52 protein-coding genes (1 of these 52 cut by a window edge) are annotated in these 54,778 nt (G+C 72.8%); 20 read left to right on the top strand and 32 right to left on the bottom strand.

The window, feature by feature from the left end; translation table 11 throughout:
- Window positions 1-1,487, bottom strand: partial view of an endo-1,3-alpha-glucanase family glycosylhydrolase gene (locus tag ACWEJ6_RS42905; protein ID WP_452431280.1) — the 5' portion only. The gene continues 478 nt to the left of window position 1, outside the view; the window shows 1,487 of its 1,965 coding nt (coding positions 1-1,487); its start codon is at window positions 1,485-1,487; its stop codon lies off the left edge, out of view.
- A gap of 313 nt (window positions 1,488-1,800) precedes the next feature.
- Between ACWEJ6_RS42905 and ACWEJ6_RS42900 the strand changes: the two genes are divergently transcribed.
- Window positions 1,801-2,208 carry an ATP-binding protein gene (locus ACWEJ6_RS42900; protein WP_452431279.1) on the top strand — a complete coding sequence of 136 codons (408 nt, stop codon included), beginning with the start codon at window positions 1,801-1,803 and terminating at the stop codon, window positions 2,206-2,208.
- A 37-nt stretch (window positions 2,209-2,245) separates the two neighbouring features.
- Here the strand turns inward: ACWEJ6_RS42900 and ACWEJ6_RS42895 are convergent, their stop codons facing one another.
- Window positions 2,246-2,767 (bottom strand): hypothetical protein, encoded by a 522-nt coding sequence (locus ACWEJ6_RS42895; RefSeq protein WP_387683085.1) that lies wholly within the window; start codon window positions 2,765-2,767, stop codon window positions 2,246-2,248.
- A gap of 73 nt (window positions 2,768-2,840) precedes the next feature.
- Here ACWEJ6_RS42895 and ACWEJ6_RS42890 point away from each other — a divergent pair, with 73 nt between their 5' ends.
- On the top strand, window positions 2,841-3,800 hold the full coding sequence (locus ACWEJ6_RS42890) for a YbgA family protein (RefSeq protein WP_452431281.1): 960 nt from the start codon (window positions 2,841-2,843) through the stop codon (window positions 3,798-3,800).
- Between the two features lie 39 nt (window positions 3,801-3,839).
- Here ACWEJ6_RS42890 and ACWEJ6_RS42885 read toward each other — a convergent pair whose 3' ends face one another.
- The 4 genes from ACWEJ6_RS42885 to ACWEJ6_RS42870 form a co-directional block, all read right to left on the bottom strand.
- Window positions 3,840-6,035 carry a SulP family inorganic anion transporter gene (locus tag ACWEJ6_RS42885; protein WP_387683083.1) on the bottom strand — a complete coding sequence of 732 codons (2,196 nt, stop codon included), beginning with the start codon at window positions 6,033-6,035 and terminating at the stop codon, window positions 3,840-3,842.
- A 124-nt stretch (window positions 6,036-6,159) separates the two neighbouring features.
- Window positions 6,160-6,465: a hypothetical protein gene (locus ACWEJ6_RS42880; protein WP_452431278.1), complete on the bottom strand. Its 306-nt coding sequence runs from the start codon at window positions 6,463-6,465 to the stop codon at window positions 6,160-6,162.
- 74 nt (window positions 6,466-6,539) lie between these two features.
- Entirely contained in the window at window positions 6,540-7,013 is a 474-nt protein-coding gene (locus ACWEJ6_RS42875) for a hemerythrin domain-containing protein (RefSeq protein WP_387683081.1), read from the bottom strand.
- A 100-nt stretch (window positions 7,014-7,113) separates the two neighbouring features.
- Entirely contained in the window at window positions 7,114-8,271 is a 1,158-nt protein-coding gene (locus ACWEJ6_RS42870) for an AI-2E family transporter (RefSeq protein WP_452431277.1), read from the bottom strand.
- 246 nt (window positions 8,272-8,517) lie between these two features.
- On the opposite strand from ACWEJ6_RS42870, the gene ACWEJ6_RS42865 reads away from it, so the two are divergent.
- The 3 genes from ACWEJ6_RS42865 (at window position 8,518) to ACWEJ6_RS42855 (ending at window position 10,002) form a co-directional block, all read left to right on the top strand.
- Complete coding sequence (locus tag ACWEJ6_RS42865) at window positions 8,518-8,832, top strand: hypothetical protein (RefSeq protein WP_387683077.1); 315 nt, start codon at window positions 8,518-8,520, stop codon at window positions 8,830-8,832.
- 130 nt (window positions 8,833-8,962) lie between these two features.
- On the top strand, window positions 8,963-9,511 hold the full coding sequence (locus ACWEJ6_RS42860; protein ID WP_387683075.1) for a copper chaperone PCu(A)C: 549 nt from the start codon (window positions 8,963-8,965) through the stop codon (window positions 9,509-9,511).
- Between the two features lie 77 nt (window positions 9,512-9,588).
- Window positions 9,589-10,002 (top strand): VOC family protein, encoded by a 414-nt coding sequence (locus tag ACWEJ6_RS42855; RefSeq protein WP_449921872.1) that lies wholly within the window; start codon window positions 9,589-9,591, stop codon window positions 10,000-10,002.
- Window positions 10,003-10,013: 11 nt separating this feature from the next.
- Here ACWEJ6_RS42855 and ACWEJ6_RS42850 read toward each other — a convergent pair whose 3' ends face one another.
- The 3 genes from ACWEJ6_RS42850 to ACWEJ6_RS42840 form a co-directional block, all read right to left on the bottom strand.
- A complete protein-coding gene (locus ACWEJ6_RS42850; protein WP_452431276.1) occupies window positions 10,014-10,844 on the bottom strand; it encodes a sugar nucleotide-binding protein in 831 nt (276 codons plus the stop codon).
- Entirely contained in the window at window positions 10,841-13,228 is a 2,388-nt protein-coding gene (locus ACWEJ6_RS42845; protein ID WP_452431275.1) for an ATP-binding cassette domain-containing protein, read from the bottom strand. The genes ACWEJ6_RS42850 and ACWEJ6_RS42845 overlap by 4 nt, the downstream gene beginning before the upstream one ends.
- Window positions 13,229-13,306: 78 nt before the next feature.
- Entirely contained in the window at window positions 13,307-13,963 is a 657-nt protein-coding gene (locus ACWEJ6_RS42840; protein WP_387683067.1) for a TetR/AcrR family transcriptional regulator, read from the bottom strand.
- A 47-nt stretch (window positions 13,964-14,010) separates the two neighbouring features.
- On the opposite strand from ACWEJ6_RS42840, the gene ACWEJ6_RS42835 reads away from it, so the two are divergent.
- Window positions 14,011-15,501: an FAD-dependent oxidoreductase gene (locus tag ACWEJ6_RS42835; protein ID WP_452431274.1), complete on the top strand. Its 1,491-nt coding sequence runs from the start codon at window positions 14,011-14,013 to the stop codon at window positions 15,499-15,501.
- 7 nt (window positions 15,502-15,508) lie between these two features.
- Here the strand turns inward: ACWEJ6_RS42835 and ACWEJ6_RS42830 are convergent, their stop codons facing one another.
- Complete coding sequence (locus ACWEJ6_RS42830) at window positions 15,509-16,252, bottom strand: SDR family oxidoreductase (protein WP_452431273.1); 744 nt, start codon at window positions 16,250-16,252, stop codon at window positions 15,509-15,511.
- A 167-nt stretch (window positions 16,253-16,419) separates the two neighbouring features.
- Entirely contained in the window at window positions 16,420-17,004 is a 585-nt protein-coding gene (locus ACWEJ6_RS42825; RefSeq protein ID WP_452431272.1) for a TetR/AcrR family transcriptional regulator, read from the bottom strand.
- Window positions 17,005-17,035: 31 nt separating this feature from the next.
- On the opposite strand from ACWEJ6_RS42825, the gene ACWEJ6_RS42820 reads away from it, so the two are divergent.
- Window positions 17,036-17,341, top strand: a complete 306-nt coding sequence (locus tag ACWEJ6_RS42820; protein WP_452431271.1) for an antibiotic biosynthesis monooxygenase family protein — start codon at window positions 17,036-17,038, stop codon at window positions 17,339-17,341.
- Window positions 17,342-17,343: 2 nt separating this feature from the next.
- Here the strand turns inward: ACWEJ6_RS42820 and ACWEJ6_RS42815 are convergent, their stop codons facing one another.
- The 5 genes from ACWEJ6_RS42815 to ACWEJ6_RS42795 form a co-directional block, all read right to left on the bottom strand.
- Entirely contained in the window at window positions 17,344-18,015 is a 672-nt protein-coding gene (locus ACWEJ6_RS42815) for a response regulator (protein ID WP_452431270.1), read from the bottom strand.
- Window positions 18,012-19,319, bottom strand: coding sequence for a sensor histidine kinase (locus ACWEJ6_RS42810; RefSeq protein ID WP_452431269.1), 1,308 nt, complete (start codon window positions 19,317-19,319; stop codon window positions 18,012-18,014). Before ACWEJ6_RS42810 ends, ACWEJ6_RS42815 begins: the two co-directional genes overlap by 4 nt.
- A complete protein-coding gene (locus ACWEJ6_RS42805; RefSeq protein ID WP_452431268.1) occupies window positions 19,316-20,275 on the bottom strand; it encodes an alpha/beta hydrolase in 960 nt (319 codons plus the stop codon). Before ACWEJ6_RS42805 ends, ACWEJ6_RS42810 begins: the two co-directional genes overlap by 4 nt.
- 148 nt (window positions 20,276-20,423) lie before the next feature.
- A complete protein-coding gene (locus ACWEJ6_RS42800) occupies window positions 20,424-22,133 on the bottom strand; it encodes an ABC-F family ATP-binding cassette domain-containing protein (protein WP_452431267.1) in 1,710 nt (569 codons plus the stop codon).
- A 202-nt stretch (window positions 22,134-22,335) separates the two neighbouring features.
- A complete protein-coding gene (locus ACWEJ6_RS42795; RefSeq protein ID WP_452431266.1) occupies window positions 22,336-22,908 on the bottom strand; it encodes a TetR/AcrR family transcriptional regulator in 573 nt (190 codons plus the stop codon).
- 119 nt (window positions 22,909-23,027) lie between these two features.
- Between ACWEJ6_RS42795 and ACWEJ6_RS42790 the strand changes: the two genes are divergently transcribed.
- Window positions 23,028-23,672: a class I SAM-dependent methyltransferase gene (locus ACWEJ6_RS42790; RefSeq protein ID WP_452431265.1), complete on the top strand. Its 645-nt coding sequence runs from the start codon at window positions 23,028-23,030 to the stop codon at window positions 23,670-23,672.
- 53 nt (window positions 23,673-23,725) lie between these two features.
- Here ACWEJ6_RS42790 and ACWEJ6_RS42785 read toward each other — a convergent pair whose 3' ends face one another.
- The gene (locus tag ACWEJ6_RS42785) at window positions 23,726-24,643 is read right to left on the bottom strand and encodes an NADP-dependent oxidoreductase (RefSeq protein ID WP_452431264.1); all 918 of its coding nucleotides are present in this window, start codon (window positions 24,641-24,643) and stop codon (window positions 23,726-23,728) included.
- Between the two features lie 172 nt (window positions 24,644-24,815).
- Between ACWEJ6_RS42785 and ACWEJ6_RS42780 the strand changes: the two genes are divergently transcribed.
- Window positions 24,816-25,586, top strand: a complete 771-nt coding sequence (locus tag ACWEJ6_RS42780; RefSeq protein WP_452431263.1) for a methyltransferase domain-containing protein — start codon at window positions 24,816-24,818, stop codon at window positions 25,584-25,586.
- Window positions 25,587-25,619: 33 nt separating this feature from the next.
- Here ACWEJ6_RS42780 and ACWEJ6_RS42775 read toward each other — a convergent pair whose 3' ends face one another.
- Window positions 25,620-26,768: an FAD-dependent oxidoreductase gene (locus ACWEJ6_RS42775; protein WP_452431262.1), complete on the bottom strand. Its 1,149-nt coding sequence runs from the start codon at window positions 26,766-26,768 to the stop codon at window positions 25,620-25,622.
- A gap of 128 nt (window positions 26,769-26,896) precedes the next feature.
- On the opposite strand from ACWEJ6_RS42775, the gene ACWEJ6_RS42770 reads away from it, so the two are divergent.
- The gene (locus ACWEJ6_RS42770; RefSeq protein ID WP_452431261.1) at window positions 26,897-27,478 is read left to right on the top strand and encodes a TetR/AcrR family transcriptional regulator; all 582 of its coding nucleotides are present in this window, start codon (window positions 26,897-26,899) and stop codon (window positions 27,476-27,478) included.
- 22 nt (window positions 27,479-27,500) lie between these two features.
- Here ACWEJ6_RS42770 and ACWEJ6_RS42765 read toward each other — a convergent pair whose 3' ends face one another.
- Window positions 27,501-27,890 (bottom strand): PPOX class F420-dependent oxidoreductase, encoded by a 390-nt coding sequence (locus ACWEJ6_RS42765; protein WP_352326421.1) that lies wholly within the window; start codon window positions 27,888-27,890, stop codon window positions 27,501-27,503.
- 90 nt (window positions 27,891-27,980) lie between these two features.
- Between ACWEJ6_RS42765 and ACWEJ6_RS42760 the strand changes: the two genes are divergently transcribed.
- Window positions 27,981-29,012, top strand: a complete 1,032-nt coding sequence (locus tag ACWEJ6_RS42760; RefSeq protein WP_452431260.1) for a M20 metallopeptidase family protein — start codon at window positions 27,981-27,983, stop codon at window positions 29,010-29,012.
- Between the two features lie 62 nt (window positions 29,013-29,074).
- On the opposite strand, the gene ACWEJ6_RS42755 is transcribed toward ACWEJ6_RS42760, so the two are convergent.
- The 4 genes from ACWEJ6_RS42755 to ACWEJ6_RS42740 form a co-directional block, all read right to left on the bottom strand.
- The gene (locus tag ACWEJ6_RS42755) at window positions 29,075-30,886 is read right to left on the bottom strand and encodes a CocE/NonD family hydrolase (protein ID WP_452431259.1); all 1,812 of its coding nucleotides are present in this window, start codon (window positions 30,884-30,886) and stop codon (window positions 29,075-29,077) included.
- A gap of 105 nt (window positions 30,887-30,991) precedes the next feature.
- Window positions 30,992-32,278 carry a cytochrome P450 gene (locus ACWEJ6_RS42750; protein WP_452431258.1) on the bottom strand — a complete coding sequence of 429 codons (1,287 nt, stop codon included), beginning with the start codon at window positions 32,276-32,278 and terminating at the stop codon, window positions 30,992-30,994.
- Entirely contained in the window at window positions 32,233-32,631 is a 399-nt protein-coding gene (locus ACWEJ6_RS42745; protein WP_452431257.1) for a hypothetical protein, read from the bottom strand. The genes ACWEJ6_RS42750 and ACWEJ6_RS42745 overlap by 46 nt, the downstream gene beginning before the upstream one ends.
- Window positions 32,632-32,787: 156 nt before the next feature.
- Window positions 32,788-33,567, bottom strand: a complete 780-nt coding sequence (locus ACWEJ6_RS42740) for a neutral zinc metallopeptidase (protein WP_452431256.1) — start codon at window positions 33,565-33,567, stop codon at window positions 32,788-32,790.
- 277 nt (window positions 33,568-33,844) lie between these two features.
- On the opposite strand from ACWEJ6_RS42740, the gene ACWEJ6_RS42735 reads away from it, so the two are divergent.
- Window positions 33,845-38,188 (top strand): NACHT and WD repeat domain-containing protein, encoded by a 4,344-nt coding sequence (locus ACWEJ6_RS42735; protein ID WP_452431255.1) that lies wholly within the window; start codon window positions 33,845-33,847, stop codon window positions 38,186-38,188.
- 90 nt (window positions 38,189-38,278) lie between these two features.
- Here ACWEJ6_RS42735 and ACWEJ6_RS42730 read toward each other — a convergent pair whose 3' ends face one another.
- The 4 genes from ACWEJ6_RS42730 to ACWEJ6_RS42715 form a co-directional block, all read right to left on the bottom strand.
- Window positions 38,279-38,578: a hypothetical protein gene (locus tag ACWEJ6_RS42730; protein WP_452431254.1), complete on the bottom strand. Its 300-nt coding sequence runs from the start codon at window positions 38,576-38,578 to the stop codon at window positions 38,279-38,281.
- Window positions 38,579-38,902: 324 nt separating this feature from the next.
- A complete protein-coding gene (gene nuoH, locus ACWEJ6_RS42725) occupies window positions 38,903-40,150 on the bottom strand; it encodes an NADH-quinone oxidoreductase subunit NuoH (protein WP_452431253.1) in 1,248 nt (415 codons plus the stop codon).
- A 57-nt stretch (window positions 40,151-40,207) separates the two neighbouring features.
- On the bottom strand, window positions 40,208-40,864 hold the full coding sequence (locus ACWEJ6_RS42720; RefSeq protein ID WP_452431252.1) for a helix-turn-helix domain-containing protein: 657 nt from the start codon (window positions 40,862-40,864) through the stop codon (window positions 40,208-40,210).
- 314 nt (window positions 40,865-41,178) lie between these two features.
- Window positions 41,179-41,997: an alpha/beta fold hydrolase gene (locus ACWEJ6_RS42715; RefSeq protein ID WP_452431251.1), complete on the bottom strand. Its 819-nt coding sequence runs from the start codon at window positions 41,995-41,997 to the stop codon at window positions 41,179-41,181.
- Window positions 41,998-42,005: 8 nt separating this feature from the next.
- Between ACWEJ6_RS42715 and ACWEJ6_RS42710 the strand changes: the two genes are divergently transcribed.
- The gene (locus ACWEJ6_RS42710; RefSeq protein ID WP_452431250.1) at window positions 42,006-42,467 is read left to right on the top strand and encodes a TetR family transcriptional regulator C-terminal domain-containing protein; all 462 of its coding nucleotides are present in this window, start codon (window positions 42,006-42,008) and stop codon (window positions 42,465-42,467) included.
- Window positions 42,468-42,482: 15 nt separating this feature from the next.
- Here ACWEJ6_RS42710 and ACWEJ6_RS42705 read toward each other — a convergent pair whose 3' ends face one another.
- Both ACWEJ6_RS42705 and ACWEJ6_RS42700 read right to left on the bottom strand, forming a co-directional pair.
- The gene (locus ACWEJ6_RS42705) at window positions 42,483-43,130 is read right to left on the bottom strand and encodes a nitroreductase family protein (RefSeq protein WP_387649012.1); all 648 of its coding nucleotides are present in this window, start codon (window positions 43,128-43,130) and stop codon (window positions 42,483-42,485) included.
- A gap of 13 nt (window positions 43,131-43,143) precedes the next feature.
- On the bottom strand, window positions 43,144-44,499 hold the full coding sequence (locus ACWEJ6_RS42700) for an MFS transporter (RefSeq protein WP_452431249.1): 1,356 nt from the start codon (window positions 44,497-44,499) through the stop codon (window positions 43,144-43,146).
- A gap of 135 nt (window positions 44,500-44,634) precedes the next feature.
- Here ACWEJ6_RS42700 and ACWEJ6_RS42695 point away from each other — a divergent pair, with 135 nt between their 5' ends.
- The 3 genes from ACWEJ6_RS42695 (at window position 44,635) to ACWEJ6_RS42685 (ending at window position 45,704) form a co-directional block, all read left to right on the top strand.
- The gene (locus ACWEJ6_RS42695; protein WP_452431248.1) at window positions 44,635-45,105 is read left to right on the top strand and encodes a MarR family winged helix-turn-helix transcriptional regulator; all 471 of its coding nucleotides are present in this window, start codon (window positions 44,635-44,637) and stop codon (window positions 45,103-45,105) included.
- 192 nt (window positions 45,106-45,297) lie between these two features.
- Window positions 45,298-45,450: a hypothetical protein gene (locus ACWEJ6_RS42690; protein ID WP_387683099.1), complete on the top strand. Its 153-nt coding sequence runs from the start codon at window positions 45,298-45,300 to the stop codon at window positions 45,448-45,450.
- A gap of 14 nt (window positions 45,451-45,464) precedes the next feature.
- Complete coding sequence (locus tag ACWEJ6_RS42685) at window positions 45,465-45,704, top strand: hypothetical protein (RefSeq protein WP_452431247.1); 240 nt, start codon at window positions 45,465-45,467, stop codon at window positions 45,702-45,704.
- Between the two features lie 104 nt (window positions 45,705-45,808).
- Here the strand turns inward: ACWEJ6_RS42685 and ACWEJ6_RS42680 are convergent, their stop codons facing one another.
- The 3 genes from ACWEJ6_RS42680 to ACWEJ6_RS42670 form a co-directional block, all read right to left on the bottom strand.
- The gene (locus ACWEJ6_RS42680) at window positions 45,809-46,357 is read right to left on the bottom strand and encodes a hypothetical protein (protein WP_452431282.1); all 549 of its coding nucleotides are present in this window, start codon (window positions 46,355-46,357) and stop codon (window positions 45,809-45,811) included.
- Entirely contained in the window at window positions 46,270-46,986 is a 717-nt protein-coding gene (locus ACWEJ6_RS42675; protein WP_452431246.1) for an aldo/keto reductase, read from the bottom strand. Before ACWEJ6_RS42675 ends, ACWEJ6_RS42680 begins: the two co-directional genes overlap by 88 nt.
- A 168-nt stretch (window positions 46,987-47,154) precedes the next feature.
- Window positions 47,155-47,826 (bottom strand): TetR/AcrR family transcriptional regulator, encoded by a 672-nt coding sequence (locus ACWEJ6_RS42670; RefSeq protein ID WP_387683028.1) that lies wholly within the window; start codon window positions 47,824-47,826, stop codon window positions 47,155-47,157.
- A gap of 63 nt (window positions 47,827-47,889) precedes the next feature.
- On the opposite strand from ACWEJ6_RS42670, the gene ACWEJ6_RS42665 reads away from it, so the two are divergent.
- The 4 genes from ACWEJ6_RS42665 (at window position 47,890) to ACWEJ6_RS42650 (ending at window position 54,338) form a co-directional block, all read left to right on the top strand.
- On the top strand, window positions 47,890-49,338 hold the full coding sequence (locus ACWEJ6_RS42665) for an FAD-dependent monooxygenase (protein WP_452431245.1): 1,449 nt from the start codon (window positions 47,890-47,892) through the stop codon (window positions 49,336-49,338).
- A gap of 485 nt (window positions 49,339-49,823) precedes the next feature.
- Window positions 49,824-50,333 carry a BtpA/SgcQ family protein gene (locus tag ACWEJ6_RS42660; protein ID WP_452431244.1) on the top strand — a complete coding sequence of 170 codons (510 nt, stop codon included), beginning with the start codon at window positions 49,824-49,826 and terminating at the stop codon, window positions 50,331-50,333.
- 238 nt (window positions 50,334-50,571) lie between these two features.
- Window positions 50,572-51,708, top strand: a complete 1,137-nt coding sequence (locus tag ACWEJ6_RS42655) for a hypothetical protein (protein WP_452431243.1) — start codon at window positions 50,572-50,574, stop codon at window positions 51,706-51,708.
- A gap of 947 nt (window positions 51,709-52,655) precedes the next feature.
- Window positions 52,656-54,338 carry a protein kinase domain-containing protein gene (locus ACWEJ6_RS42650; RefSeq protein WP_452431242.1) on the top strand — a complete coding sequence of 561 codons (1,683 nt, stop codon included), beginning with the start codon at window positions 52,656-52,658 and terminating at the stop codon, window positions 54,336-54,338.
- Window positions 54,339-54,778: the final 440 nt, after the last annotated feature.

Raw genomic sequence — 54,778 nt, 5'->3', positions numbered from 1 at the left:
AGCTGGACCCAGTCGGCCTTGCCGTCGATGGCGCCCTTCCACGTCGCCCGCAGGTTCTCGGTGTTGCCCGCCTCGTCGAAGACGCCCTGGTTGGGGCGTTCGTCCTGGATCGACACCGGCTGCATCCAGATCTTGCCCATGCCGTGCGCGCGGTCGATGTTGCCGCCCAGGGCGGCGTTGGCGGCGGGGTTGCGGTTGCCCCAGTTGGAGAAGCCGTAGCTGATCGAGGCGAAGGCGTCCCGGTACTTGTTGAAGTCGAGGAAGCAGGGCACCAGCGCCACCTTGACGCCGTGCTCGGTCTCCATCGTCTTCATCCAGGCCGCCCACCAGGCGGCGGTGCGCCCCTCGGCCTTGAACGGCGCCACCACCAGGCGGTCGTCGGCGAGCCGGTAGACCGACGTCGAGGCGGCCAGCTTCGCCATCGCGGCGGCGAACGCGGCGCTGTCCACCGAGGCCAGGCCGTTCGTGTCCGGCATCAGCACGATCTTGAACCCGGGGTCCACGGCCTCGGCGGCCTTGATCAGGTTCTGCACCCGCGTCCAGTGGGCGCTGGTGATCGACAGGATATCGACGGTGAAACCGTCCAGGCCGGCCGCGATGGCCTGCCTGACCTCGGTCTTGAAGTCGGCCAGCGCGTAGTCGCCGCTGATGGGGTCACGTCCGACCGGCCGGTCGCGCAGCAGGCCGCCGTAGGCGGCGTGCTTGCCGCTCTCGCCGTCCGGCTTGAGGTAGTTCCTGGCGTAGTAGTCGCCGGCCGGGGCCTGGTTGTCCAGCGACACCGGGTACGGCGTGAAGTAGTGCGCGAACACCTTCCTGGCCGACCCGCGCAGGGCCGCCTTCCCCGGCAGCACGAACGGCAGCGGCCCGTCGGTCTGGCCGCCGCCCTCGGTGTAGGTGACCGTGAGCTTCGGGCCGCGGTCCCCGGTCTCGCGCGAGGACATCAGCACGGTGGCGGTGGCGTCGTCGCCGGTGAGGGCGAAGGCGTACGTGCCGTCGCCCTCGACGGCGGCGGACACGTCCAGCTTGACCGTCGTCCCGGCGGTGAAACCGGTGTGCGAGGCGACGGGCGCGGCGCCGAACTCGGGGCGGGTGTTCCAGGTCGTGGCCGCCTCGGTCCAGGAACCCGTCACGGGACGGGCCGACACGGTGGTGTCCGTCGTCCTGGCCGGGACGACGTCCAGGGTGACCTTGACGTCCTCGGCGTCCGCCGGGATCCCGGTGACCTTGAAGCGGGTCAGGCCGACCCGCCGGCCCGCGGCGGCGCTGCCGCACGCGGCGCCGCAGACGCTCATCCAGGTCGCGGTCGCAAAGCTCTTGGCCGGCTCGGCCTGGCTGATGAACACGTCGTCCGTGGCGGCGAACGTCACGGTGAGGGGTGCGACGGCGGACGCCTGCGCGGGCGCCGCCGCGCCGGCGGGCGCGGCCGCACCCGCCAGCGCGGTGAGCATCGCCACCGCGACCGGCAGGGCCCGATATCGGTTGAGCATGGAACTCCCTTGGCTTTCGGTACGCCTCCGCAGCAGCGGAGCCGCGTTGCATCGCCAACGATGGAGCAAGATCGAGTCCCCGGCCAGGACTTCCGGATAAATCCCCCATTTGGAACGATGCTATTTTCGGCCCCTCGGTACGGCATTGCGGTCAGACGGCCCGCCCCCGGAAGGTCCCCTGGTCGGGCATGGCGCGGAAGCCGCGACTCGGGCAAGATGGACCAGCCCTTTTCTGTCTCCGCTTGGCCTGCGCGCACGACCGAGTCGATGTCATCATGGGCACACGGTGTGTGATTTCGGGTAGGAGGGATCGATGTCCGAGCCTTCCCCCGGCGCTGCCGCAAGCTGGCCGATCAGCCGGGACCTGGCGGGGCTGCGGGAGCTCGTCCGCCGTCACGCGCTCCAGGCCGGGCTCGCCTCCCAGCGCGGTGACGACCTCGCGCTCGCCGCCAACGAGGCCGTCACCAACGTGCTCGACCACGCGGGCGGGACCGGCTGGGTGCACATCTGGATCGACGACGACTTCCTCACCGTCGACGTCGGCGACCACGCGGGCCGCCTGGGGCCCGACGCCTGCCCCGAGGCCCGTCCCCAGATCGGGCCGGGCGGTTACGGCCTGTGGGTGATGCGCCGCCTGTGCGACGAGTTCGTCATCACCCAGACCGGCGCCTCCTCCCAGGTCCGCCTCCGCATGGCCCGCATCCGCCCCACCGGCCCCTGACCCGGCAGCGGGCCGGACGGGCGACCGGCCGCCCCGGTCAGGCGCTCTCGCCCACGCTGCGCCGGTGCCATTCGGCCAGCTCGACCAGCAGCCCGTCGGCCGCGCCGCCGAACATCGCGGCCAGCTCCTCGGCGTCGTCGACCACCACCACGTGGTCCAGCAGGTCCGCGCGCAGCCGGGCCGCCCTCGGGTCGCCGGCGCCGTCCGGGTCGAAGGCGGTGGCGGCCAGGAACAGGCCGCCGACACCGGCCAGCGCCGCGGTCTGGCGGGCCTGCGTGCCGAGCACCGTCGCCGCGTCGGCCGGTACGGCGGGCAGCGCCGGCCGCCCGTCGCGCAGCAGCAACGTCAGCGGACGGGCGGGCACCTGCTCCCCCGCCTCGCCCGCCGGCACGTGGGCGCTCCCGTCGGCGTGCCGCGCCGCGTGCCGGGGACGCCCCCAGGGCAGGCCGTCGGCCTCGTCCTGCGCACTCGCGCGCGTGAACAGGCCGCCGTCGGCGTCGACGACGAGGTCCCCAGGCTGCCACTGCTCGCCATCAAGCGGAATGTGCGCATTCGTCATGCCTGAACGCTACGCCCTGGTTGCGACAAATCTTCGTGGCGTGCGGAGGCGCGAGCTGGGCATCTGTCAGGACATGGCGCAGGCGCAGGATTGGGGCAGGCCGCGGGTGGCGGTGTCGAGCTGTCTGCTCGGCGAGCCGGTACGGCACAACGGCGGGCACAGCCGGGCCCGTTTCCTGACGCAGGAGCTGGCGCCGTTCGTGGACTGGGTGCCGATCTGCCCCGAGATGGAGATCGGCCTCGGCGCGCCCCGCGAGACGCTGCGCCTGGAGCGCTCGCCCGCCGGCCCGCGCCTGATGACCCGGCAGAGCCGCCGCGACCTCACCTCCGCCATGGACGAGCTGGCCGCCGAACGTTCCCCGGCCCTGGCGGCCGACGGTTACGTGTTCAAGGCCAAGAGCCCGAGCTGCGGCATCCACGGCATCCCGCTGTACGCCGGTGACCACGCGGTGACCCGCGACAACCGGGGCCTGTTCGCCGACGCGGTGATCGAGGGCCACCCGCTGCTGCCCGTCGAGGACGAGGGGCGGCTCAACGACGCCGTCCTGCGGGAGGCGTTCGTCGAGCGCATCTTCGCCCACGCGCGGCTGCGCGAGCTGCTGGAGAGCGACTGGCGGCCGCGTGACCTGGTCGCCTTCCAGGCCCGGCACAAGATGCAGCTGCTGGCCCACTCCACCGAGGGCTACCGCGAGACCGGCCGTCTGGTCGCCGCCGCGGGCGTCCGGCCGCGCGAGGAGCTGGCCGAGGAGTACGGCACGGCGTTCCGGCGGGCGATGGCGGTCAAGGCGTCGATCGGGCGCAACGTCAACGTGCTGCAGCACTGCCTCGGCATGCTCGGCGACGAGCTCGACCCGGTGCGCCGCGCCGACCTGGTCGAGGTCATCGGCTCGTACGCGGCGCACCGGGTGGCGTTGAGCGTGCCGCTGACGTTGCTGCGCCACCACGCCCGCGGCGAGGCGGCCACCTACGTCCAGGACCAGACGTACTTCTCCCCCTACCCGGAGGAGCTGGGCCTGCGCAACCACGTGGTGTGACCCCGCCGCGCCGGGCGGGCCGGCGCGGCGGGGACGCGCCTACGTGGGGGTGGGCTCGGTCGGCAGCGGGCCGTCCGGCTCGGGGGCGGCGGACGCGCGCGGCGGCACATGGTGCACCCGCGCCGAGCCGATCTCGAAGTACAGCCCCACCAGCGTCAGCTGCCCGGCCCTGACCTGCTCGTCGACCTTGCGGTAGGTCCGCAGGTTCTCCAGCTGCTGCTGGATGTTGAGCCGGCACAGCGCGTCGAGGGCGGCGTCTTCGGCGGAGGCGTCGTGGCCGCCCTCGCCGAGCCGGTCGAGGCTGGGATGGCCGTGCCGCAGCCAGCGGCTCAGCTGCGGCAGGCCCTCGGTGGTCGCCGGGCCCTTCAGCAGCGCCGCCATCGCGCCGCAGCCGGAGTGGCCGCAGACGGTGATGGTGTGCACGCTCAGCACGCCGGTGGCGTACTCGATGGCGGCGGCCACCGAGTCGTCGTGCGGCTCGGAGCCGGCGCACGGCACCAGGTTGCCGATGTTGCGGACCGTGAACAGGTCGCCGGGCCCGCTGGAGGTGATCAGGCTGGGCACGACCCGCGAGTCGGCGCAGGTGATGAACAGGTGCGAGGGACGCTGCTGGGTGGCGAGCTGGGTGAAGATGGGCCGCAGCAGCGGGGCCGTGCGCTTGTGGAACTCGTCCGCGCCCTGGGCCAGGCGGCACTCGATCGCCGCCGTGGCCGACAGCGGACGGCCGCGGTGGGTCCACGGCAGCCACCAGCGGCCGGGCGCCTTGGGCGGGCTCTTGGCCGGGAACATGCGTCCGCCGCTGGCCGCCATCGTGTACCACTCGTCGTGCAGCTCGTCGATCGTGACGGTGCCGCCCAGGCGCTCGTGGTCCAGCCGCCAGGAGTGGATCGCGTCGAAGGCGGCGTTGTCCATGAAGTCGATGTTCAGGTCGAGGTCGACGGCGACGCCTGGCGGGATGGCGCGCAGCTCCTGGGTCAGCCGGGGCACGCCCAGGAAGGTGAGCGAGCCGGAGACCGTCGCGTGCATGACCCCGCCGGGTTCCTGCCGTTTGTCCACGGTCACCCGGGTCAGCCGCCGCAGCGCCAGCAGCGCGGCCAGCGCCAGCCCGGCCAGGACGCCCTCGGCCAGCCCGACCAGGATCACGCCGGACATGGTCATGACGTAGACGGGCACCTCGTTGTGGCCGTGGACCTTCCTGAGGTGGCCGAGGCTGATGGTCTTGATGCCGATGAAGACCAGCAGCGCGGCCAGCGCCTCCATCGGGATCAGCTTGATCGTCCAGCCGAGGCAGAGGGCGAACAGCAGCACCCAGACGCCGTGCAGGATCGCCGACCAGCGGGTGCGGGCGCCCGCCTGGATGTTGGTGGTGCTGCGCACGATCACGCCGGCGACCGGGAGCCCGCCGAGCACGCCGCTCACCATGTTGGCCACGCCCTGGCCGGTCAGCTCGCGGTCGAGGTCGGAGCGGGGGCCGGTGTGCATGCTGTCGGTGGCCACGCAGCACAGCAGCGACTCCGCCCCGGCCACCAGCGCCACCAGCAGCACGCCCATGGCGATGTGCTGCCAGTCGCCGGCCGGCAGCACCGGCGGCGCCCACGCGGTGATCGCGCCGGACAGGTCGATGCGGGTGACGTTCCAGCCGAACACCGCGGCGGTGACGGCGGCGGCGAGCAGCGCGGCCAGCGGCGCGGGGATCATCCGGACGTGCCTGGGCATCCGGCTCCAGACCAGCAGGACCGTGATGGTGAGGATGCCGACCATGACCTTGTGGCCGTGCAGGTCCATGATCTGGCTGGGCAGCTCGGCCAGGTTGGCCCACGGCGACTGCTCGGGGCTGCCGCCGAGGACGACGTGCAGCTGGGCGAGCGCGATGATGATGCCGACGCCGGCCAGCATGCCGTGGACGACCGCGGGCGAGACCGCGAGCGCGGCCCGGGCCGCCTTGAACGCGCCGAGCAGCACCTGCAGGCCGCCGGCCATGATCGTGATCAGGCAGGTGGCGCGCCAGCCGTAGGTCTGCACGAGACCGGCGATCACCACCGTCAGGCTCGCGGTCGGGCCGCTGACCTGCACCACCGAGCCGCCCAGCCGCCCGGCGACGATGCCGCCGACCGCGGCGGCGACGAGCCCGGCGGCCAGCGGCGCGCCCGCGGCCAGGGCGACGCCGAGTGAGAGTGGCACCGCGACGAGGAACACCACCAGCGATGCCGGCACATCGTGTCTGAGAGTACGCATGATGCTACTCTCCGTAGTTATATTCATGCGGCACACCTTAGTGCCAGATCAACCCCACGTCGGACGACGGTAAAACGCGCCGGACATGTCCCTGCTGTCCGGCGCGCCGCCCTGCCGCTCCGCCCTACCGCGCGGCGTCTTCGCAACTCACGGTGACCAGGGCGAAGAACACGTGGGTGCGGGCGTCCTGGGAGACCACCGACTCGAACACCTCGCAGTCCGCGAACCCGTGGCTCAGCGCGTCGCGGCGGGCGTCGGACTCGGCGCCGGCGAGCGCGGCGTTCTCGGCGAGGTCACGGCCGAAGCCGTCGAACAGCGTGCCCGTGGCGGCGGTGGCGGGCGTGGCGGCGCCCGCCAGGACGGCGGCCCCGGAACCGGCCAGGACCGCCGCGCACAGCACCGCCGGCAGCTTTCTTCTCAGGTACGTCATGATCTCCCCCTGGGTCGGGACGGGTGGGCCTGCACCCGTTGGGGCGTTCCAGGCCGTTCCATCCCGCGCCGTGGCTAGGAGGAGGCGCTGGGGATCTTCAGGGGGTCACGCGGGGCCTCGGCCTTGGCCTTGGCCATCTCCTCGCCCAGCTCCTGCAGCCGGTTGCGTCCCATGGACTCGCGCACCTGCGGGAACCACTCCTTCTCCTCCTCCTCGACGTGGTGGCGGACGTTCTCCATGAGCACCGTCATCTTGGCGTCGTAGCGCTCGTCGGCCGGGTCGAGGTCCTTCAGCTCCGACAACATCCAGACGACGACGTGGTGCTCCTCGACGCTCTCCAGGATGTGGTCGGTGGTGTCGGGGGCGCCCGAGCGGGCGGCCGGGTAGAAGATCTTCTCCTCGATGTAGGTGTGCGCGGTCAGCTCCTCGATGACCTGCGCGACGATCTTCTGCTTGGTCTTGTGGGCGTCCTGGCCCGCCTTCTCGAACTCCTTGAACAGCTTCTCCACGGTCTTGTGGTCCTCTTTGAGCAGCACGATCGCGTCCATGGACGGCCTCCCTGGGGTCGGGACGCCCGGCGGGACGAGGGATGCCGGGCGTCGGGTCCGCCCCAGGTACCCCGAGGTCAGGCGCTCACACCCGGCGCCCTCAGTGACGTTCCTGACGGGGCAGCACCACGTGGTTGACGATCACCTGGACGGCGGCGGCGACCGGGATGGCCAGCAGGGCGCCCACCACGCCGAGCAGGGCGCCGCCGATGAGGGCGGCCACGATCGTGGCGGCGGCCGGCACGTCCACGGACGACTTCATCACCTTGGGCGCGATCAGGTAGTTCTCGATCTGCTGGTAGACGACGAAGAAGATCAGGGTGGCGATGGCCACCGGGAGCGAGGCGAACAGCGCGACCAGCGTGGCGATGCCCGCGCCGATGAACGCGCCGATGAGCGGGATGAGGTCGGTGAGGGCCACGATGATCGCCAGGGCCAGCGCGTACGGCACGCCCGCGATCGACAGGAAGACGAACGTGGTCACGCCCGCGATCAGCGAGATGATCAGGTTTCCGGCCACGTAGCCGCCGACCCGGTTGAGAATCTCGTCGCCGAGCAGCCGGGCCCGGTCCCTGCGGCTCCTCGGGATCAGCCGGTAGCCGGTGCGCGTGATGGAGCGCAGCGCGCCCAGGAAGTACAGGGTGAGGATGAGCACGGTCAGCGTGGAGAACACGGCGCTGACCACGATCGAGGCGATGCCGAGCAGCCCGCCGAACACCTGCCGGCCGAGGTCGCCGCTGGTCAGGTACGTCTGCAGCCGTTCCAGGAGCTGGTAGCGCTGGTCCAGGTCGCGGATCTGCGGGTTGTTCTGCAACTGCTGGATGTAGGCGGGCAGCTGCTCGGCGAACTGTCCCGCCTGCTCCGACAGCGCCGGGATGATCGCCATGGCGAACCCGGCGAACAGCACGATCACCGCCGTGAACACCGCGGTGATCGCCGCCCAGCGCGGCAGGCCGTGCTCCTCCAGCCATCGCACGGCGGGATCCAGGCCGACGGCCAGGAACAACGACACGATGATCAGCAGGAGCATCGAGGCGCTGGCGGTGAGCGCCTGGACCAGCAGCCAGGCGGTCAGCACGCCGAGCGCGGCGGTGAACCCGAAGACGAAGGGCGTGCTGCCGAACGGCCGTCCGGGCCTGCCGAAGGGCAGCCCCGTCGTCTCCGGGCGGGGGCCGGCGGCGTGGCCGTCGCGGGCGGCCGCGGACGCCGCGCCGGGTTCGCCCGGCGGGGCGGCGGAAGTGAACTGATCACCAGACATGGGGGCTCCTGAACCTGAGAAACCCCCTTCTCTGCCCGGCCGCGGCGAGGTCTATCGTCGCCGCCGCCCCTCGTGTCCCGGACGCGGCCGCCGGGCTGCGCGCGCCCGGCGATCAGGCCGCTGACCTGCGCCGTTTCGCCGTACCTGGCAGGGGGTAGGCCGCACATCCCGGGGGCGGCGGGCTCACCGGCCGGCCGGTGTCCCCGTCGCGGGGGCCGGGCAGGACACGAGCCAAGGAAGAACGGCATGGGGGAACCGCAGCAGGTGCAGGTCGAGATCCTCGACCAGGTCGCCATCGAGGACCTGATCGGGAAGGTGGAGGACGTCGCCAGGCAGCCGGGCGCGGCCGACCGGGTGGCCCGGTGGCGGGCCGAGCACGGCGCCGAGCACGCCACGCCGCAGGCCCGCTCGTTCGTCGTCGTGGGCCCGACGTTGATGTTCCTGCACCCGTGCCCCGACGGCGTCGTCCTGCCGTTCGCCGCGTACCCGGACGGGACGGTGAAGGTCTACACCGATCCCGAGCACGCCGGGCTGAGCTTCTACCGCGACTCCGGCGGGTAGGCGGGTCCGGCATGGGGGCCGGTCAAGGGGGTACATCGTGGTTGCGGTCAACCCCCCGCAGGCGGCGCTCGTGCGAGCGGGCCCGCGCTGTGGCCTCGTCACCGGCCTCACACCACACGAAGGCGCGAACATGAGGACATCACCACGGGGCCCGCGAGCGCTGCTGCTGCCCTTCCTGTCGGCCCTGTGCGTGCTGGCGCTGCTGCCGGCCTGCAACCCGGGGCAGCGGGAGTCGCCCCTTCCGCAGGGCACGGCCCGTGAGGGGCTGGTCGACGGGCAGGTGGGGGCGATGCGGCTGTTGCACGTCCACATCCTGGCCCCGTCCGTGGAACAGCAGAAGCCGGGCGACGACCTCGGCCTCTACCTGACGCTGGTCAACGAGAGCGACCAGCCCCAGAAGCTCGACGGCGTCAGCACCGTGCACGCCAGGAAGGTCGTCTACCGGGCGGGGCCGGGGGCGGCGCAGGAGGAGGTCAACGTGACCGTCCCGGCCCGCTCGACCGTCTCGCTGCAGGAGGGGCAGAGCCGTCCGCACCTGGAGATCCTCGACATCGACCGCCCGCTCGGGGCCACGCCGATCGACGTCACCTTCCGCCTGACCACCGGCACGACCACCCTGCGCATCCCGGTGCTGCCGCTGGAGCGGGGCGCCGGCACCCCCGTCCCGGGCCACAGCTGAGGCCACCGGAAGCGCGGACGGACGGCGGTCAGGAATCGAGAAGCGTCGTCCGGGCCGGCGGAACTAGCGTGACCGGCATGGACATCACCATCCACTCCAGCTACCTGCCCCACGACGACCCGGACGCCTCCCTCGCCTTCTACCGCGACGCCCTCGGCTTCGAGGTGCGCGGCGACGTCGGCTACGACGGGAAACGCTGGATCACGGTCGGCCCCGCGGGCCAGCCCGGCACGTCGATCGTGCTCCAGCCGCCGGTCCCCGACGGCTGCGGCATCACCGAGGACGAGCGCCGCACCATCGTCGAGATGATGGCCAAGGGCACCTTCGCCGGCATCAACCTGTCGACCGACGACCTCGACGCCGTCTTCGACCGGCTGGCGGCGAACGGCGCGGAGATCGTCCAGGAGCCGGCCGAGCAGCCGTACGGGGTGCGCGACTGCGCCGTGCGGGATCCGGCGGGCAACCTGATCCGCATCAACCAGCGGCTCTGAGCAGGGCAAGGTCAGGGGCGGGCCGGGTCGAGGAACCGGCGCGCGCCGCGCAGCCTGGTGCGCAGCAGCCGCTGGGTGGCGGCGCAGTCGAGGCGCACGTCGAGCGGGCCGGGCACGCCCGAGTCCGCGCGCCGGCCCGCCGGGAGCCGGGCCGGGTCGAGCCCGTCGCGGCGGGCGACGAGCAGGCCCAGCTCGTACCGGCTCACCGCGTCGGCCCCGGCGACGTGGCGGACGCCGGGCGGGCCTGCGGCGGCCAGCTCCAGCAGGGCCGCCGCGAGGTCGGCGACGTGCACCGGGCATCGCACGTCGTCGGTGAACAGCACGCCCTGCGTCGTGCCGGTGGCCAGGGCGTGCACCAGCGCCTCGTGCGACGAGCCGCCGTCGCCGATGATCAGCGACGTCCTGGCGATCACCGCGTCCGGGGCGACCGCGGCCACGACGGTCTCGGCGGCCGCCTTGGCCGCGCCGTACGGGGTGATCGGGTCGGGGAGGCACGTCTCGTCGTAGCGGATGGCGGCCCCGGAGAAGACCGTGTCGCTGGAGACGTGCACCAGGCGGCTGCCCGCCGCGGCGGCGGTCAGGGCGACGTTCGCGGCGCCGGTGGCCGTGGTCGCCCAGTCGTGCTGCCGGAAGGCGGCGTTCACGACCGCATCCGGCCGGACCGCGGCGACCAGCTCCTCGACGTCGGCGCGCCGGCGCACGTCGAGCGGCGACCAGGTGACGCCGGCCGCCTCCCCCGGGCGGGTGTGGCAGGTCGCGGTCACCTCGTGCCCGGCCGCCGCGCCCTGCCGGACGAGCTCGGCGCCCAGGAAGCCGCTGCCGCCGACGACGAGCAGCCTCATGCGGACGTGCCGCCGACGTAGGCCGCCAGGTGCTGGCCGGTCAGGGTGGAGCGGGCGGCGACGAGGTCGGCGGGGGTGCCCTCGAAGACGACCCGGCCGCCGTCGTGACCGGCTCCGGGGCCGAGGTCGACGATCCAGTCGGCGTGCGCCATGACCGCCTGGTGGTGCTCGATGACGATCACCGACTTGCCGCCGTCGACCAGCCGGTCGAGCAGGCCGAGCAGCTGCTCGACGTCGGCGAGGTGCAGGCCGGTGGTGGGCTCGTCGAGCACGTAGACGTCGCCGCTCTTCTCGGCCATCTGGGTGGCCAGCTTGAGCCGCTGCCGCTCGCCGCCGGACAGCGTGGTGAGCGGCTGGCCGAGGCTGAGGTAGCCGAGTCCGACGTCGGCGAGCCGGCCCAGGATGGCGTGCGCGGCCGGGGTGCGCGCCTCGCCCGCGCCGAAGAACTCCTCGGCCTCGGTCACCGGCATCGCCAGCACCTCGCTGATGTTCCGGCCGCCCAGGCGGTACTCCAGCACCTCGGCCTGGAAGCGCCTGCCCTCGCACTCGTCGCAGACGGTGGCGACGCCGGCCATCACGCCCAGGTCGGTGTAGAGGACGCCGGCGCCGTTGCAGTTGGGGCAGGCGCCCTCGGAGTTGGCGCTGAACAGGGCCGGCTTGACGCCGTTGGCCTTGGCGAACGCCTTGCGGATGGGGTCGAGCAGGCCGGTGTAGGTCGCCGGGTTGCTCCGCCGCGAGCCGCGGATCGGGCTCTGGTCGATCGACACCACGCCCGCGCCGGCCGGTATGGACCCGTGCACGAGCGAGCTCTTGCCGGAGCCGGCCACGCCGGTGACGACGACCAGCACCCCGAGCGGGATGTCGACGTCCACGTCACGGAGATTGTGCTTGTTCGCCCCGCGGATCTCCAGGGCGCCGGTGGGCTTGCGCACGTCGTCCTTCAGGCGGGCCCGGTCGTCGAGGTGGCGGCCGGTGACGGTGCCGCTGGCCCGCAGCCCCTCGACGGTGCCCTCGAAGCAGACCGTGCCGCCCTCCGTGCCGGCGCCGGGGCCGAGGTCCACGACGTGGTCGGCGATGGCGATGGCCTCCGGCTTGTGCTCGACGACGAGCACCGTGTTGCCCTTGTCGCGCAGCCTGACCAGCAGGCCGTTCATCCGCTGGATGTCGTGGGGGTGCAGGCCGATGGTGGGCTCGTCGAAGACGTAGGTGGTGTCGGTGAGCGAGGAGCCGAGGTGGCGGATCATCTTGACGCGCTGCGCCTCGCCGCCCGACAGCGTGCCGGCCGGCCGGTCGAGCGACAGGTAGCCCAGCCCGATCTCGACGAAGGAGTCGAGCGTACGGCCCAGCGTGGTCAGCAGCGGCGCCACGGACGGCTGGTCGAGGCCGCGGATCCACTCGGCCAGGTCGGTGATCTGCATCCGGCACGCGTCGGCGATGCTGACGCCGTCGATCTTCGAGGACCGGGCCTCCGGGCTGAGCCGGGTGCCGTCGCACTCGGGGCAGGTGGTGAAGGTGACCGCCCGCTCGACGAAGGCGCGGATGTGCGGCTGCATGCCCTCCTTGTCCTTCGACAGGAAGGTCTTCTGGATCTTCGGGATCAGGCCCTCGTAGGTGAGGTTGACGCCCTCGACCTTGACCTTGGTCGGCTCCCGGTGGAGGAAGTCCCGCATCTCCTGCTCGGTGAAGTCGCGGATCGGCTTGTGGGGGTCGAGCAGCCCCGACTCGGCGTAGACGCGCACGGTCCAGAAGCTGTCGGACTTCCAGCCGGGGATGGTGAAGGCGCCGTCGGCCAGCGACTTGGAGTCGTCGTAGAGCTGGGTGAGGTCGATGTCGGAGACCGTGCCGCGGCCCTCGCAGTTGGGGCACATGCCGCCCAGGCGGGTGAAGCTCTGCCGGACCGTCTTGCTGGAGCCGCGCTCGACGGTGATCGCGCCGGTGGCGCGGACCGAGGGCACGTTGAAGGAGTAGGCGTTGGGCGAGCCGATGTGCGGCCGGCCGAGCCGGCTGAACAGGATGCGCAGCATGGCGTTGGCGTCGGTGGCGGTGCCGACGGTGGAGCGGGGGTCGGCGCCCATCCGCTGCTGGTCGACGATGATCGCGGTGGTCAGCCCCTCCAGGACGTCGACCTCGGGCCGCGCCAGCGTCGGCATGAACCCCTGGACGAACGTGCTGTAGGTCTCGTTGATCAGCCGCTGCGACTCGGCGGCGATGGTGGCGAACACCAGCGAGCTCTTGCCCGAGCCGGACACGCCGGTGAACACCGTCAGCCGGCGCTTGGGGATCTCGACGCTGATGTCCTTGAGGTTGTTCTCGCGCGCGCCGTGGACGCGGATCAGATCGTGGCTGTCGGCGATCTGCCGCTCGGGCGGCGTGTGCGTGCTCATCGTCTCTCCATCTCTCGCGCGGGCCCCCGTAGGCGTCGCCGGGCCGAATCCGGCCGGCCACGAGGGTACGGCCTCACGTTAGTGCCGGTCGCGGGGTGGATGCTTCTCCGATCCTGACCGGACGGGCGCCAGCCCCCGCGCCAGCACGTCGAACGCCAGGTCGAGCGCCGCGACGTGGTCGGGAAGCACGTCGGCGGCCCGTTCCCCGGCCAGCTGGCGGGCCGCGGTGGCCAGGAAGGCCGAGCGGAAGGCGCCGACGAGCAGCGCGGCGGTCAACCGGCCGGGCAGCCCCTCGCCGGACTCGTCGATCAGGGCCGCGAGCACGGCCTCCAGCTCGTCGGCGATCTCCCTGGCGCGCGCCCGCAGCGCCGCGGAGCCGGCCACCACCCGGAAGAAGTGCACGAACCGGTCGTCGACCCCGCCGAGCGGGTGGCCCTCGCGCGCGTGCCGGACGAGCATGTCGCGCAGCGCGGACAGCACCGGCTCGCCCGCCCGGCGACCCCGGACGGTGTCGGTGACCAGGTCGACCAGCTCGGGGACGCGGTCGAAGAAGATGTCCTCCTTGCGGGGGAAGTAGTTGAACACCGTCACCTTGGAGACGTCCGCCGCCTCGGCGATCTCGCCGATGGTCACCTCGTCGAAGCCGCGTTCGTAGAACAACATCGAGCCGTGGTCGGAGATGCGCCTGCGGGTCTCGGCCTTCTTGCGTTCGCGGAGCGATGGAGTCTCTTTCACGAAAAAAGTGTATCGCACTTAAAATTTAGTCGGGTATAGTTTTCGGCATGGACTACGACGTGATCATTTCCGGTGGCGGCCCCGTCGGCCTGATGCTCGCCTGCGAGCTGCGGCTGCACGACGTGCGCGTGGCGGTGCTGGAGCGGCTGACCGACATCGACCAGACGGTCAAGGCCGGCTCGGTCAACACGCCCACCGCCGAGGCCTTCTACCGGCGCGGGCTGCTCCCGGTGCTGGAGGAGGCCCAGGCCGAGACCATGAAGGCCTTCCAGGCGTTCATGGCCCAGCGGGGCGGCGCGGCGGCGGCCGGGCAGCCCAAGATGTCCGCCTTCGCCGGGCATTTCGCCGGGCTGTGGCTGCTGACCGACCGGGTGGACGAGAGCGACCCCGACTTCGCCGACCGCGGGCCGGCCGCCCGCCTGAGCGGCATCCGTCAGCAGGACATCGAGCGGGTGCTCGGCGAACGGGCCGCCGAGCTCGGCGCGGACGTGCTGCGCGGCGTGGAGCTGACCGGCTTCGAGCCCTCCGCCGACGGGGTCGTCGTGCGGGCGGGCGAGCGGGAGTTCCGCTGCGGCTGGCTGGTGGGCTGCGACGGCGGCCGCAGCACCGTGCGCCGCCTGGCCGGCTTCGACTTCCCCGGCACGCCTCCGCAGATCACCGGCCACCAGGCCGTCGTGACGATGGAGGGCGCCGAAGGGCTCGGCACCGGCTGGACGCACACCGACACCGGCACCTACGCCAACGGGCCGACCCCCGGCCGCATCCTGACCGTGGAGTTCGACGGGCCGCCGGAGGACCGCACCGCGCCGGTCACCGCCGAGGAGCTGCAGGCCAGCCTGCGGGCCGTCTCCGGCGTGGACGTCACCATCACCGGCGTCAGGACGGCCACCCGCTTCACCGACAACGCCCGCCAGGCCACCACCTACCGGCTCGGCCGGGTCCTGCTGGCCGGCGACGCGGCGCACGTCCACTCGCCCTTCGGCGGTCAGGGGCTCAACCTGGGCATCGGCGACGCCGTCAACCTCGGCTGGAAGCTGGCCGCCGTCGTCCGGGGCCGCTCGCCCGAGGCGCTGCTGGACACCTACACCGCCGAGCGCCACCCCATCGGCGCGTGGGTGCTCGACTGGACCCGCGCCCAGGTGGAGCTCATGCGGCCCGAGGCCCGCTCCCGGGCGCTGCGGGCCGTCGTGTCCGACCTGATCGACACCACCGCGGGCACCACGTACTTCGTCAAGCGGCTCTCCGGCGTCTGGCACCGCTACGAGCTGCCCGGCGGCCACCCGCTGGTCGGCCGGAGCGTCCCCGACCTGGAGCTGGCCGACGGCACCCGGGTCGGCGACCACCTGCACGAGGGGCGCGGGCTGCTGCTGGACCTCGGGGCCGGTCTGGCGGCCGACCCGCGGGTGCCGGTGCTGGCGGCCAAGCCGGTGGACGTCCGCGACTTCGGCGGCCTGCTGGTCCGGCCGGACGGCGTCGTCGCCTGGGCCGGCGACGCGCCGGACGCCGCGCTGGAGGAGGCGCTGGCCGCCTGGTTCTGACGGCGCCCTACTCGCCGGCCGCCCAGTCCTGGTACGTGGTCCGGCCCAGCGTGGCGTCGTCGCCGGGCACCAGCGAGCGCTCGGTCAGCTCGCTGCCGAAGTAGCGGGCGTGCTCGTCGGTGACCACCTCGCGCGGGTCGCCGAGGCCGGCCAGCGCGTCGCGGAAGAACTCGTCCATCCGGTACTGCTCGGGGCCGGCGACCTCGGTCCTGCCGTTCAGGGGCGTCCCGAGCGCGACCCGGGCGAGCGCCGCCGCGACGTCGTCGCCCGCGACGGGCCGGAACAGCACGGGCGCGATGCGCACCGCGCCGCCCGCGGCCGACTCGTCGGCGATGCCCCGCACGAACTCGAAGAACTGCGTCGCGTGCACCAGCGAGTACGGCAGGCCCGACTTCTCGATCAGCCGCTCCTGGGCGATCTTCGCGGCGAAGTAGCCGTTGTCGGGCATGCGCTCGGTGCCCACGACCGACAGCGCGACGTGGTGGCCGACGCCCGCCGCCGCCCCGGCGGCCAGCAGGTTGCGGGTGGAGGTCTCGAAGAACTCCAGCACCGCGCTCCGCTCGAACGACGGCGAGTTGGAGACGTCCACCACGACCCGCGCCCCCTCCAGGGCCTCGGCCAGCCCCTCCTCCGTGAGGGTGTCGACGCCGGTGCTCGGGGACGCGGCGACCGCCTCGTGCCCCTCTCCGGCCAGCCTGCGCACGAGCTTCGACCCGATCAGGCCGGTCCCGCCGACCACGACAACCTTCATGACGACCTCCCTCATCGCCCGGGGCACCTCGTGTGCCGTCCGGTCGCCGGCTGATGTCATGTCCAGCCGGCGGCCCGGCGGCACCCGTCGTGACGCCTCCATTACCCGGCGATGTCCTGTCATGTCCGTACGGCCGGGGCGGCCAGGAGGGCGGCCCGCGCCCGCGGTCAGTCCTGCGCGGGCGGCAGCACCCCGGCGACCAGGGCGCGCAGGGTGGCCAGGGCCGCGCCGGCGTCGACGCGCTCGGGGGCGACCAGCCACTGCTGGTGGATGCCGATGCCGGCGCCGATGAGCGCGACGGCCAGCGGCTCCACCGACAGGCCCGGCGGCAGCGGCAGGCGTTCGAGCCAGCGCCTGCAGTGGTCGCGCAGCGTGTCGTGGATCTCGACGTAGCGGTCGCGGATGGGCGAGCCAGGTTCCAGCGCCTCGACCAGCAGGGTGACGAACAGCTTGGTGGTCGGCAGGGCGAACATCGCGCCGACGCCCTGGTCGAACGGCCCGAAGTCCGGCTCGCCCTCGGGTGCGTCGGTGAGGCCGTCGCGCACCCTGGCCACCGACCGTTCGAGCACGGCCAGCAGCAGGCCCTCCTTGCCGCCGAAGTGCCACGGAATGGACCCGCGGCTGATGCCCGACCGGGCGGCCACGTCGTGGAACGTGGTCTGCCGGTAGCCCTTCTCGGCGAACAGCTCGGCCGCCGCGTTGAGGATGAGCTCGCGGCTCTCGTTGCTGGTCTGTTCCCGTCGCGTTGTCACGCCACCTCCTCTGTGCTATCAATCGTATTCTATGTTGACCAACACAGAGGAGACTCCCGTGCACGTCGCCATGATCGCCACGCACTACCCGCACGCCGCACACCGGGAGGAGTTCGTCGAGCGGGTGCGCAAGGTGGCCGAGGCGTTCCGGAGCACGCCCGGCTGCCTGTCGGCGGAGTGCTGGCTGTCGGCGGAGGCGGTGGTGTCCATCGTGCGCTGGGAGTCGGACGAGGCGTTCGCCGCGTCGCTGGCCGCGCTCGGCGCCGCCGACCTCGACGTGGCCTTCGACGAGCGCGAGGCCCGGCCGCGCGAGATCGTCCGGCTGGCCGCCGCCTGAGGTCAGTAGCCCGAGGGACGGACCAGCCCCGTCTCGTACGCGAAGACCGCCGCCTGGGTGCGGTCGCGCAGCCCGAGCTTGACCAGGATCCGGCTCACGTGGGTCTTGACCGTCTGCTCGGCGATCACCAGGCGCTCGGCGATCTCGGCGTTCGACAGGCCCTGCGCGATCAGCGCCAGCACCTCGGTCTCGCGCTCGGTCAGGTCGCCCACGCGCTCCTTGAGCGGCGCCCGCGGCGCGCGGCTCACCCGGGCGAACTCGGCGATCAGGCGCTTGGTGACGTTCGGGGCCAGCAGCGCTTCGCCGGTCGCCACCACCCGCACCGCGTGGGCCAGCTCGGCCGCCGAGGCGTCCTTGAGCAGGAAGCCGGACGCCCCGGCGCGCAGCGCCTCGTAGACGTAGTCGTCGAGGTCGAACGTGGTCAGCACGAGCACCTTCGCCGACGCGTCCGGACGGGCGGCGATCCGGCGGGTGGCCTCGATGCCGCCGAGCTCGGGCATGCGCACGTCCATGAGGACGACGTCGGGGTCCAGCTCGGCGACCTTGGCGACGGCGTCGAGCCCGTTGACCGCCTGGCCCACGACCTCGATGCCGGGCTCGGCGTTGAGCAGCACGGTGAAGCCCTGGCGGACCATGACCTGGTCGTCGGCGATGAGCACGCGGATGCTCGTCATGAGGTGGCCTGAACGCCTTTCTCCGAGTCGACCGGCAGGAACACGCTGACCTCGTAGCCGCCGTCCGGCGTGGGCCCGGCGACGAGGTCGCCGCCCAGCATGGCGGCGCGCTCGCGCATGCCGAGCAGCCCGTGCCCGGCGCCCGGCGAGGGCCGCGCCGGCCTGGCGGGCGGCTCGTTGACGACCCGGATCGCCAGGGCGCCGGGCCGGTACGTCAGCCGGACCGCCACCGCCGCGCCGGGGGCGTGCCGCATGGCGTTGCTGAGCGCCTCCTGCACGATCCGGTACGCCGACAGCTCCACCCCCGGCGACAGCGGGCGCGCCTGCCCGGCGATCTCGGCGGTGAGCGTGACGCCCGCGCCGCGCACGTTGGCCAGCAGCTCCTCCAGCCGGTCGAGCGTGGGCTGCGGCGCGTCGGCCGGCTGGTCCTGCGCGCGCAGCACGCCCAGGACCCGGCGCAGCTCGGTCAGCGCCTCGACGGCGTTCTCCCGGATGCCGGCCAGGTTCTCCCTCAGCTCCTGCGGCGGGTCGTCCACCAGGTGCGGCGCGACCTGGGCCTGGATGGAGATCACCGACATGTGGTGGGCGACGACGTCGTGCAGCTCGCGGGCGATCCTGCTGCGCTCCTCCAGCAGCGTGCGGCGGGCCCGTTCCTCGGCCGTCAGCTCCTCCTGGGCCTCCAGCCGGGTACGGGTCGTCCTCAGCTGGCGCACCCCGGCCCCGACGGCGACCGCGACCGCGTCGGCCAGCAGGGCGGTGGCGCCCAGCCCGCCCCCGTTGGCCTCCGGCATGAGCACCACGATCACCACCACGGTCAGCGTGGTGATCGCCAGCGCCTTGACGGCGACACCCGGGCGTACCCGCAGTGCCAGCAGGAACAGCACGCCGGCCTGCAGGGCGACGCCCGAGCCCGTCCACGGGAAGGCGGTCGGGTCGGCGTGCGGGAAGGGCCGCCGCTCGAACGTCTCGGGATGCACCGTCCAGGGGAGGCTCAGGTGCTCCGACACGTACACCATGCCCGACCGCGCCCCGGCGACCATGAGGACGATCGTCGCCCACCAGGCGGCCAGCGGGCGCCACATCGCCAGCACCATGGCCGCCGCCATGGCCATGGCCAGCAGCGGGACGGTCGGGTCGATGCCCTCCCCGCCCGGGTACAGGCCCATGGCCAGCGCGTACAGGGCGACGGCGACGTGCGGAAGCCGGGACAGGGCGCGCGGGCCGCCCATCCGCGGCAGGGGGTCGGGGGCCATGGTCCCCAGGTCCGCGCCCAGCGTGGCGAGGGCCTTGCGCAGCCTGCTCATCCGCCCTCGCCCACGTTCGTTCTGTCCTGGCTTGCACCCTTGGTCCAGCTTACGGGTGAGCCGGTCACGATCCGCGCGAGGTTCGCCAGCGCCGTCGATCCGGCCGCCAGGTAGTCGCTGTGGCCGCCGCCGCCCGCGTCGAACACCCGCGCCCCGAACCCGGGCGCGACCGGGTCCGCGCCCAGCCCCAGGGTGCCGGACGGCAGCTCGACGGACACGTGCGGCAGCCGGCCGACCCAGTCCCCGGCCGTGCGCGCGGCCCACACCGGCGTCCGGCTGCGCAGCGCCGCGGCGTCGGCCACGCCCGCCCCGGGACTGTCGAACAGGACGAGGGCGGCCACGTCCAGCCCCGGCGCGGCCCGGCCGCACACCGCCGAGCCGTAGGAGTGGCACAGCAGCGAGACGCGCGCGCCCGGGCGGAGGGCGCGCAGCTCGTCCAGGAAGGCGCGCAGGGCGGGGGCGGCCCGGTCGGCGCGGTCGAGGGTCAGCGCCTGGAGGCTCACGCTGCTCGGGGTGGCGTACCCGAGCCAGGCGAGCACGGCCGACCGGTCGCCCAGCGCGGCGCTCAGGCGCATCGAGCCGCCGCGCAGCAGGCCGTACTTGTCGAGGGTGATGCCCGCGCCCGGGACCAGCACGGCGATCCGGGCGGCGGTGGCCAGGTCGCCGAACACCTCGACGGCCCGGCCGGCGTCGCGGCCGTCGAAGGACAGGAACCGGCGGGCGGGGTCGGCCATCTCGCGCAGGGCGGCGGCCCGGCGCCGGTGGCCGTGCCGGACGGCGTCGCGCCCGGCCGCCAGGATCGCCGCGCGCCCGGCGGCGTACCGCCCGGCGAGCCCGGACGGCGGCGCGACGCCGGGGACGGGCGCCGGCACCTCCCCCGACACGCACGCCGCCGGGCCCGCCACCGAGGCGGCGACGAGCGTGGCGAGCAGGAGGCGGCGGCCGCGGTTGCCCATGGGAACCCTTCCGACGGGGGGACGGTTCCCCCGACGCTACGGATCGCCCCCGGCCGCGCGCCTCCCGCTGCGGAGCTCACTTCCCGCGTAGCTCCCAGGTACTACGGGACGTACGCCAGCCCTCCCTCCAGGTCCTACGGAACGTGCGTCAGCCCTGTCCCAGGTCCTGCGGGCCGTGCGTCACGCCCTCTCCGGGCAGGTGCAGACGGCGGCCCCGCCAGCGGGCGCGCAGCCAGCGGTCGTGGCCGGCCACCACGACCGCGCCGGGGCCGTCCGCGGCCAGGGCGGCCTCCAGCTCGTCGGCCAGGACCGGCGACAGGTGGTTGGTGGGCTCGTCGAGCAGCAGCACGTCGGGAGGGTCGGCGATCAGCAGCGCCAGCGCGAGTCGGCGGCGCTGGCCGACGGACAGCTCCCCCACGCGCAGGTTCGCGTCGCGGGCGCGGATCAGGCCGAGCGAGCGCAGCGGCACGGCCTCGGCGCGCTCCGGCCCGAGGGCCTGCTCGTAGGTCTCCCGCACCGTGCGGCCGGGGTGCTCGAACATCGTGTCCTGGGGCAGCAGGCCGACAGTCAGCCCCGGTCGCCGCCGTACCTGCCCGGCCGGCTCCAGGTCGCCGGACAGGACCGCGAGGAGGGTGGACTTGCCCGCGCCGTTCGGGCCGGTGACCAGCAAGCGGTCCCCCTCCCGCAGGTCGAGCCGGTCGAGCGCGAGCCGCCCCGCCACCCGGACGTCCCGCGCCGACACCAACGACCCGCCACCCCGGCCCGCCGCGCCGCCCCGGTCCCCCTCCGGGCCTTCGGGGGGAGGGAGGGGGGCGGTGAGGCGGGGGCGCAGGCGCAGTGGGGGCGGCGGGGCGGGGACCTGGTCGCGTTCCAGCTCGGCGAGCCGGCGCGCGGCCTCGCGCACCCGCCGGGAGATCTGCTGCTGCACCCGCCCGGCGCGGTGGCCGTAGCCCATCTTCTCGTTGTCGCGGCGCAACCCGTCCTGCGCCACCCGCCGCGCGGTCACCGCGACGGCGCGGCGCAGCTCGTCCAGTTCCTCCTGCTCGGCCGCGTGTCGCCGCTCCCAGCGTTCGCGCTCGGCGCGTTTCCCGGTCAGGTACGCGCTGTAACCGCCGCCGTACCGGACGGGGCCGTCCACGGCGGGGTCGAGGTCGAGCAGGTCCGTGCAGACCGCGTCGAGGAAGGCCCGGTCGTGGCTGGCCACGACGACCACGCCGGTCATGCCACGCAATTCCTCCTCCACGAAGACGGCGGCGTCGTCGTCGAGGTGGTTGGTGGGCTCGTCGAGCAGGAGCGCGGCGGGCCGCCTGATCAGCAGCGCCGCCAGGGCGAGCCGGCCGCGCTGCCCGCCGGACAACGAGCCGAGCGCCCGCGTCCCCGGCACGCCGCCCAGGCCCAGCCGGTCGAGGACGATCTCCGCCCGCCGGTCGGCGTCCCAGGACTCGTGCTGCTGCGCCTGGTCGAGCCGGGCCCCGTACGCTTCGAGCAGCGCGGCATCCTCCGGCGACCCGGCCAGCTCGCGGCTGAGCCGGTCGAGCTCGGCCAGGTCCGTGCGCGCCTCGCGCAGGGCGTCGTCGAGCACGTCGGCGAGCGTGTCCTCAGCCGCGAACGGCAGCTCCTGGTGCAGGAAGCCCAGGTCGGCGGGGCGTACGACGGTCCCGGAGTCGGGCTCGTCCACGCCGGCCAGGAGGCGCAGCAGCGTGGACTTGCCCGCGCCGTTCTCGCCGATGAGCCCGATCCGGCGGCCGGGGGCGGCGGTGAGCGAGAGGCCGTCGAGCACGCGCCGCGTGCCCAGCGTCCGGACGAGATCGTGGGCCAGCAGGACGTCGCCGGTGGGCGGGCAGGGGTTGGAGAGCATGTGAACCTCGGAGGAGGACGCGGGCGCGCCGAAGCCGCCCGGTGAAGGGGACAGGGTTTCGGGGAACGACGAAAAGGCCCACGTCGGCGGCGCTCACGCGCGCACGCCGGGGCCGATCACCCTCCGGTGTCACCCGGAGATGTCGTCGTCACCTGCCATGTCCGGTCTCCTGGCCGTAGATCACAAACGTTCCCACCGTAGCCTACGTGCCGCACCCCGCGGACGGGCCCAGGACGGCCCGGACGCCCGGGGTGACCGCCGCGCGGAAGGCGGCGTCGAGCTCGGCGGGCGAGGCGGCGGTCACGCCGTCCAGCCAGGCCCGCATCAGCCCCATGAACGCCCCCACCACGCACACCACCAGCAGGTCGAGCCCGGCCTGCTCCCGCGCGCCCGCCGCCAGCAGGTCGGCCCTGACCAGGTCGGCGACCACCCGCTCGCCCCGGGCGTACACCGGCCCGCCGCCGCGCCGTCCGAGCAGCGCGCGCACCAGCCGTTCCTGCTCGCGGACGTGCTCGAACATCGGCAGGCTGAACGCGAACAACTCCCCCGGCGCGCCGCCGCCCGGCGGACGCCGCAGGAACGCCAGCTCGGCCAGGTTGCTGAGCAGCACCTCCTGCTTGCCGGAGAAGTGGGCGTAGAACGTGGAGCGGCCGACGTCGGCCCGCTCGATGATGTCGGTGACGGTCACCGCCTCGTAGCCCTTCTCCAGGATCAGCGACACCAGCGCCTCCCGGACCTGTCGCCGCGTGCGCCGCACCCGCCGGTCTCCGGACACCTTCCCCCTCCCTGTGCGCTACCGGACGCCACGGCCGATCTGCTCGTTGACCCGCGTCCCGTATGAACACATCATTCATTACCGAACAGGTTGTTCGGCAGCTGACTGGAGGAACCGCCATGCTGGGAAGGCTTCTGCACCACCACGAAGAGCACGCCGAGTCCGGCGGCACCATCGACTACCCGCGCCGGTACGAGCTGCTCAGCGCGGTCGCGTTCCTCGGCGGGCGCCGGGCCGCGTTCACCCGCCTGGCCGCCGCCGCCGGGCCGCGCGCCGGTGACCGCGTGCTCGACGTCGGCTGCGGCACCGGCTACCTCACCCGGATCATCGCCCCGGTGGTCACCCCGAGCGGCCGGGTGACCGGCCTCGACCCGTCCCCCGAGATGATCGGGTACGCCGCCCGCCGCGCCCCCGCCAACTGCGAGTACGTGGTCGGCGAGGGCCAGGACCTGCCGTTCCCGGACGGCTCGTTCGACCTGGTCGTCTCCAGCTTCGCGGTGCACCACATGCCCGTGGCGGCCAGGCCGGAGGCGCTGCGCCAGATGTTCCGCGTGCTGCGTCCGGGCGGGCGGCTGCTCGTGGCCGAGTTCCGGCCGCCGACCGGCCCGCTGGCCCGCCGCGTCGTCGGCGCGCTGGCCGGTCCCGCGATGCGCCACGACCTGCGCGCCCTGCTCGGCACGCTGATCCCGGGCGCGGGGTTCCGGGTGGAGGCCGAAGGCGACCTGCCGCACGCGCTGTTCCACATCCTCGCCACCCGTCCGTAGCCGCGTGCCCTGTTCCACGTCGGAGGCAACCCCTACCCGTCTGTAGGCCGTCGTTACGGCGTGAGCACGATCTTGCCGTGGGTGTGCCGACGTTCCAGCTCGCCGAAGGCGTCCCGGACCCGCTCCAGCGGGTACACGCGGGCGATCGGCACCTCCAGCTCGCCCCGCGCGGCGAGCCGGGCCAGCTCCCCGACCACGACCGCGCAGGCAGCCGCCCCTTCCCCGTACGTCCGCGCGCCGACCCTGGCCGCGCCCGCCCAGTCGCAGATCGTGTCGATCCGGTCGGGCCGCACGCCCAGCTCGACCGCCAGATCGACGTAGCCGTCCCCGTAGGTGTCGATGAACGCGTCCACCTGCCCGCCGGTGGCCGACCGGATCCGCTCGGCCACGCCCTCCCCGTACGCGACCGGCACCACGCCGTGCCCCCGCAGCCAGGCGTGGTTGGCCTCGCTCGCCAGCCCGACCACCGTCGCGCCCCGCCGCCGCGCGAGCTGCACGGCGATGGACCCGACCCCGCCCGCCGCCCCGGACACCACCACCGTCTCCCCCGGCCCCGGATCGACCGCGAACACCGTGGCGTACGCCGTCGTGCCGGCCACGTACAACGACCCGGCCACCTCCCAGGGCAGCCCCGCGGGCCGCAGGGTCAGCGCCACGTCGTCGGCCACGACGAACTCCGCGTGGCTCGCCCTGCGATGGGTGAAGCCGAGCACCTCGTCGCCCACCGCGAACCCGCGCACCTCCGGACCGGCCGCCACCACCACGCCGGCCAGATCGCTGCCCTGCCCGGACGGGAACGTCGCCGGCCAGCGCCTGTGCCGCGCCCCCTGGCGGATCATCGTCTCGCCGGGCTGGATCCCGGCCGCCCGCACCTCGACCAGCACCTGACCGGGCCCCGGCGCCGGACGCTCGACCTCCTCCACCCGCAGGACGTCGATCCCGCCGTACTCGTGGAACCGCACAGCCTTCATCGCGTGATCACCCTCCTCGTCATGACCGGCCCTTCGCGCGGCCGCAGCCCACCCTGCCGCTCCCGCGCCGGCGCCGAAACGGACCGCTCTTCCCAGGACCGCTCTTCCCAGGACCGCCGATCCCAGGAATCGGCTTGACTTCAAGCGCACTTGAAGCCGCAGGATCCCGCACATGACCAAGAACCAGACGACAGGCCGTACCGGCCAGGAGACCGACGCGCTCATCGCCCTGCTCGACCTCGCGGACCACCTGCCCGGGGCGGCCGAGCTGCGGGCGCGTTCCTACGAGTTGCTCGGCCTCGCGCCGCGGGCGGCGGTGGCCGACGTCGGCTGCGGATCCGGCCGCGCGGCGGCGGAGCTGGCCGGGCTGGGCGCTCGGGCGATCGGCGTCGACCCCGACGAGCGGATGATCGGCGTGGCGGCCGGGCGGTGGCCCGCCGCCGAGTTCCGGGTGGCGGAGGCGTACGCGCTGCCGTTCGCCGACGGCGAGCTGCACGGCTATCGCGCCGAGAAGGTGTACCACGTCCTGGACGACCCGGCCCGCGCCGTGGCCGAGGCGCGGCGGGTGCTCGCGCCCGGCGGGCGGATCGTGCTGCTCGGGCAGGACTGGGACACCATCGTCATCGACTCCGGCGACGCCGCGCTCACCCGCCGGATCGTGCACGCCCGCGCCGACCTCGTCACATCACCCCGCGTCGTCCGCGGCACCCGCAACCTGCTGCTGGACGCCGGCTTCACCGACGTCACCGTCGAGGTGCACACCAGCGTCGTCACCGACGCGACGCTGGTGGCCGTGCTGGCCGACCTGGCGGGGATGGCGCGCTCGGCCGGGGCGGTCAGTGCGGCGGAGGCCGAGGGCTGGCTCGCCGAGCAGCGGGAACGGGCGCGGGCCGGGCGGCTGTTCCTCGCCCTGCCGCTGTTCGTGACCGCGGCCACGCGTTAGGCCCCCAGGGGCAGGGCCGGGGCCGGGGCCGGGTCAGCGGCGGGGCGGGGCGAAGGCGGCGAGCTCGCCGCTCTCGTGCCGTTCGAGCAGGGCCTCGGCGCCGTGCTCAAGGGCGCGGGCCGCGTCCGCCGCGCGCGGGAGCATCGTGCTCTCGTACGCGGCCACGGCCTCGGCCACCGTGGCGCAGCCGGCCAGCGCGAGGGCGAGCTCGCAGGCGTCGAGCATGGCCAGGTTGGCGCCCACGCCGAGCGGCGGCATGAGGTGGGCGGCGTCGCCGAGCAGGGTCACGCTGGACGACCGCGCCCACACGTGCGGCACGGGCAGCGCGAACAGCGGGCGATCGACGTACGGCCCGTCGTTGCGGGTGATCATCCCGAGCAGGTCCGGCGACCAGCCGGAGAACGCGTCGAGCAGCCGGGCGCGGATCCCGGCGGTGTCGCCGGCGCTCAGGCCGCTCGCGGCGATCCACCCGGCGGGCAGGCGCTGGATGACGTAGACGCGGATGTGGTCGCCGCCGTTGCGCTGGGCGAACAGGGCCCGGTCGCCGTCGGCCGCGGTGGCGCCGCCCTGTCCGACGAGCGCGGCGAGGGCAGGGTGGGCGTTCTCGACGTCGTGGAACCACGCCTCCAGGAAAGTGACCCCGGTGTAGCGCGGCGCCGCGGCCGAGACCGCCGGGCGCACCCGGGAGAACGCGCCGTCGGCCCCGATGACCAGGTCCGCCTCGACGGACGTGCCGTCGCGGAAGTGCACCCGGCGCGGGCCGCCGGGCGGGCCGGTGACCTGCTCGACGGCGGCGCCCCACCGCACGCTCCCGGGCTCCAGCGAGCCGAGCAGCAGGTCGCGCAGCACACCGCGGTCGATCTCGGGTTTGAAGAGCTCGCCCGCGGCCGGGACGTGGTGGTCGAGCAGCCGTCCGGACGGGTCGAGCAGCCGCATCTCCTGCCCTTCCGGGCGGGCCAGCCGGAGGAAGTCGTCGAGCAGGCCGGCCTCGCGCAGGGCGACCTGGCCGTCGTCGGCGTGCAGGTCGAGGGTGCCGCCCTGGTCGCGGGCCCGCGGGTGGGCGTCGCGGTCGTGGACGGTCACGGGGATGCCGTGCCGTTGCAGGACGCGGGCGCAGGTGAGCCCGCCGGGGCCCGCTCCGACGACGTGGATGCGCGCGGTGGCGGGTGCGGGTGAGCGCATGACTGGACCTCTCGTTCGTGATCAGGGGTGGGTACGGCGAGCGCCGCCGTTCCAGAGAAGCAGAACGAGTACAAAAGTGCAACCGGTCAACTAATTAACTCGTGCCACCTTTTGGTAGGGTGGGCGGCATGGACACGCCACCCGTCGCCGGCCGCCGCGAACGCAAGAAGGCCGCCACCCGCCGAGCCATCGCCGACGCCGCCCTGCGCCTGTTCCTGGAGCACGGCTACGACCGGGTGAGCGTCAGGGACGTCGCCGAGGCGGCCGACGTGTCCACCACCACGCTGTTCAAGCACTTCCCCGGCAAGGAGGCACTGGTCTTCGACGAGGAGGCCGACCGGGAGGCGGAGCTGGTCGCGGCGGTGCGCGGGCGTCCGGAGGGGCAGAGCGTCGTCGAGGCGCTGCGCGGGCACGTGCTGGCGTCCTGGCCGCAGGTCGCGGCCCATCCGCTGCGGGCCGGGTTCACCGAGCTGGTGGAGTCCACGCCGGCGCTGCTGGAGTACTACGAACGGATGTGGACCAGGCACGCCGCCGCCCTCGGCACGGCCATCGCCGAGGACGCGGGCGTGGCCCCGGATGACGTCGCCTGCCACGCGCTCGCCCGGTTCGTCCTGGACATCCCGGCGCTCACGCGGGGGCGGCCGGATCTTCGCGAGGCCGTCGAGCAGGTCTTCGACCTCCTCGCGCACGGCTGGCGCCCGCCGCGTTAGCGACCGGCGCCGGCCCGCGCCCTCAGACGGTCCGGGACGACCGCCCGCCGTCGATCCCCCACGACACGATCCTGACGGGCGTGATCACGATGACCTCCCGCGAGAAGTACGGCACCGGCGGCTCGTGGTCGGCCAGGGCCACCGCCGTGCCCCGGATCTCGATGCCGCGCACCACCCACGGGTCCACCGAGGCCAGGTCGTCCACGACGAGGGCGGCGGTGCTGCCCCGCTGGACGTTCCGGAACTTCTTGGAGGCGCCCATCGCGTGCCCGCCGATGGTGATCGTGCCCGTGGCGGCGTCCACGAAGAAGCCGACGGGGTTGTTCTGTACGTCTCCGGAGGGGGAGACGGTGGCCAGCCGGCCGAGGTGCTGTCCGGCCAGGTAGTCGAGCTCTGCCTGCGTGAAGATCATGCGGGGAAGTATGCAACCTTGACACCGGCGTCACCCCAAACCCACCCATTCCATCAGTTCGAGTCCGGGACGATGTGCCAGCATTCCGCCATGAGCGACGACGACCTGATCGAGTTACGGCGCGAGATCCACCGCCACCCCGAACCGGCCGGCCAGGAGCGGCGCACCGCGGCCCTGGTGGCGGCGGCGCTGCGGGAGGCGGGCCTGGAGGTCCGGACCGGCGTCGGCGGCCACGGCGTGGTCGCGGTCCTGGACGCCGGCGACGGCCCCGCGATCGGCTACCGGGCCGACCTGGACGCGGTCGCCGTGCCCGGCGGCGCGGACCACCTGTGCGGGCACGACGTGCACACCGCGATCGGCGTGGGCGTCGCGCGGGCCCTGGCCCGCGAGCGGCCCCCGGGCCGGGCGGTCTTCTTCTTCCAGCCCGCCGAGGAGACCTGCGAGGGCGCCCGCGCCATGATCGGCGACGGGGCCATGGACCCGGTCCCGCCGCGCGAGGTGTACGCCCTGCACTGCGCGCCCCTGCCCACCGGAACGTTCGCGGTGGCCCCGGGCTTCGGGCACCCCGGCCAGGACGTCTTCCGCATCGAGGGCCTGTCGCCGGCGGCGGCCCGGCGGTTCGAGGCGCTGGTCGCGGGCCTGTCGACGGTGACGCCGCCGGCCACCCCGGAGGAGATGGCACAGCTGGAGGCCGACCTGCGGACCCCGGACGGCCCCCTGGCGACCTTCGTGTACGCCCAGGTCCACCGCGAGCACGACGCCGTGCAGGGGTGGGTCCGGGCCTGGCCGGACAGCCGGTACGACGACATCCGCGCGTTGCTGCGCGCCGAGGCCGGGTCCCGCCTGCGGTTCCTCGACCATCACCCGTCGTCGGTGAACTCTCCTGAGCACGCCAGGGCCGGCGCGCGGCACCTGGACGCCCTGCTGCTGCACGCGTCCTATCCGTTCAACGGGGAGGATTTCGGGCTGTTCCTGGAGCGGGCGCCGGGGGCGATGTTCTTCTTCGGCGTGGGCGAGCAGGGCATGCCGCACGACCCGGACTTCGTGCCGGACGAGCGGGCGATCGCCCTCGGCGTCGAGGCGATGGCCGGGTTCCTGCGCGCCCGCGGCGAGGCGCTCTGACGTTCCCCGGCCCGTCTCCCGGCCCGGCGGATCGGGCGTGCGACGGGCCGGGGACGGGCGGGTCAGCGGCGGGACAGCCGCAGCGGGAAGGTGCCGGGGCCGACGCCGCCGAGCGTGGTGGTGTAGGCCGCGAGGTACCGGTCCAGGTACGGCGAGCGGTCACCCTGGGTGGGCACGTCGTGCCGGGTGGACAGCAGGTCCAGGCTCAGCCGCGCGCCGGAGACCTTGATCGTGTTGCCCGAGGGCACGTCCAGCCAGCCGTTGGACTCGATGGTGCCGATCTGCACGCCCAGCCGGTGGCCCGGCTCGAAGGTCCAGTCGGCCGACTTCAGGTCGAACGCGACCGGGCCGCGGCGCTCCAGCAGCGCCACGTTCTCGTCGAACATCGTCGCCCTGCCGTCGGGGGCGACGTCCCACAGGCGGACCATGACGTTGCCGTTCGTGCTCGCGTCGAGCCTGATCCGCGGCGTGCCGGTGAGCCTGAGCCGCTCGGCGGCGGGCGTGGACCAGGTCCAGAAGCTGCCCGAGGCGGCCGCGCTCTGCCTGGCCGAGCTCTTCTCGGCGGTGGAGAGCGGTTCGAGCGGCGGCGCGTGCTCCATGTCCCAGCGGCCGGAGGGGGCGGTGGTCGCCGTCGCCGCGGCGCCGCCGCCGTCGTCCAGGTACGCGCCGGCCGACAGCCGGGCCTCGTACGACGTCGTGACCACCGGCCAGGTCGGCTGGGCGCGCCACCCGCCGAGACTGTCCTCGATCGCGTACGCCGGGTCGACCGCCGAGGGGCGCACGCCGCGCAGGTACTGGTCGTAGAACCGCATCACCTCGTCGAACCAGCCGGCCCGTCCCTGCAGCAGCCGGCCCTGGGCGTCGGTGTCGTTGCCGCGCACGTGCTCCCACTGGCCGAGCCAGCCGCGCTCGCGCCCGCGGTGGTTGTCCAGGTAGACCTCCATGTCCTCGGGCTTGGTGTTGGGCTCGATGAAGCCCTGGGTGACCAGCAGCGGCGTGCTGGTGCCGGCCGCCCGGTCGGCCAGATTGCGCGCCCGCCAGTACGCCGAGCGCAGGTCGGGATCGTTGTTGTTGGTGATGTTGTCGGACAGGCAGGCGGGATGGGCGGTCTCGTACTGGGCGTTCGCCTTGTACCGGTCGCTGTCACCGGCCATCGGCGCCATCGTCGCGATCGAGTTGTACGCCTCCGGCGTGCCCGTGACGTTGGGCCGCGGGACCTTGTTGCTGAACAGGTAGTTGTACATGTTCCAGACCGGTTCCTGGGCGACGACCGCCTTCAGGCTCGGCAGCCTGAGGTTGTTGCCGACCAGGCCGGTGACCGCGTCGTACGACTTGCCGTACATGCCGACCTTGCCGGTCGACCAGGGCTGGGCCGCCGACCACTCGACGGCGGCCCGCACGTCGGCCTGCTCGCCCGGCCCGACCCAGTCGAGGCAGCCGGTGCTGCCGCCGAAGCCGCGCAGGTCGACCATCACGAAGGTGTAGCCGCGGGCCATCAGCCCGGCGCCGTCCACGAAGTCGCGGAACCGCGCCGACGGCCCGACCTGGTCCCATCCCTCCGGGCCGGTCTGCCCGGCGTGGGCGAAGTAGGGGCCGACCGAGACGATCACCGGCGTCCGCGCGCCGGCCGGCAGGTGCGCCGGGCGCAGCACGTCGGCGTGCAGCTCGACGCCGCTGCCGTCGGCGGAGGGGAAGTACGCCTCCGACCACGCGGCGCCCGCGGGGACGCGGGGGTTCTCCTCGTGCGTCACCCCCGAGGCCGTGGTCTGGGCCGTGGTCCGGGCCGAGGCGGGCGGGCCGCCCGCGGCGAGGATGATGATCGTGACCAGGACGCCGGCCGCCACAGTGGCCGTCGCCTTCCCGCGGATGTTCATCGACTCTCCCCGTGCATAGGTGTGCCGGCGGCGTCCGAACGAGCGTGCATCACTCATATGCCAGCGGGCCCGCCCAGGCAAGCCCCGCCACACCCGTCCAGAACGTCAGCGGGGGAGGCGGCGGGTCAGGCGCATGCGGATGTCGTGCTCGGCCCAGAGCACGAAACGTTCGACAGGCGTCACCGGATGGTCCTCGACCGGCTCGAAGGCGAACCTGCTGAGCAGCACGGCGAGCACCAGCTCGGCCTCGACCATGGCCAGGCTCGCGCCCTCGCAGCCGCGCGGCCCGAGGCCGAAGGGGAGGTAGGCGTAGCGGTGGCGGGCGGCCTGCGCCTCGGGGGTGAAGCGGTCGGGCCGGAAGGCGTGCGGGTCCGGCCAGTGGCGGGGGTCGAGGTGCACGGCCCAGAACGGGTAGAAGATCGTGGTGCCGGCCGGGACGTGGTGGCCGTCCAGGGTGAGGTCCTCGGTGGTCTCGCGGGCGCCGTACGGGCCGGGCGGGTAGAGCCGCATCGACTCCTTGAGCGCCATCTCCAGGTACGGCAGGCGCCGCAGGTCGGCGTAGTCGGGGGCGGCGCGGTCGCCCAGCACGTCGTCCAGCTCGGCGGCCACCCGCGCGGCCGGGCCGGGGTTGCGCGCGAGCAGGTGCAGGGTCCATGAGACGGCCACGCCGGTGGTGTGGTGGGCGGCGAGCATGATCATGAGCACGGTGTCCCTGATCCGGGCGGGCGACATGTCCGCCCGCGCCAGGGCGGCGACCAGTTCGCTGCCGCCGCGCGCCAGCACCCCGTCCACGACCTCGCGCAGGTACGCCAGCGCCCGGTCGCCGCGCGCGAGGTCGTCGTCGCGCTCGTGGCGGCGGCCCAGGTGGACGGTCAGCACGGTCCCGAACGCGCTCACCACCCGCGCCGGGTCGGCGAGGCCGCCGCCCAGGGCGTACTGGGCGATCATGCGCAGGGACAGCTCGCTCAGGTCCTGCTGGAGCGCCACCGGGCCGTCGGCGGCGCGGCGCTCCCAGCGGTCGGCCAGCTCGGTGGCCAGGGTGACGAAGCCGGCGAAGTGCGCCTCGTGCGAGCGGCGGCCGGCGAGCACCGAGAGCAGGACCCGGCGGAAGGGGCCGTGCTCGTCGGCGGGGAGCGTCTGCAGGTTGCCGGCCTCGCACAGGGGCGCCAGGAACGCGAAGAGCTCGTCGGGGCGTGCGTCGATCGCGGCCGTGGCCTCCAGCAGCACGGGGTCGGCCACCGAGATCGCGGCCGGCGCGCCGGGGAGCTGGAAGCGCACCAGCGGGCCGTACCGCTCGTGCAGCCGCAGCTGGTAGGTGTGCAGGCCGCCGGCGGCCGCGACGGCGCTCAGCCCGCCGTCCGCCGCGGGAGGAGGGCCGGGGATGTCACGCATCCGGCCACCGTCTCGCGGACGCGCCCGCCCGGCAAGTGTCCCGGACCGGCCGCGGTCACCTTTCTCCGGTTCGCCGCGTCAGCAGAATGAGGACGCCACTTTGAGAGGAAATCCTCCACGTCCGTCTCGGCCGGGAATCTCCTGGCTTCCTTGAGGACTTCGGCCGCGGCGCGCTTGTGCTTCGTGGGCACGAGCAGCGTCGCCGCTATCAGGCATACGACGCTGAGGACGATGCCGGCCAGGACGTGACGCCATGTCAGGAAGGCGCTGGGCAGGGGTCCAAGCGGAATGCCTGCCGCGGCTCCGAGCACTGTGCCGGCGACGAGCTTCCACGTCCTCGCCTGTAACCTCATGGGCCGCTCCTGCCACCTGCTGTTACAGGTCCATCCGATCAGGAATGGAGCCGTCACGGCAAGCGCCATCGTCATCTTGGGTTGTTGGCTTCGAACACACCTTTCACGTGGGATGGCCCAAGGGGCCGGCGTCGACCCGCGTGACATGGGCGCGCGCTATTTCACCCTGGCGGCCGGAGCCGTGAAGGTGTTGCAGGCGGACGGAGACTCGGACTCGAACCCCCGCCTGATCCAGTAGACACGATTGGACGCCTTGCCGAGGCCGGCGAAATTGCCGTCGATGACGTGCCGGTCGATGTAGTAGTCCTGGCCGTGCTCGCGCGTGTGGCCGAGCGAATCCCAGACACTGCCGGTGAACGCCCCGGAGAAGCAGAGCGTCTGCAGCGTGTATCTGGACTGAAGGGCCAGCGCGTCCCGCTTGGACAGCTTCTTCATGGTCTTGGCCACGGCGTTCATGATGCCCGCGACGTTCTGGACATGGATGGCATAGCCCGTGCTGAGGGCCTCCAGCAGTTGTGGCTTGTCGATCTCGCCCTTGAGTCCGTAGTCGCTGACCATCATGTGGACGGTCTTGGTGTTCGTGCAGTAGACGCTGTCAGTGGCGTCGGGTGCGTAGACGCCGCAGGAGGTCTTGACCCGCTCGCCGTACGACAACACCACCTTGGGTTTGGTGTACCGCAGACCGGCCTTCGTCAGCAGCGGCCCCCAGGCCTTGTCCAGACAGAGGGAGACCTCTTCGACATAGCGCCGGAACACCTCGACGTCGGCGCTGGCCGCATCCGGCTCCTCGCAGGTCTTGAGCGCGAACGTGCCCGCCTTGTACAGCGGGTTCTTGGTCAGCACGGCCGGGGCCGACGCGGCGCCGGCCGTCCCGCTGAACGCGGCGCTGGTGAGCACGCCGACGAGTAATGGCACGATCAAGGAGCTCGGACGCATGGCACCGCACTTTACAAGGGTGTCAGCCCACATGCGCCCAAACCCACATTGACTCGACCAGGACCGTGGCCGCGTCCAGCCTGCCACCAGCGAGGGCGCCGGGCCGTACTCGGGCTGGACGGGCGGTGGCCGGTGCGGGGCCTGCGTGCGCTCTTCCGCCTGGGGCCACGAGCGCATGCCGATCGGCCGGGACCTCGACAGTGGTTGTAGCGGTGTGCGGCGCTGTGGCGATATCAGAGGGCAGGCGGGCGCCTTCGCGGATCGATGGGGGTTGCGGATGGGATCGGCCACCGGGGTGCCCGGCGATTCCCAGGCGCACGCGGCGCGGGAGCGGATCGCCTCGGTGGTGCGGCGAAGCGGGAGCGGCTTGCTGAAGCTGTCGCCGCACGCGGTCATCGCGACGTTGTGCGCCAGCGCCCTGGTGCCGCTGGCCTTCGACGGCGCCGATGGTCCCGTCGCGGCCGGGGTGCAGGTGCTGGCCGGTGTCGGCGGCAACGTGCTGGCCGATGTGATCATCAAGTCGATGGACGCGGTACGGAGGCGCGCCGCCGGCCGTCTGCTGTCAGGGGAGGAGATCGAGAACGAGATCGGAACCCAGCTCCTGCAAGCCCTGGAGGCCGCCAACAGCAACACGCCGGACCTGCGGCGGGAGATCGCCGGCGTGCTGCACGGGATCGATGCGGCAGGAGCCGCTCTGGAGGCCGCGCTCACCAGCGGAGACCAGCGGCTGCAGGCCCATCTCACGACGGTCTTCGCCGAGTTGAGCGGAAGCTTCGCCGAGTTCCGTCAACTGCTGGGCGATCTGTCGGGCAAGGCCACTCAGCTTCAGGACTTGCTGTACCGCCAGGCCGCCGAGCAACGGCACGATCGGGATCTCGCCCTTCAGCAGTCGGTGCAGCTGATCCTGATACGTGATGAGATAGCGGCCGTCAACCGGCGCGCGGCCACCTCGCAGCAGCAGGCGGATGCTCCCGGTCCTCGATGGTTGGACGAGGCGCCGTATCGAGGGTTGTGGCCGTTCGACCGCCACCATTCCCCGATCTTCTACGGCCGTGAGCGCGCCACCGCGAAGCTGCTGGGCAAGCTCGCTGAGCGCTTGTCCGGGGCGCGGCCGGCCATGGTCACCGGCGCGTCGGGGGCGGGCAAATCCTCCCTGCTGCGGGCCGGGCTGCTGCCCGCGCTGGCCCGCGGGCTGCTGCCCGGCGCCGTGAACTGCCGGGACTGGCCGCAGGTGGTGATGACTCCGACCGCGCGCCCACTGGATGAGATGGCGGTCCGGTTGAGCGCTCTGGGCGGGCTCGAACCAGGTGCGGTACGCCGCTCACTGGAGGCCAATCCGCAGGACGCGCACCTCACCGTGCGGCACGCCGTACTCGCTGATGCCGAGCGGCAAGCCCGGCACGAGGCCGGTCGGCTCGTGCTGGTCGTGGACCAGTTCGAGGAGGTGTTCCTGCTGGCCGGCGGTCGGGAACGCGAGGCGTTCCTGACCGCCCTGGTCGCGGTCGCGGGCACGCCCGCGCTGGTCGTCCTGGCCGTTCGTGGCGACTTCGCCTCCACCTGCGCCGCTCACCCCACGCTGGCCGAGGCGTTGGAGGACGGGCAGTTCGTCCTCGGTCCGATGACCGAATCCGACCTGCGCCGGGCCATTACCGGGCCGGCGGGCATCGCCGGCCTGGAGGTCGAGGCAGGTCTGGTCGACAGCGTGCTGAGCGATCTGCGCTCGTACGCCGACGAGGGCGGCTATGGCGCAGGCGTGCTGCCCCTGTTGTCCCAGGCGATGCTTCTCACCTGGGAGAAGAGCCAGGGCGGAACGCTGACCAGCAGGACGTACGGGCTGGTCGGCGGCGTCGCCCATGCCGTGGAGTCGGCCGCCGAAGAGGTCTACGGGAGCCTGTCCGCCGAGCGGCGACGCCTGGCGCGCGAGGTGTTCCTGCGGCTGGCCGCCACCGGCCCGGACGGGCGGCCGGTACGCCGCCGCGTCCCGCGCGCCGAACTGCTGGGCTCGCCCGCCGCCGGCCAGGCGGCCGACGTGAATGACGTGCTGGAGGCGTTCACCGAGCGCCGGCTCCTCGTTCAGGGCGGCGCCGACGAGGGGAGCCCACGCGGCACCGTCGAGATCGCGCACGACGTGCTGCTGAGCGCGTGGCCCAAGCTGCACGGCTGGCTCGACGACGATCGTAGCGATCACCTGGTGCTGCGGCAGTTCCTGGACAGCGCCGCCGACTGGCAGGCCAGAGGCCGCGATCCGGCGTTCCTCTACCGGGGCACCAGGCTGACGGCGCTGCAGGAGGCGCTCCCCCGCTGGGACGACGATCCTGTACGCAGCCCCGCGCTCACCGGCGTGCATCGCGCGTTCCTGCACGCGAGCGAGCGGGCGGCGACGCGGACCGCACGGACCCGTCGCGTGGTCCTCGCCCTGCTCACCATCCTGGCGCTGGCGTCACTGACGGGCGTCGGCGTGGCGATGAACCGCGCCACCGAGGCGAGCAACCAGGAAAGCACCGTGCGCTCGCGCGAGCTGGCCGGTCGCAGCGTGGAGTTGAGCGAGACCGATCCGGCTCTGTCCCGGCTGCTGGCTGTCACGGCCCATGCGATACGGGACACCCCGGATTCCCGCGCGGCCATGACCACCGCCCTGCTCAACCCTGCTCGCGCCGTGTTCACCGGTCACGTCGGCGAGGTCGAGAGGGTGGCGTTCGCGCCCGACGCGAGGACGCTGGCCTCGGCCGGACGCGACGGCAGCGTCCGGCTGTGGAACATCGCCACGGGCCGTCCGATCGCGCGCTTCACCACCGGGCCGGGCGAATGGGCGCGGGCAGTGGCTTTCAGCCGCGACGGCAAACTCCTGTTCTGCGCGAGCGGTACGGAGGAATCCGACAGGGGCGCGATCTACATCTGGGACGTCGCCGGCCAACGGCAGGCCGGCGCCCCGCTCACCGTCGCGGACGTCATCGAGGGGCAGACCGTGCGCTTCGACGCGCTGGCACTCAGCCCCGACGGCGAGACGCTGGCCGGGGCGGGAGACGACGGCATCCTGTACCTCTGGGAGGTCGCCACCCGGCGGCGCCTCGCCCAGATCACCACCGACCAGGTCGAGGACGTCGTCTTCAGCCCGGACGGGCGCGTACTGGCCACCGCCGGCACGGACGGAACCGTGCTGTTCTGGGACGTGGCCCGTCGCCGCGAGATCACGCCCCGGACGGCCACCCGCAAGGGCAACATCACGGCGTGGAAGGTGGCCTACACCCCTGACGGCACCAAGCTGCTGAGCGATGACAGCGATGGAACCGTGCGCTGGTGGGACACGACCACTCACCGCCGGCTCGGCGCCGCCCTCAAAGCCTCCGGTTCGGCGCTGGCCGTCAGCCCCGACGGCGTCACCATGGCCACCGGCGGTGAGGCGGGCACGATCGCCCTGTACGACCTCAGCACCCGCCGGCCGGTCGGCGCTCCCCTCGTCGGCCACACCGGCACCCCGCTGGACGTGGCCTTCTCCCCGGACGGGAAGGCGCTGGCCAGTGCCGGGAACGACGGAACCGTACGCGTCTGGGACCTCGTCCGCGGCCGGCAGATCGAGCGGCCCGTCACCAGGCCCGGCACCGGCGATGTCTACGAAATGGCCCTCAGCCATGACGGCCGTACACTCGCCACCTCCAGCGGCACGAGCGTGCTGCTGTGGAACCTGGCCGGGCGCGACCGCCGCGGACGCCTCGTCGTGAGCCCGCTCGGGCAGCCCATCGCGCCGGGCAGGACCGGCGACGGCGGCCCGGTGGCCTTCAGCCCCGACGGCACGATGCTGGCCACCGGCGCGGCCGACGGCGTGATCGACCTGTGGACGGTCGCCACCCAGCGGCCGATCGGGCCACCGCTGCGCGGCCACACCGAGCGCAACGGGCAGAGCTGGGTCCGTGGGCTCGCGTTCAGCCCCGACGGGGGGATGCTGGCCAGCACCGGCGCGGACGGCACCTTGCGGTTCTGGGACGTACGCGCCCGGCGGCAGCTCGGCCCGCCGGTGGCAGGCGTGCGCGGTTCCGCCCTGGCCTTCTCCCCCGACGGCGCCACCCTCGCGGCAGGGCTGGACGACGGGAGCATCCGCCAGTGGGATCGACGTTCCCGCCGCGAGAAGGCCGCCCCGCTGCGCGGCCACATCGACGCCGTCACCTCCATCACGTACAACGCGGACGGCTCGCTGCTGGCCAGCGCGAGCAGCGACCGCACGATCCGGCTGTGGGATCCGCACGCGGTACGGCCGAAGAACCAGCCGCTCGTGGGGCACACCCACACGGTATGGAAGGCGGCCTTCAGCCCCGACGGCCGGTTGCTCGCGAGCGCAAGCCGTGATCGTACGATCCGGCTGTGGGACGTCGCCACCCAGCGGCCACTCGGCCGTCCACTGACCGGACACGACGGGGACGTCTCCGGGATCGCCTTCACCCCGGACGGCCGCACCCTCGTCAGCACCGGCTATGACTCCACCATTCGCGCGTGGGATGTGAGCCTGCCCTCCGACCTCGAAGCCGCCGTATGCGCCCTGGCCCAGCGGCCGATCAGCCGCGCGGAGTGGAACCTGTACGTACCAGGCAAACCGTACGTGCCGACCTGCGCTGCCTTCGTACGCTGAGTTCAGCGTGCCGGCCGGGCGAGCGGCCTTGGCTTCATGCTCGCGCCGGGGGGCCACGGTGAAGATGCCGATGAGGGAGGCGGCGATGTCTCACGCGGTGACGTCGGAGCGGAGGTCGCCCGCCGCGCGACCGGCGTCGAGAATCGTGGTGATGGCCGCCAGTAGCTCGCTCCAGGTCTGCGCATGGGCGATCTCGCCCGACTCGATCATCGCGAGCAGCGTGTCGAGCATGCCGTTCTTGGTCGCGATCCAGTCCCCGAACACGTCCATCCAGCATCGCATCGCCGCGGCCGGGGGCAGTCGGCCGAGCAGTTCGCGGGCGCCCTTCGACCGGCAGGTCGTCGCCCGAGACCGCATCCGCCGGCTCACGTTGCCGACCGGGATCGTCACCGTCCTTTCGCCACGAGAACGATCTCGTCGAAGTGCGCGCGGCGACCGAAGCCGAGGCGGCCCGGGTGCTCATGGTCGAGGGGATGCGGAGCTGACTGTGCCGTCGGCGAGGTCTTGGACCAGCCTTCTCCGGCGATGGGTCGGGATGTCGCAGGCGGCCATCGCCCTCTGCAACAGGTCGGCGTCGAACCCGTGCCTGCGCATGTGGTCGAAGAGGGGGACGTATCGATCGCCGCCTCATGGTCGTCACGCGCGCTGAGTGGGTGGCTAGCGTGTCGGCCTCGCCGAACGGCGGGCCACCCTGGTCAGCGCCCGGGTGGCGGATCAGCGGCCGTGATAGTGCGGCAGATCGAGCGGCGGCACCGGGAAGCCGCCTGCGGTCGGCTCTTCGCCGAGCTCCTCGAACTCGGCGTCGACCTGTGCTTTCCTGGCTTCCCTTCGCCGCTGGCCGACGGTGTCGAACCGCATCCAGATGGCCAGTACGCCGACGGCAATGACGACCCCGAGCGCGATGGAGACGACTCCCGGGCTCTGCGTGATCGTCCGGACGGCGGCGACGAGGAGGATCCAGCCCAGGTTGACCGGGATGAGGACCTTCCAGCCCAAGGACATGAGCTGGTCGTAGCGCACGCGGGGCAGCGAGGCGCGGACCCAGATGATGAAGCAGAACGTCAGCACGAACTTGATGAAGAACCAGAGCATCGGCCACCAGCCCTCGTTCGCGCCCGCCCACAGCGAGATCGGGAACGGCGCCCGCCAGCCACCCATGAACAGGGTGACCGCGATGCCGGAGGCGGTGAACGTGTGCAGGTACTCGCCCATCATGATCAGAGCGAACTTCAGCGACGAGGAGTACTCCGTCTGGAACCCGCCGACCAGCTCACCCTCACCCTCGGGCAGGTCGAACGGAATCCGCGCCGCGTCACCGAACATGCAGACCACATACACCAGGAACGACGGCAGCAGCATGATGCCGTACCACAGCGACGTCTGCGCGTTCACGATCTCCGAGGTCGACAGCGTCCCGGCGAAGATGAAGACGGCCACGAACGACAGGCCCATCGCGATCTCGTAGGAGACCACCTGCGCCGCCGAACGCAAACCACCGAGCAGCGCGTACGGCGAGCGCGACGACCACCCGGCCAGCACCACCCCGTACACCGAGATGGCCCCCATCGCCAGCATGAACAACACCGCCACCGGCAGATCGACCAGCTGCAACGGCGTCTGGTGCCCGAACATCCACACCTTCGGCCCGAACGGCACGATCGAGAACGCCAGGAACGCCGGAACCACCATCATGACCGGAGCCAGCAGATACAGCACCTTGTCCACGGTGTTGGGGAAGAGATCCTCCTTCAACCCCATCTTGATCGCGTCCGCCACCGACTGCAGGATCCCGAAGGGTCCCGCCCGGTTGGGTCCGACGCGGTTCTGCATCCTGGAGATGAGCTTGCGCTCGAACCAGACCCCGAACACGACCCCCAGCGACAGGAAGAGGAACAGGAACACCGCCTTGATGATGGTGATCCCCAGCGGATCCCTGCCGAAGTCGGCGAGCGTGACTCCCATGACGTGCTGCCCCTTCCCGTCCCGGGCACGCCGTTCGGCCGGGAGCGGAAGGTCACGCTATTCGGCGAGCCGCCCGGTGTCTTGAACGAATGCGAACAGCTGCGCGGGCGTCAGCCGCGACATCGCCCTGATCTCCCGGCTGAGATGCGGCTGGTCGGCGAAACCACAGCTCAGGGCCGCGTCCAGGGTGGCTGACGGGCGGCGCCAGCTGTCCACGGTCCGCTGGAAGCGGGCAATCCGGGCGACGGTTTTGGGTGACAAACCCACCACTCTGCGGAATCCGAGCTCGACGTACCGCCTGCTGACACCGACCTCGGCGGCGAGGCCCGCGATCGTGCGCGGACAGTCCGAGGCCTGCAGCCGCCACCAGGCGCGCATGATCAGGTGGTCGCGCCCCGGGCCGGGGCGCAGCCACGCCGTCAGGCGCTCCCACAGCAGGGCGAAGCGCTCATCCCAGCTCGCTGACTCGCCCAGCCGCCCCGCCAGCTCCTCGGCCCGGACGCCGAGGAGGTCAGCGAGCGGCACGGTCGCCCCGGCCACCTCCCGGACCGGCGCGCCCGTCAGCGCGGACATCCCGGCGGGGGTGAGCCCGACCGCCATCCCGTGACGCCACGGCGTGCGGACCGCGAACGTCGCGGTGGCGCGCGGGCCGGTGATGATCGGGCTCATGCCGGTGAAGTCGACGATCAAGGTGGCCGCGTTGAGCGGCAGCATCCGCGCGTCCTCCGCCGTCCGCGTCCGGAACCCCGCCGCCCCCAGCGCGTACGGGCGCAGGTGCGGCGGCGACCGCCGCACAATCATCTCGTACGGCTCAGCCTGCCTCAGCGCGGGCACCGAGTGGATCATGCCGTGGCCGGCAGGAGCATGGCGCGTGCCTGACGTGCCTCAGCCAGACCAACCATGGATAACGCGTCAGACACGTTCTGAATCCTTCATGTGCCTAGCATGCCTGACACTCCAACAGCACCGAAGATAACCGCGGGTATCTTGGGTTCTCGGCATGTCTCTGCAGTTCAGCGCATTGTTGATCAGTAAGGCATGTGCAGCCGGCGGGCGCGCTGCGCGGGCTTGCCCGGATCGTGGATGATGCTGCGCCCGGCGATCAGGGCGAGCACCGGCGCCTCGACGCCGGCCACCTGGTCGTCGGCCGGGTACGACGGCGACGGCAGGAAGGAGGTGAAGTCCCGCATGCCCGCCGAGATCAGGTTGGCGACGGCCTCGTCGCCGGAGGCGTCGGCTCCGCCGGAGATCCAGCTCAGCAGCTTGTGGCGCCACGACTCGGGGAAGAACGGCAGCACCGACCCCAGCGAGATGATGACGACCTTCCAGGTGATCCGGCCGAACGTTATCGCGGGGTCGAGCAGCCTCACCGAGGCGATCTTGTCCGGGGCGCGCATGGCGAGCTGGAAGGCGCTCCACCCGCCGATGGACACCCCGAGGAGGTGCACCCGGCGTGGCCCAGCCGGGCCAGCAGCTCCACCCAGCCAGTCGACCTGGTCGGCCGAGCTCTTGAACGCCCGCGTCTGCACCGACAGGCCGGGCTCGCCGAGCAGGTCGACCGTGTAGACCGGCCGGTGCGCAATGAGATCGGCCAGGTTCGGCTCCCACATCGGCGTGGACGCCGTCCGCCCCGGCAGCAGGAGGAGCGGCACGCCGGAGCCGAAGCGATAGACCCGGACGGTGCCGAAGCCGGTGGTCACGTCGTGGGTCTCGGCGGGCTCGGGCAACCGCGCCATGGCCTGGTCGTAGGCGGTGCGGTAGCGCGCGAACGCGGACGGGTCGCGGATGTGGCCGAGCCGCCGGCCGCGGAAGGCGGCTCCGATGTTGGGTTGCACGAGGTCGTTCACGTACGGTCGTGCCGAAACAGGTCGACCACGCGGCCCGCTGGACGGAGATCGCCCACGCCGCCCTCAGGCTGTGCGCCCGCGACGGCCTGGCCGGCCTGAGCATGGGGCAGGTCGCCCAGGAGGCCGGCGGCCCGGCCGGCGTGCTGCGGCGGGCGCTGCTCGCCGTCGTCTGGCTGGGCGCGCACGCTCCCGTCCTCCTGCTCGCCGGGCACGCCTTTCTCGCCAGGGCCGTCGCCGGCCCCGACGTGCTCGCGCTGTACCGGACGGGCGGCGCGGCGGTCCACCGCGAGATCGCCGCCCTCCTGACCGCCGCCTCCGATCCGGGCATCGACGCTGACACCGAGGCCCACATCCTGCTCGGGCTCGCGCGCGGTCTGGCCGACGGCGTGCTGGTCGGGGAGCTGGACCTCGCGCGCGCGGCCGCCGTCCTCGACCACCAGCTCGCCCGGCTCGGGACCACCGGCCGGTAGGGCCGGAACGGGCTCTCACCAGCGGTCCCAGTGCAGGACCTCCTCGCGCGGGATGCGGGGAGCGGGCCTGAACTCGGTGCCGATGGTGAAGGCCAGCGGGATGAACGCGGCCAGCATCACCTTCTCGTACGGCACCCCGAGAACCTGGGCGAGCTCCCGTTCGAGGGGCGCCTGCGCGGTCGTCCACACCGTGCCGAGGCCGCGGGCCCGCGCGGCCAGCATGAAACTCCACACCGCCGGCAGGATCGACCCCCACGCCCCCGCCTGCGCCTCCACCGTGGCGCGGTCGGTGCGCCCCTCGACGCCCGGGATGACGAACGCGGGCACCCGGTGGATGTTGGCGGCCAGGTGACGCAGCCCGTCGAAGACCCGCTCGGTGGAGCCGCGGTGGTAGTTCATGCGCCACAGATCGCGCTCGCTCAGCGGCTGCCCGGTGGCCCGCGACAGGGAGCGCAGGAAGAGGTCGGCCACGGCCCGCCGCTGCTCGGGCTCGGTGACGACGAGGAAGTGCCAGCGCTGCCGGTTGCGTCCGGTGGGCGCCTGTACGGCCAGGTCCACGCACTGCTCGATCAGCTCGCGGGGCACCGGACGGGTGAAGTCGAGGCGTTTGCGCACGGCGCGGGTGGTGCTCAGCAACTCGTCGGGCGTGAGATCCAGTGTCACGGCAGGTTCCCTTTCAGTCGATCGGTACGGCGGCGGGACGGCGGGCGCGCAGCCCGTAGGCGGCGACGAGGGCCCCCAGCAGCGAGAACCCGCCCGCCACCAGGAACGCGAGCCGGTAACCGGCCAGCGGCGACCCGCCCAGTGGCAGGACGGCGGCCAGCACCGCCACGCCGACCCCCGCCCCGATCTGGACGGAGGACGTGACCAGCCCCGAGGCCAGCCCCTGCCGCGCGTCGGGCAGGCCGGCGACGGCGGCGATGTTGAGGCTGGGGAAGGACAGCCCGTTGCCGACGCCGTGCACGACCAGCGCGGGCAGCAGCACCGTGAGGTAGTCGCCGGTGGCCCCGGCCCGCAGGAACAGCAGGATGCCCGTCCCCTGGACGAGCATCCCGGCGGCGGCCACCCGTCCCAGCCCCCAGCGGCTGATCAGCCGGCCGGCCAGGTTGGCCGTGACGACGATGGCCAGGCCCATCGGGACGATCCCGAGCCCGGTGGCCAGCGCGGTGTAGCCGAGCACCTGCTGCAGGTACAGGACGGTGACGAACTGCCAGCCGATGGTCGCGCACGCCCAGGTCAGCGCGGCGAGGTTGGCGGCGCCCACCGTCCCGGACCTGAACACCTCCAGCGGGACGAGCGGGCTGGGCCGCCCGCGTTCGATGAGCACGAACCCGCCGAGCAGCGCCACGGCCACCACCCCAGCCGGCCAGTTCCGCTCGGTCAGCGCGAACACCAGCAGCAGCACGCCCCCGGTGACCGCGACCGCCCCGGCGGCGTCGAACCCGCCGCGCGCCCGCTGCGGCCGGACGTCGCGCGGCAGTGCCAGCGGCGCCGCCGCCAGCACCAGCGCCGCGACCGGCACGGGCAGGAAGAACACCAGCCGCCAGCTGATCTCCGCCAGCAGGCCGGAGGCGATCAGCCCGGCGGTGTAGCCGGTGGCCCCGGCCAGCGAGTAGACCCCGAGCGCCCGGTTGCGCGGCGCGCCCTCGGCGAAGGTGGTGGTGATGAGCGACAGCGCGGCGGGCGCGGTGAGCGCCGCCGCCACCCCCTTGACCACCCGGGTGAGGACCAGCGGCCAGCCCTCCGACAGCAGGCCGCCGGCCAGGCTCGCGGCGGCGAAGATCGCGAGCGAGGTCAGGAACACCCGGCGCCGTCCGAACAGGTCGGCTATCCGGCCGCCGAGCAGCAGGAACCCGCCGTAGGCGACCGCGTAGCCGGACATCAGCCACTGCAGGAGGCTCTCGGGCAGCGACAGGTCGCGGCCGATGGCGGGCAGGGCCACGCCCATGAGGGACAGGTCCATCGAGTCCAGGAACACCGCCGCGCACAACACCACCAGGGCCATCTGTTCGACGCGCTCAGTCCGTGCCACGTCCACTCTCCATCTGAGTACAAACAATTTGCTGACAGACGATTGGGACCGTACGGCTACAAATCATCTGCTGTCAAACGATCGGAGACGAGACGGTTTGCGTTAGACTCGGCGCCGGAGCAAAGAGGGAGATCTATGGCGACCACCACCAGGGCAGGCGACCGCGCACGCCAGGCGTACTTCCCGCGGCTGGCCGCCGAGCGGCTGGACATCGCGTTGTGCCGGGCCTCGGCCGCCGTGGCGCGCGCCGCCGACGCCCACGCCACCACGCAGGGGCTCGGCGTCGGCCAGCAGCTCGTGCTCCAGATGCTGGACGCCGTCGGCCCCTGCTCGCAGCAGACGCTCAGCGAGGAGCTGCGCATCGACCGCAGCGTCATGGTCAGCGTCTGCGACGACCTGGAGCGGGCGGGCCACGTACGCCGCGAACGCAACCCCCGCGACCGCCGCTCCTACGCCGTCACCATCACCGACCCGGGGCGGCGGCGGCTGGCCGAGGCGCAGGCCGCGATCCCGGCCTTCCTCGACGACACCTTCCAGTCCCTCACGCCGCAGGAGCGCGACCAGCTCACCGCCCTCCTCGGCAAACTCCTCAACATCGGTTCCTGAGGCGCCGGTTCCTGAGGCGCCGGGCGGCCGTGGCTGTCGTCCTCCTTGCGGCCGGAGGGACCGGCCTCGCGGAGGAGCCGGGGCCGCCGCCGGCGACCGACAATCGCAGTGCGGCCCCGGAGATCATCGGGGCATCCGGTGGCCGTCACGGAAGCATCTCGCGTACGTCGCGACCTCACCGCAGGAGCCCATGTGACCCGTCTTCGTCCCGTCATCACCGTCGCGCTGCTGGCCGCGGCCACAGTGGGGGCGCTGTCCCTGCCGGTCCAGGCCACCGAAGGCAAGTCATGCAACACCGGACCGAACGGACCCGCCTGCCACTCGCCCGGCTGGGGAACCAAGTAACAGGAAGGATCGCCATGCGTCACGCACGCCGCCTCGTCATCGCCACGCTCCTGGCCGCCGCCTGGATGGTCCCCGCCGCCGTCACCGCCCAGGCCGACAGCCGGACCGACTGCTACCAGATCTACAACCACAACTACCAGGCCCTCGTCGCCCGGGGCTGGAGCCCTGAGAAGGCCGCCAACGAGGCGCTTCTCTACTACGACGAGTGCATGCGGCTCAAGGAGAACCCCGCGTCGAGCACCCCGACCGACTGAACCCCTCCGCGAACCGTCCTGCGGCTGCTCCGCGCACGCCCATCCACGCAGGAAGGGCGTGCGCGGAAGCAGCCCGTCAGATGCCGCCCGTCAGATGCCGCCCGTCAGATGCCGATCGTGAGGGTTCCGGGCGCGGTGAGCCGCGTGACGCCGCCGCCGGCGCAGGCGAGCGGGTCGGGCTGAAGCCCGAGGCCCTGCGAGATGGCGGGCAGGCCCTGGTACCTGCCGTCCTGGATCGAGCCGGTGGCGATGACCTGGATGTAGCCGGCGACCCGGTTCACGACCCGGTGGTAGGCGAACGTGCTGTGCTCTCCGGAGCTCCAGCGGAAGGTCCGGGTCCCGTCGCCCGAGGAGAGCAGGCTGGTGCAGGTGGCGCCCACCGCCGTCCCTGACTCCTCGTACCAGCCGGTGGGGACGGAACCGTCCGTGCAGGCGGTGAGCCGGCCGTGGACGGCGAACGCGACCGTCTGGGGCGTGTTCGTCAGCGGCGGCTGGTAGACGATGTCCTCCTGGAGGGTGCAGACCTGGAGGGGCGCCGCGTGCGCGACGGACGCGGGCAGCAGGCTCAGCCCCACCGTGACCAGCACGGTGAGGGCGAGGAGCACGGCGGGCGCGGATCGTCCCGAGCCTCGGGCGGTACGTCGCGGCGACATGGGCGGGGCCCCTTCCGTGAAGGCGGACGGCAGACGGTTCCTTGCTCGGAAACCCGCTGTGGGCGGGCGCTTACGTATGGTGAACCGCTCCGCGTCGCCCGCCCAGCGTCCGCGCGAACAGCATTTGCCATCGGCGGATGCTCAAGGTGTCTCCGTCCGGCCAGGATTGCCGCCGCGGTCCTGCGGGAACCGGGCGGAGTTCCGCGGCCGTCGCCGCCCCCGTGGATCGGCGGTCGCCGCTCACGGCACCCGGCGGTCGAAGCGGCCGATCGAGGGGCCGTAGACGGACTCCCGCGAATCTTGATGAAGCTCTGCGGGAACCCGAGCGGGCAGGCGCTGACCTGGTCGAGCCGCTCGCCCACGTCCGGCGGCAACCGCAGGTCGCAGGCGGCGAGGTTGTCGGTGAGCTGGTCGAGCGTCCGCGCGCCGGAGCTCGGGTGGATCCAGGTGTGATGCGCCCTGGTCCAGGCGAGGGCGGCCTGGGAGGAGGAGACGCCGAGCTCGTCGGCGGCCTTGTCGACCTCGTCGGCGATCGTCAGGTGGTGTTCTGGTACGGCGTCGCGGCTGATCCTGGACCCGGCGGTGGCGTCGGCGCGGGTGAACTTCCCCGACAACCGGTGTGTCGCCACGGCAACCTGCGTCAGGCGCTCCTGGAGGTGGGCACCCCATTCCAACTGCTCGGCGTCGCCCTGGACGACCTGGTCTCCTGGGGCCGCCCCCTGCGCGGACTCCCCGACGGTTGCGGCCCGCCCGGCCTGAGGACATGCCCTTCCGCGATCCGGCTCTCGACGCCGGCATCAGTCGGTGGTCAGTCCTGTGATGATCAGATTCAGGCCGTGGGCGAAGTGGGCGGCGAAATCGGTGCTGGTCAGTGTGGCTTCGGCGGCGGCCAGGTTGGGGTAGGCGTCGGGGTCGAGGGCCGCGTGCAGCAAAGTCAGTGAGGCGGGCAACTCGGAGCCGGCGAGAGACTGGGCGGCCTGTTCCTCCAGGGTGTGGCCGACGGTGAAGTGGATGATCGTGAGTGCCGTACGGGTGGCGGCCTCGGGGGTCGGGCATGTCTCGCGCAGCACGCCCACGAGGGTCTCGGCGTAGTTCAGCGTGTTGGGCCCGACGGAGTGGGTGCCGGCGTAGACGCGTGCGCCGTCGCGGTGGCGCAGCAGCGCGGTGCGCAGCCGTCCGGCCAGTTCGGTGAGCTGATCGCGCCAGGCGAGCCCGTCGGGCAGCGGGTCGGCGCAGCCCGCGAGCATCTCCTCCGCCATGGCGGCGAGCAGCGTCTGCTTGGTGGCGAAGTGCCGGTAGAGCGTGCCCGCCTGGACGTCGAGGGCCGCGGCCAGACGGCGCATGGTCAGCGCGTCGAGCCCGTCCTCGTCGACCAGGCGCAGGGCGGTGGCGACCGCCTCCGGCACGCCCATCTTGCGGGGGCGGCCCCGGGAGCGCTGGGCGGACGAGGAGGTTGACGTGGGTCCCATGCCCAGTGATACTAATGACCTCGATTTTATGAACGATGTTCATTTAATAGGAGGGACGCAAGCGTGCACATCGACGTGATCGTGGTGGGAGCCGGGCCCACCGGACTGCTGCTGGCCGCGGAGCTGGCCCTGGCGGGCGTGGCGGTCCGCGTGCTCGAACGGAACGACGCGCCCACCAGCCAGTCGCGGGCGCTCACGCTGCACCCGCGCAGCATCGAGGTGATGGACCTGCGCGGCATCGCCGGCCGTTTCCTCGCCCGCGGTCACACCCTGCCCGGGTGGCACTTCGCGGGCCTGAACACGCGCCTCGACTTCACCGCCCTCGACACCCGGCACGGCTACACCCTGTTCCTGGAGCAGGCCCGGACCGAGGAACTGCTCGACGCCCGCGCCCGCGAGCTGGGCGCCGAGATCGTCCGTGGCTGTCAGGTCACCGCCGTACGGCAGGAGCCGGACGGCGTCGTCGTCCAGACAGCCCGGGGAGAGACGCTGCGCGCCTCCTACGTCGTGGGGTGCGACGGCGGACGCGGCATCGTCCGGCAGGCGGCCGGCATCCCCTTCGACGGAACCGACGAGACGCTGTCCGGCATGCTCGGCGACTTCGCGGCCACCGATCCGGACGCCGTGCGCGCGGCCGAGGCCCACGGCGTGCTGGCCGTGCCGCTGGAGGGCGGGCTGACCCGGTTCGTGGTCATCGATCCCGAACGCATGCGGGTGCCGTCCGGCCTGCCCCTGACGTACGAGGAGTTCCGGCAAGCGCTGACGAACGTCGCCGGCACGGACTTCGGCGTCGCCGAGCCGCGCTGGCTGTCGCGGTTCGGCAACGCGACCCGCCTGGCCGGGCGGTACCGGCAGGGCCGGCTCCTGGTGGCGGGCGACGCGGCCCACATCCACTTCCCGGCGGCGGGACAGGGCCTCAACACCGGTCTGCAGGACGCCATGAACCTGGGGTGGAAGCTCGCCGCCCAGGTCAAGGGCTGGGCTCCGGAAGGGCTGCTGGACTCCTACGACGCCGAGCGCCGCCCGGTCGGCGCGGCCGTCACCGCCAACACCGAGGTGCAGACGCTGCTGATGGAACTGACTCTGGTGCCGCAGTACCGGCGGCCGGTCATGGCGCTGCGCGGCATGCTCGACGGCCTCCTGCGCATCGGGGAGGTCAACCACGACCTCGCCGCCTCGGTCTCGGCGATCGGCACCCACTACGGCGACGGCTTCCCGGCCGGGGCCCGAGTGCCCGATCTGCCGATCAGCGTCGCGGAGCGGCCCGAGGTTGGGCGTCTGTACGAATTGCTGCACGACGGGCGATTCCTGCTCGTCCATACGGGAAAGCGGGCCGGCGCGCCCGGCAGCCGGGACGACCGCATGCAGATCGTCACCGCCACGGCCTGGCAGCCCTCGCCCGACCTGGAGGAGGCCGAGGCGCTCCTCGTCCGGCCGGACGGGCACCTCGCCTGGGCGGGGCCGATGGAGGCCGAGCAGCAGGCCCTGCTGGACTGGACGGGGGCGGCTTGACCCGCCCCGCCACGGCGGGACCCTGCTGAACGCCGGACCAGCCCGGTCCAGATCGGACGGCGAGGTTTCCAGACTGTCACACGCTGAGACATGGCGGCCGTCGCGCCTTCCGTCAGGTGCGCGGATCGCCTGCCGTCCCCGCTGCGTGGACATGGAGAGGCGCGGCGGGCGGGTGTTCGCACCCCAGCGCAGGCCGGCCTCGCGCGGCTGGATGCGGGTCCGCAAACCCGACGCCCTGGAAGGGCGCAAACCGCCCCGTCGAGCTCTCAGCGCTCGGGGGCGCGAGGGCGAGGAGGCAGGCCGCTGGAGTGTCACGGGCATGGCAGCCTTGATCTGCAGTTTGGCCCAGCAGGAGGCGGAACGCCGTGCCCGGCCGATGCGGTACGGGGGTGGGTGATCGGCTGGAACGGTGTCATGGTGGGAGGGGCCGGAGATCTTGGCGTCGAGCGCCTTCGCAGGCGGTCCCGAAGCGAACAGCGGTGGCCATGCCAGGTTCGGACGGAGTGTCGTGGTCAGGACGCGGCAAGCTGGTGCTGGGCATGATCCATCTGCCGCCGCTGCCCGGCACCCCCTTCTATGACGGGGGCGGTGTCGAGCCGATCGTGGAGCGCGCCGCCGCCTCCGCGCGTGCGCTCGTGGAAGGCGGCGCGGACGGATGCCTGATTCAGACGGTGGACCGGATGTATGCCGCAGGGACAGACTCCGATCCGGCGCGGATCGCGGCCATGGCTCTCATCACCCGGGCCGTGGTGGAGATGGCCGGGCCGGGATTCCGGGTCGGGGCCCAGCTGATGCGCAACGCCGTGCAGGCGTCGCTGGCGGTGACGCAGGTCGCTGGCGGGCACTTCACCCGGGTAGGCGCGCTGGTCGGGGCGACCATGACAGCGGGCGGCCTGGTGCAGGGCGACCCGCTCGCGGTGGCGGATTACCGGAACAAGATTGGGGCGCAAGTGATCGCACTGATCGCCGAAGTCGCGCCGATGCGCTTCTCCTGATTCGGCGGCGGCAAGACGGTGGCCGAGGTCGCCGCGACGGCCCGGCAGGCAGGCGCGGACGCGGCGTTCGTCGGAACCTGCCTGGAGAGCGGAGGGCTGGGGCGGCATGATCGACAAGGACAAGGTGGCGTCGTACGTGGACATCGTCCGTTCCGCCCGCAGGTAGGCGGGATACCCAAGACGGGTAGCGGCCCTGGCCACGGTGACCGTCAGCCACCAAGGGAAGGCAGGCATAACGGTGACCTCGCGCTACACGCTGGCAGAGACACCCCGCCAGGTCGCCGCGCTGAGCGAGGACCTGCGCGCCTGCTACCCCGTGGTCGAGGACGCCGCACGGCGACGGGCGAGAGGGCCGAGCCGGGGTGGCCTGACGCGGGTGGTCGTGACCGGTAACGACGACTCTCTGCACGCGGCGCCGGCCACCGAGATGGCCTTCCATACCTTGGGCGGGGTGGCGTGCGAACCTGTGAGCACGCTGCGCCTGCCGGAGTACGGCACCCCGTGGGAGCGCCGAGCGGGAGTGCACACGCTGGTGGTGGGCGTCTCGGCGTCGGGTGGCAACGCCCGGGTTGTCGACGTGCTCACGCGCGCCGCCCAGCACGGCGTGTGGACACTGGCCGTCACCTCGACCCCGGACAGCGCCGTGGCGCGGGCCGCGCAGCACGCGCTGGTGCTTCCCTTGACCGGCTTGCTGCCATGCCCTGGGATCCGCACCTTCCAGGCCAGCCTCCTGACCCTGTACGTGGTCGCGATCGAGATCGGCCGAGCCCGAGGCCACCTCGCCGACAGCGCAGCCGACACCGTGGGTGCCGAGCTCGCAGCGGTGGCCGACGCCGTGGCGGCGACCACCGACCTGGTACGGCACAACTGCGCCCGGGTGGCCGATCAGGTGGCTGGCGCACCGGTGATGCTGGCACTGGGCAGCGGTCCCGGATACGGCAGTGCCCAGTTCGCCGCCGCCGAACTCGTCGAGGCAGCCGGGGTGCTCGCCGCGGCGCAGGACCTCCAGGAGTGGGAACATGTCGAGGTGCTGGCCCGCCCGCTGGACATGCCGACCTTGGTGTTCGCGGCGGCGGGCCGTACCCGGCGGCGCGCTCTGGCCGTGGCGCGGCGGGCCCGCGCACTCGGCCGCACCGTGATCGCTATTGGCCCCGGCAGCACATGCGCGAGCACCACGGCGGTACCCACCGACACCCCCGTGTGGAAGCTGATCTTCCACCACAGGGTGATCGGCCCCATCACCAGCACCCACCACGCCAGCATCACGGCCACCGACGCCGTCACCACCCCAGGAGCGTCCAACACCGCGAGCACGGCCAGCCCGACCACCACGGCGGCGAACCCTGCCGCCATCGGCCCCTTCCGCGACGCCTAGCTCCACCAGGTGAATCGAATCCAGGCGGCCCCGCCGCACCCCGACCGCGCACAACGCCGCGGCCAGCAGCCCCCCACCCAGCCCCCGCCACCCCTCAGCGAGCAGTCCAGCCGCCGGCGGCATGACGATCCACGTCAGGCCGCCTCTCCAGCCGCCTCCCCGCCTTCCACACGCTGATCAGCCATTGCGCCTCCTCGGCGATCTCTGAGCCCTTGGACGCTTCGAGGGGAATGCTCCCTCAAACTGGTCAAGACGTGATTGCACGCATGTGGGGGTTCCGAGATGCTCCTTGACCGTTACCACTGCGTCCGTCGTGCCGGGCGCCCAGGATGACGGCGTGCGACTCCAGCCCAAGGCGACCCGCCCGACGCCACCACGGTGGCGAGCGGTGACGTGGACCCCTGGCGCGTCGCGTGCGCTTCTCATGGCGGTGAGCGCGTTCCTCACCACGGCGTTCTCGCCCCCTGCGCCCGGCAGGGCTGAAGCACTTCCAGCGTCTCCGCTTGTACGCCAGTAACAGCACTTCTTCCTCACATATGCCTTGGGCAGGGCTGGCTGGTGTGCCGCCATGGAGGAGCGCCGCAGGGGCATCGGCCGCCTTGCCTTTCCGGTTCAGAAGAAGAAGGCGCACGCAGTGATCAACTTTGGGCCGGAGGCTGCCCTCTGGCAGCAGATAGTCTCCGCCGCAGGGCCGCTCCTCTGCGCGTTGGCGTCCTAACCAGGATGGCCAAGGCAACCATGCCGGCCGGCAGCAGGGATCGAAGGCAGCTCTTGGAGGGATGCCACCGGAATAGGGCGGAACCGGGCCGCGGGGTGGCACAGCTGCTGGTCAGCGTTACGCGAGTGCTGCGTAGGCGGCGGAGTCGCCGAGGTGGCCGAGACGTCAGCCTGCGCTCTGGCCCGTAGTTTGGTGTTGATCAGAGGGGTGGCGGGATCGGAGTGGTGTGGTGAGAGTGCTGTCGGGACGGTATGAGCTGCTGGAGCCGTTGGGGCGCGGCGGCATGGGGGTGGTGTACCGGGCGCGTGACCGGGAGCTGGAGCGGATGGTGGCGGTCAAGGTGCTGCCCGCGCAGATGCTGCGCGATGAGGACTTCCGGGCCCGGTTCCGCCGGGAGGCGCGGGCGGCGGCGGGCTTGTCGCATCCCCACATCGCGACCGTCTACGACGTCGGTGAGGACAGCGGTGAGGACATCGGTGACGGGGATCCGGTTCCGTATCTGGTGATGGAGCTGGTGGAGGGCGGGACACTGGCCGATCTGCTGCGCCAGGCGCCGCCGTCCCCGGACGAGGCCGGGCAGATCGTGGCGGCGGTCCTGGAGGCGTTGGAGCACAGTCACGGCCGGGAGGTGGTGCACCGCGACATCAAGCCCGCCAACATCATGGTCCACCGCGTCGGCGGCCGGGTGCGGGTGAAGGTGATGGACTTCGGGATCGCCAAGCTCATGTCGGAGACGGCCACCCGACTGACCGCCACCGGAATACAGATCGGCACCCCGTCCTACATGTCGCCCGAGCAGGCCGACGGCAAGCCTGCCGACGCCCGCTCGGATCTGTACTCCACCGGATGCGTGTTGTATGAGCTGCTCACCGGCCGGCCGCCCTTCACCGGGCACTCGCCCGCCGTCGTGCTCTTCCAGCACATCCACAAGACCCCGCAGCCGCCCTCCCAACTGAGCCCGGCCTTGGCCCCCTTCTGGGACCAGATACTGGCGACCGCGCTGGCCAAAGACCCCCAACAGCGCCACCGGGATGCCGCGGCCATGCGCCAGGCCATCGAAACCGGCTTAGCCGCCCCCACCACCCAGGCGCCTCCGCCGACCCTGCCCCTCGCGTCCGCACCGGTATCCGCAACACGAGATCAGGTGCACCGGGTCCTGTCCCGCCGCCGCCTGCTCACCGGGCTGGGCGTCGCAGGCCTGGCCGCCGCCCTGCCGGCCGCCTACTGCACCTTCACCCGGGAAGACACCGCCACCCTCCTCGGCCAGCGCCTCGCCGGCCACAACGGCATCGCCCACTCGGTGGCGTTCAGCCCCGACGGCAGAACCCTGGCCACCGGCAGCTATGACAACACCGTGCGGTTGTGGGACGTGGCCACCCGCACCTCCATCGGCCGCCCCCTCGCCGCCCGCAACAACCCGACGGGCACCGTCACCTCGGTCGCGTTCAGCCCGGACGGCAAGATCCTGGCCGCCGACGATGACGACACCGTGCGGCTGTGGGACGTGGCCACCCGCACCTCCATCGGCCGCCCCCTCACCGGCCACACCGACTGGGTCGCCGCGCTGGCGTTCAGCCCCGATGGCAAGATCCTGGCCACCGGCAGCAGCGACCACACCGTCCGGTTGTGGGACGTGGCCACCCGAACCCCCATCGGCCGCCCCCTCACCGGCCACACCGAAGGCGTCGACTCGGTGGCGTTCAGCCCCGATGGCAAGATCCTGGCCACCGGCAGCAGCGACCACACCGTCCGGTTGTGGGACGTGGCCACCCGCACCTCCATCGGCCGCCCCCTCACCGGCCACACCGACTGGGTCTTGTCGGTGGCGTTCAGCCCGGACGGGAAGATCCTGGCCACCGGCAGCAGGGACGGCACCGTGCGGTTGCGGCAACTGCGAAGTGATTCAGATTGATCAAGCCTACGACCCGTTTCTGCCGTATTCCGGCACAACTCCTTGGAGAGGTGGCTTGAGCACCGCCGGGCGGTGGTGGCGGCCCGCCGCGAGCATCGGAAGGCCAGGCGCCAGGACCGTCGTGAACGGTGCCAGGCCAGACGTGCGGAACGTGCGCGGCGGCGGGAGGAGCGGCAGCTCCGATGTCACGTCAGATCTGACGTTGATCCGCCCCCTTCGGCGCCGACGACGGGGGCGGGGTGACCTTCGGTTCGGGCAGGTTCAGCAGCTTGCACGGTTCCTGGATATCAGGGTGAGCTGGTGGACCGCCCGGACCAGGGCGGCCGGATGGTGACCACCTTCTCGCTCAGCAGCGGCCATGACATAGATGTGGCCGCTGCTGAGCCCGCTGATCGATGATCTGCGCCAGTGATCGGGCTGGGGAAAGGGCCGGCACCGAC

The sequence above is a fragment of the Nonomuraea sp. NPDC004702 genome, from assembly GCF_053601695.1.
The sequence above is the reverse complement of the archived record's forward strand: the minus strand, read 5'-3'. Positions and strand labels throughout refer to the sequence as shown.

What these genes read in the sequence shown, in the direction of transcription:
- ACWEJ6_RS42810 (WP_452431269.1), bottom strand. Translation starts at nt 19,319, where the DNA reads ATGAGCAGGCTGCGCAAGGCCCTCGCCACGCTGGGCGCGGACCTGGGG.
- ACWEJ6_RS42890 (WP_452431281.1), top strand. Translation starts at nt 2,841, where the DNA reads ATGGCGCAGGCGCAGGATTGGGGCAGGCCGCGGGTGGCGGTGTCGAGC.
- ACWEJ6_RS42850 (WP_452431276.1), bottom strand. Translation starts at nt 10,844, where the DNA reads ATGAGGCTGCTCGTCGTCGGCGGCAGCGGCTTCCTGGGCGCCGAGCTC.
- ACWEJ6_RS42830 (WP_452431273.1), bottom strand. Translation starts at nt 16,252, where the DNA reads ATGAAGGTTGTCGTGGTCGGCGGGACCGGCCTGATCGGGTCGAAGCTC.
- ACWEJ6_RS42695 (WP_452431248.1), top strand. Translation starts at nt 44,635, where the DNA reads ATGGCGACCACCACCAGGGCAGGCGACCGCGCACGCCAGGCGTACTTC.
- ACWEJ6_RS42720 (WP_452431252.1), bottom strand. Translation starts at nt 40,864, where the DNA reads ATGCTGCCGCTCAACGCGGCCACCTTGATCGTCGACTTCACCGGCATG.
- ACWEJ6_RS42660 (WP_452431244.1), top strand. Translation starts at nt 49,824, where the DNA reads ATGCCAGGTTCGGACGGAGTGTCGTGGTCAGGACGCGGCAAGCTGGTG.
- ACWEJ6_RS42770 (WP_452431261.1), top strand. Translation starts at nt 26,897, where the DNA reads ATGGACACGCCACCCGTCGCCGGCCGCCGCGAACGCAAGAAGGCCGCC.
- ACWEJ6_RS42845 (WP_452431275.1), bottom strand. Translation starts at nt 13,228, where the DNA reads ATGAGCACGCACACGCCGCCCGAGCGGCAGATCGCCGACAGCCACGAT.
- ACWEJ6_RS42745 (WP_452431257.1), bottom strand. Translation starts at nt 32,631, where the DNA reads ATGAGGTTACAGGCGAGGACGTGGAAGCTCGTCGCCGGCACAGTGCTC.
- ACWEJ6_RS42860 (WP_387683075.1), top strand. Translation starts at nt 8,963, where the DNA reads ATGAGGACATCACCACGGGGCCCGCGAGCGCTGCTGCTGCCCTTCCTG.
- ACWEJ6_RS42900 (WP_452431279.1), top strand. Translation starts at nt 1,801, where the DNA reads ATGTCCGAGCCTTCCCCCGGCGCTGCCGCAAGCTGGCCGATCAGCCGG.
- ACWEJ6_RS42780 (WP_452431263.1), top strand. Translation starts at nt 24,816, where the DNA reads ATGACCAAGAACCAGACGACAGGCCGTACCGGCCAGGAGACCGACGCG.
- ACWEJ6_RS42835 (WP_452431274.1), top strand. Translation starts at nt 14,011, where the DNA reads ATGGACTACGACGTGATCATTTCCGGTGGCGGCCCCGTCGGCCTGATG.
- ACWEJ6_RS42785 (WP_452431264.1), bottom strand. Translation starts at nt 24,643, where the DNA reads ATGAAGGCTGTGCGGTTCCACGAGTACGGCGGGATCGACGTCCTGCGG.
- ACWEJ6_RS42815 (WP_452431270.1), bottom strand. Translation starts at nt 18,015, where the DNA reads ATGACGAGCATCCGCGTGCTCATCGCCGACGACCAGGTCATGGTCCGC.
- ACWEJ6_RS42765 (WP_352326421.1), bottom strand. Translation starts at nt 27,890, where the DNA reads ATGATCTTCACGCAGGCAGAGCTCGACTACCTGGCCGGACAGCACCTC.
- ACWEJ6_RS42750 (WP_452431258.1), bottom strand. Translation starts at nt 32,278, where the DNA reads ATGCGTGACATCCCCGGCCCTCCTCCCGCGGCGGACGGCGGGCTGAGC.
- ACWEJ6_RS42735 (WP_452431255.1), top strand. Translation starts at nt 33,845, where the DNA reads ATGGGATCGGCCACCGGGGTGCCCGGCGATTCCCAGGCGCACGCGGCG.
- ACWEJ6_RS42680 (WP_452431282.1), bottom strand. Translation starts at nt 46,357, where the DNA reads ATGTCGCCGCGACGTACCGCCCGAGGCTCGGGACGATCCGCGCCCGCC.
- ACWEJ6_RS42865 (WP_387683077.1), top strand. Translation starts at nt 8,518, where the DNA reads ATGGGGGAACCGCAGCAGGTGCAGGTCGAGATCCTCGACCAGGTCGCC.
- ACWEJ6_RS42775 (WP_452431262.1), bottom strand. Translation starts at nt 26,768, where the DNA reads ATGCGCTCACCCGCACCCGCCACCGCGCGCATCCACGTCGTCGGAGCG.
- ACWEJ6_RS42880 (WP_452431278.1), bottom strand. Translation starts at nt 6,465, where the DNA reads ATGACGTACCTGAGAAGAAAGCTGCCGGCGGTGCTGTGCGCGGCGGTC.
- ACWEJ6_RS42885 (WP_387683083.1), bottom strand. Translation starts at nt 6,035, where the DNA reads ATGCGTACTCTCAGACACGATGTGCCGGCATCGCTGGTGGTGTTCCTC.
- ACWEJ6_RS42670 (WP_387683028.1), bottom strand. Translation starts at nt 47,826, where the DNA reads ATGGGACCCACGTCAACCTCCTCGTCCGCCCAGCGCTCCCGGGGCCGC.
- ACWEJ6_RS42870 (WP_452431277.1), bottom strand. Translation starts at nt 8,271, where the DNA reads ATGTCTGGTGATCAGTTCACTTCCGCCGCCCCGCCGGGCGAACCCGGC.
- ACWEJ6_RS42740 (WP_452431256.1), bottom strand. Translation starts at nt 33,567, where the DNA reads ATGCGTCCGAGCTCCTTGATCGTGCCATTACTCGTCGGCGTGCTCACC.
- nuoH (WP_452431253.1), bottom strand. Translation starts at nt 40,150, where the DNA reads ATGGGAGTCACGCTCGCCGACTTCGGCAGGGATCCGCTGGGGATCACC.
- ACWEJ6_RS42760 (WP_452431260.1), top strand. Translation starts at nt 27,981, where the DNA reads ATGAGCGACGACGACCTGATCGAGTTACGGCGCGAGATCCACCGCCAC.
- ACWEJ6_RS42820 (WP_452431271.1), top strand. Translation starts at nt 17,036, where the DNA reads ATGTTGACCAACACAGAGGAGACTCCCGTGCACGTCGCCATGATCGCC.
- ACWEJ6_RS42685 (WP_452431247.1), top strand. Translation starts at nt 45,465, where the DNA reads ATGCGTCACGCACGCCGCCTCGTCATCGCCACGCTCCTGGCCGCCGCC.
- ACWEJ6_RS42875 (WP_387683081.1), bottom strand. Translation starts at nt 7,013, where the DNA reads ATGGACGCGATCGTGCTGCTCAAAGAGGACCACAAGACCGTGGAGAAG.
- ACWEJ6_RS42755 (WP_452431259.1), bottom strand. Translation starts at nt 30,886, where the DNA reads ATGAACATCCGCGGGAAGGCGACGGCCACTGTGGCGGCCGGCGTCCTG.
- ACWEJ6_RS42800 (WP_452431267.1), bottom strand. Translation starts at nt 22,133, where the DNA reads ATGCTCTCCAACCCCTGCCCGCCCACCGGCGACGTCCTGCTGGCCCAC.
- ACWEJ6_RS42895 (WP_387683085.1), bottom strand. Translation starts at nt 2,767, where the DNA reads ATGACGAATGCGCACATTCCGCTTGATGGCGAGCAGTGGCAGCCTGGG.
- ACWEJ6_RS42790 (WP_452431265.1), top strand. Translation starts at nt 23,028, where the DNA reads ATGCTGGGAAGGCTTCTGCACCACCACGAAGAGCACGCCGAGTCCGGC.
- ACWEJ6_RS42855 (WP_449921872.1), top strand. Translation starts at nt 9,589, where the DNA reads ATGGACATCACCATCCACTCCAGCTACCTGCCCCACGACGACCCGGAC.
- ACWEJ6_RS42805 (WP_452431268.1), bottom strand. Translation starts at nt 20,275, where the DNA reads ATGGGCAACCGCGGCCGCCGCCTCCTGCTCGCCACGCTCGTCGCCGCC.